Origin of the sequence: Thalassospira sp. MCCC 1A03138 (genome assembly GCF_002115785.1) — a bacterium.
Taxonomy (GTDB): Bacteria; Pseudomonadota; Alphaproteobacteria; order Rhodospirillales; family Thalassospiraceae; genus Thalassospira.
In genome coordinates, this window is record NZ_JFJY01000011.1 from 57,672 (window position 1) to 115,342 (window position 57,671).

53 protein-coding genes, 1 tRNA gene and 1 other RNA gene (2 of these 55 cut by a window edge) are annotated in these 57,671 nt (G+C 53.6%); 27 read left to right on the forward strand and 28 right to left on the reverse strand.

Annotation, left to right across the window (positions count from 1 at the left end):
* Positions 1–854, forward strand: the end of a protein-coding gene (locus tag TH468_RS18840; RefSeq protein ID WP_085646083.1) for a PAS domain-containing sensor histidine kinase. Its footprint begins 1,657 nt before the window's first position; only the last 854 of its 2,511 coding nucleotides appear in the window; its start codon lies off the left edge, out of view; its stop codon occupies positions 852–854.
* A 51-nt stretch (positions 855–905) separates the two neighbouring features.
* On the opposite strand, the gene TH468_RS18845 is transcribed toward TH468_RS18840, so the two are convergent.
* Positions 906–1,862 carry a D-glycerate dehydrogenase gene (locus tag TH468_RS18845; RefSeq protein WP_085646084.1) on the reverse strand — a complete coding sequence of 319 codons (957 nt, stop codon included), beginning with the start codon at positions 1,860–1,862 and terminating at the stop codon, positions 906–908.
* A 44-nt stretch (positions 1,863–1,906) separates the two neighbouring features.
* Positions 1,907–2,482, reverse strand: coding sequence for a hypothetical protein (locus TH468_RS18850; RefSeq protein ID WP_085646085.1), 576 nt, complete (start codon positions 2,480–2,482; stop codon positions 1,907–1,909).
* Positions 2,483–2,665: 183 nt separating this feature from the next.
* Between TH468_RS18850 and TH468_RS18855 the strand changes: the two genes are divergently transcribed.
* Positions 2,666–3,277, forward strand: coding sequence for a hypothetical protein (locus tag TH468_RS18855; protein ID WP_085646086.1), 612 nt, complete (start codon positions 2,666–2,668; stop codon positions 3,275–3,277).
* A 17-nt stretch (positions 3,278–3,294) separates the two neighbouring features.
* Here TH468_RS18855 and TH468_RS18860 read toward each other — a convergent pair whose 3' ends face one another.
* The 3 genes from TH468_RS18860 to TH468_RS18870 all read right to left on the reverse strand — a co-directional run bounded on the left by TH468_RS18860 (position 3,295) and on the right by TH468_RS18870 (position 6,961).
* Positions 3,295–4,770 carry a DUF4139 domain-containing protein gene (locus TH468_RS18860; RefSeq protein ID WP_085646087.1) on the reverse strand — a complete coding sequence of 492 codons (1,476 nt, stop codon included), beginning with the start codon at positions 4,768–4,770 and terminating at the stop codon, positions 3,295–3,297.
* Between the two features lie 78 nt (positions 4,771–4,848).
* Positions 4,849–6,243: an adenylate/guanylate cyclase domain-containing protein gene (locus TH468_RS18865; RefSeq protein ID WP_085646088.1), complete on the reverse strand. Its 1,395-nt coding sequence runs from the start codon at positions 6,241–6,243 to the stop codon at positions 4,849–4,851.
* Complete coding sequence (locus tag TH468_RS18870) at positions 6,227–6,961, reverse strand: Crp/Fnr family transcriptional regulator (protein ID WP_110252833.1); 735 nt, start codon at positions 6,959–6,961, stop codon at positions 6,227–6,229. Before TH468_RS18870 ends, TH468_RS18865 begins: the two co-directional genes overlap by 17 nt.
* A gap of 414 nt (positions 6,962–7,375) precedes the next feature.
* Here TH468_RS18870 and TH468_RS18875 point away from each other — a divergent pair, with 414 nt between their 5' ends.
* The 7 genes from TH468_RS18875 to TH468_RS18905 all read left to right on the forward strand — a co-directional run bounded on the left by TH468_RS18875 (position 7,376) and on the right by TH468_RS18905 (position 14,263).
* Positions 7,376–8,401, forward strand: a complete 1,026-nt coding sequence (locus TH468_RS18875) for a DctP family TRAP transporter solute-binding subunit (protein ID WP_085646089.1) — start codon at positions 7,376–7,378, stop codon at positions 8,399–8,401.
* Between the two features lie 139 nt (positions 8,402–8,540).
* The gene (locus tag TH468_RS18880) at positions 8,541–9,026 is read left to right on the forward strand and encodes a TRAP transporter small permease (protein ID WP_085646140.1); all 486 of its coding nucleotides are present in this window, start codon (positions 8,541–8,543) and stop codon (positions 9,024–9,026) included.
* Positions 9,023–10,291: a TRAP transporter large permease gene (locus TH468_RS18885; RefSeq protein ID WP_085646090.1), complete on the forward strand. Its 1,269-nt coding sequence runs from the start codon at positions 9,023–9,025 to the stop codon at positions 10,289–10,291. Before TH468_RS18880 ends, TH468_RS18885 begins: the two co-directional genes overlap by 4 nt.
* A gap of 11 nt (positions 10,292–10,302) precedes the next feature.
* The gene (locus TH468_RS18890) at positions 10,303–11,151 is read left to right on the forward strand and encodes a shikimate dehydrogenase (RefSeq protein ID WP_085646091.1); all 849 of its coding nucleotides are present in this window, start codon (positions 10,303–10,305) and stop codon (positions 11,149–11,151) included.
* Positions 11,152–11,162: 11 nt separating this feature from the next.
* Positions 11,163–11,816 (forward strand): GntR family transcriptional regulator, encoded by a 654-nt coding sequence (locus TH468_RS18895; RefSeq protein WP_007088244.1) that lies wholly within the window; start codon positions 11,163–11,165, stop codon positions 11,814–11,816.
* A gap of 86 nt (positions 11,817–11,902) precedes the next feature.
* On the forward strand, positions 11,903–13,786 hold the full coding sequence (locus tag TH468_RS18900; RefSeq protein WP_085646092.1) for a bifunctional sugar phosphate isomerase/epimerase/4-hydroxyphenylpyruvate dioxygenase family protein: 1,884 nt from the start codon (positions 11,903–11,905) through the stop codon (positions 13,784–13,786).
* A 27-nt stretch (positions 13,787–13,813) separates the two neighbouring features.
* Positions 13,814–14,263, forward strand: a complete 450-nt coding sequence (locus tag TH468_RS18905; protein ID WP_007088242.1) for a type II 3-dehydroquinate dehydratase — start codon at positions 13,814–13,816, stop codon at positions 14,261–14,263.
* An 854-nt stretch (positions 14,264–15,117) separates the two neighbouring features.
* Here TH468_RS18905 and recR read toward each other — a convergent pair.
* The 4 genes from recR to ffs all read right to left on the reverse strand — a co-directional run bounded on the left by recR (position 15,118) and on the right by ffs (position 18,310).
* Positions 15,118–15,711: a recombination mediator RecR gene (recR, locus tag TH468_RS18915; protein WP_071239383.1), complete on the reverse strand. Its 594-nt coding sequence runs from the start codon at positions 15,709–15,711 to the stop codon at positions 15,118–15,120.
* 127 nt (positions 15,712–15,838) lie between these two features.
* Positions 15,839–16,162, reverse strand: coding sequence for a YbaB/EbfC family nucleoid-associated protein (locus tag TH468_RS18920; protein WP_007091823.1), 324 nt, complete (start codon positions 16,160–16,162; stop codon positions 15,839–15,841).
* Positions 16,159–18,060 carry a DNA polymerase III subunit gamma/tau gene (locus TH468_RS18925; RefSeq protein WP_085646094.1) on the reverse strand — a complete coding sequence of 634 codons (1,902 nt, stop codon included), beginning with the start codon at positions 18,058–18,060 and terminating at the stop codon, positions 16,159–16,161. Before TH468_RS18925 ends, TH468_RS18920 begins: the two co-directional genes overlap by 4 nt.
* Positions 18,061–18,215: 155 nt before the next feature.
* Positions 18,216–18,310: signal recognition particle sRNA small type (ffs, locus tag TH468_RS18930), an RNA gene on the reverse strand.
* A 197-nt stretch (positions 18,311–18,507) separates the two neighbouring features.
* Here ffs and nudC point away from each other — a divergent pair.
* A complete protein-coding gene (nudC, locus tag TH468_RS18935; RefSeq protein WP_085646095.1) occupies positions 18,508–19,434 on the forward strand; it encodes an NAD(+) diphosphatase in 927 nt (308 codons plus the stop codon).
* A gap of 85 nt (positions 19,435–19,519) precedes the next feature.
* Positions 19,520–20,314, forward strand: a complete 795-nt coding sequence (locus TH468_RS18940; RefSeq protein WP_168177190.1) for an ABC transporter substrate-binding protein — start codon at positions 19,520–19,522, stop codon at positions 20,312–20,314.
* 20 nt (positions 20,315–20,334) lie between these two features.
* Here the strand turns inward: TH468_RS18940 and TH468_RS18945 are convergent, their stop codons facing one another.
* From TH468_RS18945 to TH468_RS18955, 3 genes are all read right to left on the reverse strand, one after another.
* Positions 20,335–20,715 (reverse strand): DUF1636 domain-containing protein, encoded by a 381-nt coding sequence (locus TH468_RS18945; protein WP_246832383.1) that lies wholly within the window; start codon positions 20,713–20,715, stop codon positions 20,335–20,337.
* Positions 20,716–20,785: 70 nt separating this feature from the next.
* Positions 20,786–21,373: a YdeI family protein gene (locus tag TH468_RS18950; protein ID WP_085646098.1), complete on the reverse strand. Its 588-nt coding sequence runs from the start codon at positions 21,371–21,373 to the stop codon at positions 20,786–20,788.
* Positions 21,374–21,416: 43 nt separating this feature from the next.
* On the reverse strand, positions 21,417–22,298 hold the full coding sequence (locus tag TH468_RS18955) for a LysR family transcriptional regulator (RefSeq protein ID WP_085646099.1): 882 nt from the start codon (positions 22,296–22,298) through the stop codon (positions 21,417–21,419).
* Between the two features lie 141 nt (positions 22,299–22,439).
* Here TH468_RS18955 and TH468_RS18960 point away from each other — a divergent pair, with 141 nt between their 5' ends.
* On the forward strand, positions 22,440–23,048 hold the full coding sequence (locus TH468_RS18960) for a glutathione S-transferase family protein (protein WP_085646141.1): 609 nt from the start codon (positions 22,440–22,442) through the stop codon (positions 23,046–23,048).
* Between the two features lie 137 nt (positions 23,049–23,185).
* On the opposite strand, the gene TH468_RS18965 is transcribed toward TH468_RS18960, so the two are convergent.
* Entirely contained in the window at positions 23,186–23,854 is a 669-nt protein-coding gene (locus tag TH468_RS18965; protein ID WP_085646100.1) for a glutathione S-transferase family protein, read from the reverse strand.
* A gap of 170 nt (positions 23,855–24,024) precedes the next feature.
* Here TH468_RS18965 and TH468_RS18970 point away from each other — a divergent pair, with 170 nt between their 5' ends.
* Complete coding sequence (locus TH468_RS18970; RefSeq protein WP_085646101.1) at positions 24,025–24,705, forward strand: TetR/AcrR family transcriptional regulator; 681 nt, start codon at positions 24,025–24,027, stop codon at positions 24,703–24,705.
* Between the two features lie 27 nt (positions 24,706–24,732).
* Here the strand turns inward: TH468_RS18970 and TH468_RS18975 are convergent, their stop codons facing one another.
* From TH468_RS18975 to TH468_RS18990, 4 genes are all read right to left on the reverse strand, one after another.
* The gene (locus TH468_RS18975; RefSeq protein WP_085646102.1) at positions 24,733–25,818 is read right to left on the reverse strand and encodes a 2OG-Fe(II) oxygenase family protein; all 1,086 of its coding nucleotides are present in this window, start codon (positions 25,816–25,818) and stop codon (positions 24,733–24,735) included.
* A gap of 41 nt (positions 25,819–25,859) precedes the next feature.
* Entirely contained in the window at positions 25,860–27,005 is a 1,146-nt protein-coding gene (dapE, locus tag TH468_RS18980) for a succinyl-diaminopimelate desuccinylase (RefSeq protein ID WP_085646103.1), read from the reverse strand.
* 143 nt (positions 27,006–27,148) lie between these two features.
* The gene (dapD, locus tag TH468_RS18985) at positions 27,149–27,994 is read right to left on the reverse strand and encodes a 2,3,4,5-tetrahydropyridine-2,6-dicarboxylate N-succinyltransferase (protein WP_007091836.1); all 846 of its coding nucleotides are present in this window, start codon (positions 27,992–27,994) and stop codon (positions 27,149–27,151) included.
* A 191-nt stretch (positions 27,995–28,185) separates the two neighbouring features.
* Positions 28,186–28,884 (reverse strand): pyrimidine 5'-nucleotidase, encoded by a 699-nt coding sequence (locus TH468_RS18990; RefSeq protein ID WP_085646104.1) that lies wholly within the window; start codon positions 28,882–28,884, stop codon positions 28,186–28,188.
* Between the two features lie 427 nt (positions 28,885–29,311).
* Here TH468_RS18990 and TH468_RS18995 point away from each other — a divergent pair, with 427 nt between their 5' ends.
* Positions 29,312–31,000 carry an EAL domain-containing protein gene (locus tag TH468_RS18995; protein ID WP_085646105.1) on the forward strand — a complete coding sequence of 563 codons (1,689 nt, stop codon included), beginning with the start codon at positions 29,312–29,314 and terminating at the stop codon, positions 30,998–31,000.
* Between the two features lie 159 nt (positions 31,001–31,159).
* On the opposite strand, the gene TH468_RS19000 is transcribed toward TH468_RS18995, so the two are convergent.
* From TH468_RS19000 to TH468_RS19015, 4 genes are all read right to left on the reverse strand, one after another.
* Positions 31,160–32,785 carry a phosphoenolpyruvate carboxykinase gene (locus TH468_RS19000; protein ID WP_085646106.1) on the reverse strand — a complete coding sequence of 542 codons (1,626 nt, stop codon included), beginning with the start codon at positions 32,783–32,785 and terminating at the stop codon, positions 31,160–31,162.
* Between the two features lie 210 nt (positions 32,786–32,995).
* A complete protein-coding gene (locus tag TH468_RS19005; protein WP_085646107.1) occupies positions 32,996–33,769 on the reverse strand; it encodes a HugZ family protein in 774 nt (257 codons plus the stop codon).
* Between the two features lie 75 nt (positions 33,770–33,844).
* Positions 33,845–34,051 carry a DUF1289 domain-containing protein gene (locus TH468_RS19010; protein ID WP_085646108.1) on the reverse strand — a complete coding sequence of 69 codons (207 nt, stop codon included), beginning with the start codon at positions 34,049–34,051 and terminating at the stop codon, positions 33,845–33,847.
* Positions 34,052–34,172: 121 nt separating this feature from the next.
* Positions 34,173–34,370 carry a CsbD family protein gene (locus TH468_RS19015; protein ID WP_037989411.1) on the reverse strand — a complete coding sequence of 66 codons (198 nt, stop codon included), beginning with the start codon at positions 34,368–34,370 and terminating at the stop codon, positions 34,173–34,175.
* Between the two features lie 266 nt (positions 34,371–34,636).
* Here TH468_RS19015 and TH468_RS19020 point away from each other — a divergent pair, with 266 nt between their 5' ends.
* On the forward strand, positions 34,637–35,251 hold the full coding sequence (locus tag TH468_RS19020; protein WP_062952232.1) for an RNA methyltransferase: 615 nt from the start codon (positions 34,637–34,639) through the stop codon (positions 35,249–35,251).
* A 129-nt stretch (positions 35,252–35,380) separates the two neighbouring features.
* Here the strand turns inward: TH468_RS19020 and TH468_RS19025 are convergent, their stop codons facing one another.
* The 3 genes from TH468_RS19025 to TH468_RS19035 all read right to left on the reverse strand — a co-directional run bounded on the left by TH468_RS19025 (position 35,381) and on the right by TH468_RS19035 (position 39,598).
* Complete coding sequence (locus tag TH468_RS19025) at positions 35,381–37,621, reverse strand: anthranilate synthase component I (RefSeq protein WP_085646109.1); 2,241 nt, start codon at positions 37,619–37,621, stop codon at positions 35,381–35,383.
* Positions 37,622–37,872: 251 nt separating this feature from the next.
* Positions 37,873–38,844, reverse strand: coding sequence for an ion transporter (locus TH468_RS19030; protein WP_085646110.1), 972 nt, complete (start codon positions 38,842–38,844; stop codon positions 37,873–37,875).
* Between the two features lie 109 nt (positions 38,845–38,953).
* Positions 38,954–39,598, reverse strand: coding sequence for a phosphoribosylanthranilate isomerase (locus TH468_RS19035; protein WP_085646111.1), 645 nt, complete (start codon positions 39,596–39,598; stop codon positions 38,954–38,956).
* Between the two features lie 144 nt (positions 39,599–39,742).
* On the opposite strand from TH468_RS19035, the gene ubiE reads away from it, so the two are divergent.
* Genes ubiE through TH468_RS19050 form a run of 3 tightly spaced genes read left to right on the forward strand, consistent with a single transcriptional unit; the run spans position 39,743 to position 42,525 of the window.
* On the forward strand, positions 39,743–40,516 hold the full coding sequence (gene ubiE / locus TH468_RS19040; protein ID WP_071239362.1) for a bifunctional demethylmenaquinone methyltransferase/2-methoxy-6-polyprenyl-1,4-benzoquinol methylase UbiE: 774 nt from the start codon (positions 39,743–39,745) through the stop codon (positions 40,514–40,516).
* Between the two features lie 11 nt (positions 40,517–40,527).
* Positions 40,528–42,087 (forward strand): 2-polyprenylphenol 6-hydroxylase, encoded by a 1,560-nt coding sequence (gene ubiB / locus TH468_RS19045; protein ID WP_085646112.1) that lies wholly within the window; start codon positions 40,528–40,530, stop codon positions 42,085–42,087.
* Positions 42,088–42,096: 9 nt separating this feature from the next.
* Positions 42,097–42,525, forward strand: coding sequence for a GNAT family N-acetyltransferase (locus TH468_RS19050; protein ID WP_085646113.1), 429 nt, complete (start codon positions 42,097–42,099; stop codon positions 42,523–42,525).
* Between the two features lie 80 nt (positions 42,526–42,605).
* Here TH468_RS19050 and TH468_RS19055 read toward each other — a convergent pair whose 3' ends face one another.
* Positions 42,606–44,264 (reverse strand): methyl-accepting chemotaxis protein, encoded by a 1,659-nt coding sequence (locus TH468_RS19055; protein WP_085646114.1) that lies wholly within the window; start codon positions 44,262–44,264, stop codon positions 42,606–42,608.
* Between the two features lie 499 nt (positions 44,265–44,763).
* Here TH468_RS19055 and TH468_RS19060 point away from each other — a divergent pair, with 499 nt between their 5' ends.
* The 4 genes from TH468_RS19060 (at position 44,764) to TH468_RS19075 (ending at position 48,414) form a co-directional block, all read left to right on the forward strand.
* Positions 44,764–46,347, forward strand: a complete 1,584-nt coding sequence (locus TH468_RS19060; protein WP_085646115.1) for a tetratricopeptide repeat protein — start codon at positions 44,764–44,766, stop codon at positions 46,345–46,347.
* 210 nt (positions 46,348–46,557) lie between these two features.
* Positions 46,558–47,037 (forward strand): xanthine phosphoribosyltransferase, encoded by a 480-nt coding sequence (gene gpt / locus TH468_RS19065; protein WP_062952220.1) that lies wholly within the window; start codon positions 46,558–46,560, stop codon positions 47,035–47,037.
* Positions 47,038–47,257: 220 nt separating this feature from the next.
* Positions 47,258–48,262 (forward strand): sorbosone dehydrogenase family protein, encoded by a 1,005-nt coding sequence (locus TH468_RS19070; protein WP_246832384.1) that lies wholly within the window; start codon positions 47,258–47,260, stop codon positions 48,260–48,262.
* Positions 48,263–48,340: 78 nt separating this feature from the next.
* Positions 48,341–48,414, forward strand: a tRNA-Gly gene (locus TH468_RS19075).
* Positions 48,415–48,496: 82 nt separating this feature from the next.
* Here the strand turns inward: TH468_RS19075 and TH468_RS19080 are convergent.
* Entirely contained in the window at positions 48,497–49,276 is a 780-nt protein-coding gene (locus tag TH468_RS19080; protein WP_085646117.1) for a thermonuclease family protein, read from the reverse strand.
* Between the two features lie 208 nt (positions 49,277–49,484).
* On the opposite strand from TH468_RS19080, the gene TH468_RS19085 reads away from it, so the two are divergent.
* The 3 genes from TH468_RS19085 to TH468_RS19095 all read left to right on the forward strand — a co-directional run bounded on the left by TH468_RS19085 (position 49,485) and on the right by TH468_RS19095 (position 52,491).
* A complete protein-coding gene (locus TH468_RS19085; RefSeq protein ID WP_085646118.1) occupies positions 49,485–50,903 on the forward strand; it encodes a TrkH family potassium uptake protein in 1,419 nt (472 codons plus the stop codon).
* 81 nt (positions 50,904–50,984) lie between these two features.
* Positions 50,985–51,188 carry a DUF3012 domain-containing protein gene (locus TH468_RS19090; protein WP_246832385.1) on the forward strand — a complete coding sequence of 68 codons (204 nt, stop codon included), beginning with the start codon at positions 50,985–50,987 and terminating at the stop codon, positions 51,186–51,188.
* Positions 51,189–51,483: 295 nt separating this feature from the next.
* The gene (locus TH468_RS19095) at positions 51,484–52,491 is read left to right on the forward strand and encodes an aspartate-semialdehyde dehydrogenase (protein ID WP_085646119.1); all 1,008 of its coding nucleotides are present in this window, start codon (positions 51,484–51,486) and stop codon (positions 52,489–52,491) included.
* 70 nt (positions 52,492–52,561) lie between these two features.
* On the opposite strand, the gene TH468_RS19100 is transcribed toward TH468_RS19095, so the two are convergent.
* Positions 52,562–53,998 (reverse strand): sensor domain-containing diguanylate cyclase, encoded by a 1,437-nt coding sequence (locus TH468_RS19100; protein ID WP_085646120.1) that lies wholly within the window; start codon positions 53,996–53,998, stop codon positions 52,562–52,564.
* Between the two features lie 229 nt (positions 53,999–54,227).
* The gene (gene purU, locus TH468_RS19105; RefSeq protein WP_139834767.1) at positions 54,228–55,133 is read right to left on the reverse strand and encodes a formyltetrahydrofolate deformylase; all 906 of its coding nucleotides are present in this window, start codon (positions 55,131–55,133) and stop codon (positions 54,228–54,230) included.
* A gap of 306 nt (positions 55,134–55,439) precedes the next feature.
* Between purU and TH468_RS19110 the strand changes: the two genes are divergently transcribed.
* Both TH468_RS19110 and TH468_RS19115 read left to right on the forward strand, forming a co-directional pair.
* Entirely contained in the window at positions 55,440–56,888 is a 1,449-nt protein-coding gene (locus TH468_RS19110) for a TrkH family potassium uptake protein (protein WP_085646121.1), read from the forward strand.
* A 186-nt stretch (positions 56,889–57,074) separates the two neighbouring features.
* Positions 57,075–57,671, forward strand: the 5' portion of a protein-coding gene (locus tag TH468_RS19115) for a TetR/AcrR family transcriptional regulator (RefSeq protein WP_210402269.1). It continues 9 nt past the right edge of the window; the window shows 597 of its 606 coding nt (coding positions 1–597); the start codon lies at positions 57,075–57,077; the stop codon falls past the right edge of the window.

The window sequence follows — 57,671 nt, forward strand, 5'->3', positions numbered from 1 at the left end:
AAAGCCGGATGGTCGCGCGTATCACCAACCACGAGCCCATGAGCGGCCGTATCGAACGTGCCGATAACAGCATCATCGATTTTGCCATTGTACCGCTGCCTGACGGGGCGGTGATGATGTCTTATATCGATGTCACCGACACGATCCGGGTCGAACGGGCGCTTCGCGAACGCAACGAAGCGCTGCGTACAGCCGATCAGATGAAATCGGACTTCATTTCGACCGTATCGCGCGAGCTCACTAGGCCGCTTGACCATATCAATGGCGAGGCAGATCGCCTTATTCCGCATTTACAGGGTAATGTCGCGCAGTCGGTTGAAACCATCCGGGCCGAAGCCCAAAGCATGCTGGCACTGGTGGATGACATGCGTGACTTGGCAACGCTGGGATCAGGGCAGGTCGCGCTTGAACTTGATACGGTCGATCCAAGGCGTTTGTTACGCTCCCTTGAAGCACTTACGCGGGCGCGTCTGGCGGAGCTTAACGTTTCGCTACGCCTTTACTGTTCGCGCAATATCGGCTGGATGATTGCCGATGAACGCCGCCTTAAACAGGCATTGTTCATTCTGGTGACCAACGTGCTTCGTACCGCCCCCGAAGGCAGTGAGGTTTCCGTGGTTGCCCGTCGTCGGGGCGAGGATATCGATATCAGCATTTCACTGTCGGACGAGGCACCGCAACCGATGCTGTTTGAAGGATTGCGCGAGGGAGAATCGCCATCTGCGCGGCGTGCGCTTGGCATGGCAATGGTGCGCGCGGTGGTCGAAATCCACGGTGGCCGGGTCAAGGTCAGCCGGGATGGTCATGAAATTTCCTGTATCCTGCCCGCGGGTGAGGAAAGCGATCTGGAATGAAAAAAGGCGCCCCACCGGGCGCCTTTCGCATTCTGGATATACCAACAGTCATCAAACCCTGAACGGCACTTCCTTGCCGGCAATGAAAGCATCGATGTTATCAAGGGCTCTGAACCCCATGGCGTTGCGTGTTTCCACAGTTGCCGACCCCAGATGGGGCAACAGGAACGTATTGGGCAGATCGCGATAGGTCGGTTCGATATTCGGTTCCCCGGCAAAAACATCAAGCCCGGCGGCGGTCAGTTTGCCCGATTTGAGTGCCGCAATCAGATCCTTGTCATTGACGACATCGCCACGTGCCGTATTCACAATGATGGCCCCATCTGGCAGCTTGGCGATAAAATTGCGATTGACCATACCGCGTGTTTCCGGTGTCGACGGGCAATGCAGCGACAGGAAATCGCAATGGGGGAGCAGGTCATCAATGGATGGGTGATAGGTCGCGCCAAACTCCTGTTCTTCGGGGAGCTGTCGGCGGTTGAAATAATGGACTTCCATATCAAAACCGCGTGCACGCTTAGCAACCGCCTGTCCGATCCGGCCCATGCCGATAATGCCCAGTTTCTTGCCGGTAACCTGCGTGCCCATCATATGCGTCGGGCGCCAGCTTGACCAGGTTGCATTGCGGACTTCGGCCTGGCCTTCGCTGGCACGGCGCGCGGCACCCAGAATAAGAAGCCACGCAATATCCGCCGTTGCATCGGTCAGAACCCCGGGGGTATTGCCGATGACGAAACCGTTGGCCTTTGCCGCGGCCAGATCAATATGGTCGGTGCCCACCGAAAAGGTGGCAACGATGCCGACCTTTTGGGGTAGCGCTGCAAAGAAGGCGGCATCAATCGGATCGCCGACCGAAACCAGGGCGGCGTTCGCGTCCTTGCACAGGTCAAGAATCTGATCGCGTGACAGCGGATCATCGCCGTCCTGCATGCGCAGATCATAACTTTCGCGTGCGCGTTTTTCGACAGCTTCCGGCAGGCGTCTGGTGATGGCGAGAACCGGTTTCATTCTGATGCGTCTCCCTGAATTTTAAGACTTGTTTGTTGATTGTGTCAGAATAGCTGGCCAAGTGCGAGACGAATGCCGATTGTCGTGATGGTTAATGATAGGAGGAAATCGGCTGCAACAATGGCACTTGCCGTGGCAATCGGGACCGCCAGTGTCAGTTTCGCAATATAAACCCCGTAAATCAGCATCGCGATCACGGCAATCAACACAAATCCACCAACGCCAAGCATCGGAAACGCCGCGCCAAGAAGCAGTGCCAGCAGATAAACGCCCATCTGCAAGACGCTTGACCAGTTATAGACGGTGATAAACGCGATATAGCGATTGGCGCGGCCAATCATTGGCGCGACATGCAGCATCAGCATCGGAAAGGCAAACCATTTCATCACATAGGCAATGGTTTCCACCAGCATGTAACGACCAACCGGGAATTCATCGGGAACCGTGTCGAGATCATGCCAGCGCAACAGCGCAAAGGCCGGAAAGACAATCACGGCGGCAAAGAAAGAACGCCAGAACGCTTCGATGGAATAATCAAAGAAAGCAAGGCCTTTGGCGTCACCGCGCGCAATGCGCCAGGTTCCATAAAGTGCGCGCAGGGTTTCAGTCGACATGGTCATGGAGGGTCGTCGTTTCACATAAAATGGGGCTGATAAGGAGGACGAAAATCTTGAACAGGGATACGATCATTTGGCTTAATCACAGCTTATCCCTGTTTGCCCCGTCTTCACAAGACGGGTGCTTGCCCGTCTGTTAACCGGCGCACATTGGTCCCGGAATTCAGGCAGAAGCAGGAAAAAGACATGTCGGACAAACTTGCCGGATATTTGCCGCGCCTGTCATTCCTGCGGGCGACGGAACCCGGTTCGTTAACGCTGGCACGTCTTTGTCTTGAAATGGCAACCGCACTCGATAAATCCGAACGGATGGTAGCCCTTTCCCTGTTTGACGAGGCAGATCAACTCTTTGCATCCCACCTGCAAACGGCACCGGATGCCGCCCGTGCCGGATTGGCCCATAGCCTTAATAACAGGGCAGCCCTTGAAATCGGTGCCGAGCAATGGGCGGATGCAGTTGATGCCGCATGCCAGGCTGTTGAACTTCGTCGTGATCGGCTTGCTAGGTTGCGATCAGAGCAAAGCGAAGCCGCCCGACTTGATCTTGGATATTCGCAAGGCGCGCTTGTTTTGGCACTGCGGGGGGCCGGGCAGTTCGGGACCGCGCGTGAAATATGTGGCGAGGCCTTGGTTAATCTTGCGGTGTTTGCCGGAAAGAAAAACCAGCAGGCATTCATCCTGCTGGCCAAACTCATTTGTCTTTATACCGAACTGTGCGGCATCACCGGCGAGAAACCCGACCCGGTCCTGCTGCTGCCGCTGGCCAAGGCCTTTTATGACAGCAACCAGACCGGATAAGTGGACGGTTTTAAAGGTTATCGGGTACTTTTTACCGACCAGCTCAGATTGACTTCCTTGCCTGCCGGGATCTCGATGGTCCAGACAATCAGGTCTGGTTGCGGCTTGGTGTGTTTGTGGTCCTCGCCGGTAACAACCCAGTCGGCCGGAACATTTTCACGGATCGTAACGGTTTCGGTGCGTTCACCGCCATTGGTGATCGACCATTCCATGTTGGCGGTGATTTCATCAGGCAGATTTGGGCGTGCCTTGCGATCAAACGCCGTGACTTTGCGCGTACCGGAAATATTGCTGGCCTGGCCAAGGCGGATGGTTGCCTTGCGTCCGACCGGCGTCAAAGACAGATTGTCTTCACCAAGGAAGCCGGTCACACCGCTTTGGGACTGGCCAAAGACGCGCACGGTTCCTGCGGGCCATGGGCTTTTTTCGTCCGGGCCACCATCGTTTTCAATTTCGATTTCAAGGTCAGGACGGACAAATTCAGACACGTCACTTTGTCCGGCATAGTAAAGATTGGCACTGCCGTTAAAGGTGATCTTGCGGGTTGCAGGCAAGTTTTGCGATGCGATCAACGGCATCATCACGACATCACCATTGCGCATCGAAAGCCCGTCGAACGGCCCATATAAATGCAGGTTTTCCATGGTTTCGCGATCCGGCGCGCCGCCACCCGGTGCGCTATCTGCCATGGCTGACATCATCATTTCCCCGCGGGCAGCCTTTGCCATCGGGGTGTAGCTGACCCGGTTGGGATCACCGGCGACCAGACGCAGCTGGGCATTGTTGATTGCCGAGCCCGTCTGATTTGTAATGCGTGCCATTGCCGAAAGGTTCAGGACATTTTCCACACTGTCATACTGCCCGACATAGGCCGTCTGCCACGAAATACCGCCCAAAAGGTAGGCAAGCGAGATGTGATCAAGTGCCGCATCCGAGCCAATGGTGGCTTCGATTGCCGGGCTGGTAGCGAAGTTGCCGGGCAGGTCGGAGATGATGATCTGTTCAACAGGAACCTGTTCGATACCATCAAGGGTGCGAACAAGTGCGCCACCGTCAATCGACAGCAAAGTGCCTTCGACCAGTTCGTCATCCTTGCGTCGGATGGAAATGGTTTTGCCAACCTGATCTTGCAACAGGCGATACATGGTCGCTGGGCCATTTGCCGTATTGCGTAACGAATGCCAGACAAGATTGGCATCTTTTTGCGCGCCCATCAGGAAGGTATCGTCCATGATGGTTTGCGGCAAATTTTCGATCCGGAGTGTTTTGACCCCTTTGGGGATCGTGCCGTTACGCTGTTCGGCAATCATGCCAAGATTTCCGGGGTAAACGGTCAGCTGAATTTTGCTGCGGCTCTCACCGGAAAGCGTGATGGTTTCTTCGGTCTTTTCGTCACCGGATTGGGCGGATGCCGGTCCGATGACGGGACCAGCAAAAAGGGCCGCGCTAAGAAGCGTGGCCATGGCAAAACGGTTGCGCAATTCTGATGACATCTCGAATCCCTTGTGTCGCTTGGTGCGTATTGTTCTTCAACAAGCTTTACGCGAAAAAGTGGCAGGATCAAGGACGTATCAAGATTGAGGAAGGATCTGGTCTAGAGTTTTATGCTGAAAATGAACAGGTATTGCCTGGCTGAAACCTTTGACGTGAATTGCATCCTGTTTGGTAAAGCTGCGCATCAGGATGGATGTGGCAGAGGGTGCCTCGGACCGAAGTTTGTCGGCAAAGCTGTCACTGATAATGATGTCGGTATCAAGGGTTCTGGTCGCACGTTCCAGACGGGCTGCCAGATTGACGCTGGCACCGATAACAGCGGGCGTAACGGCTTCGCCTTCGCCAATATCACCAACAACCGCCGGGCCAAAATTAAGGCCGATACCGATCTGAAGTGGCGTTGTGCTATCTGCTAGATCACCGTTTTGCCAGTCCCGGACGTGGCTGACCATGGATTGCGCGGCCGATAACGCGTTTGCCGCCGGACAATTCATATCGTCAAATGCGCCAAAACTGGCCATGACGGCGTCGCCGATATATTTTTCGACAATCCCGCCATAGGCTCCGATTTGCGTCGTCATGATCTGATGGAACTGGTTTAACAGCCGCATCACATCCTGCGGATCGCGTTTTTCGGCATAGCCGGAAAACCCGATGATATCGGCAAACAGGATCACGCATTCACGTCTTGCACCAATGCGGACAGGTTCATCGCGATCTGCCAGCTGATCGGCAAGGGCAGCCGGGAAATAGCGTGCCAGGTTGCCATGCGCGCGCTCGGCAGCAGCAAACTGATTGATCAGGACGCGTAACCGCGAAACCATCACCGCACAGGCCAGCGTAAACACCACGACAATCACGACCTGCTCGGCCAATGCCGAAATGTCGATAAATTCGGGTCGGGTATAGGTTGTGATGATTTCTTCCTGGGTTGGTGTCCAGTCATCGCCGAAATGCTGTGAGACGATCACACCGGGGCGGGTCATCAACCAGACAATGCTGGCGCTCCATGCGACAAAAAGCCAGAACCCGAACCAGATGATAAGGCGCGGCGAAAAGGTCATGATGACCAGTGCCATCATGATCATGGAAAACACAACGCCCCGATCCCGAACGACAAAGCTGTATAGCCATGCCGGATGATCGGCAAATGGGTTCAGCGGGTCTGGAACGACCGACACATAAACGATCAGGGCCGCATCGGCGATTGCCAGAATATAAAGCAACCAGCGCCAGTTACCGCCGCGAAAGGCGACAAAAAGCTGAACCAGAACACCCGGGATGAACCAGCCCAGAACTTCCAGTAGCGAATATAGCTCACCTGTTGGCGAATCCGGTTTGGAAAACAGCAGCAGGATGAAGGCAAGCATGCATATGCGTAGAAACGCCACAAGGATCAGGCCACGCTTTTCCTCGCGGGCGACCAGTCGATCAAACAGGGAACTGGGAGACGGCTCAGCTTTTGATTGCATCGGCGAGAAGGTTTTTCAGGCCGTCTGTATCGCGGATCACCAAACGCCCGTCACGGCGTGTAATCAGATCGCGTTTTTCAAGATCGCGAAGCTTCTTGTTTACCGCTTCGCGTGTCACGCCCAGCATAAGGCCAAGTTCCTGTTGCGACAGTGGAAGGGCGATGCGGATGCCTTCCGGGTCGGGGCCACCGTGACGTTCAGCCAGCCACAAAAGGCGCTTGACCAGTCGTCCGGTAAGATCAAGGAAATTGGCGTCTTCCAAAAGGTCGCTGACCCAGCGAAGGCGACGGCACAAAAGAGCCGTGATATGACGGCGGAGCGGGGCTTCGCGGTCAAAGATTTCAAAGAAATCATCGCGTGAAATAAACAAAAGCCGTGTCGGGCCGACAGCACGCGCGGTTGCCGTGCGCGGCTCGCCATCCAGAAGCGCGATCTCGCCAAATACCGCACCCGGGGCCAACACGTTCAAAACGATTTCCTTGCCGGTGTCTGAAACGGTCGAAATGCGGATTTTCCCAGCCTCGACAGCGTATAATCCATCGGCAGGCGCGCCTTTTTCAAATAGTAATTCACCATCGTCCATCCGGCGGACACTTGCCTGATTCGAAAGTTGGGCAAGCAGTTCGGGATCAAGATCCTCGAACAGGAAACTGCCCGCAAGAATGCGCGAGGCAATTTTGGCCAGTTGGGGTGTTGCAGTACCGGTAACGCTGTTCACTGAGTTCACTTTTGAAATGGGCGTCGTTTCGATCATCGAATCGATGCATTGCTGGGCCAAAGTAGCATGAAATACCGGCTGCATCGCAAGTGTTTTACAGCAAATTCCATTGTGACGGCAGGGGGATGGCGAAGGAAGAGCATCCAAAAAGTTCGAATTGATCCGTCTTTGTCGTGGAAGATGGATGGCGCGATGCCGATATTGATACCGACAGGTGCATAACATCAAACAGGCATCGGCGTGGTTAGGATTTGGGAATGTGGTTTTGCTGAACATGTTCTAAATTATATTGATTCTAGAATATTTGACAAAATCTCCTATATTTTTTAAAGTCTCCCTATTCCGATAAGGGCCGATGCAGAACACCATGAATAATATCGGGCCAGCGGGATTGTTTTCATTCGGGAGGAAAAAATGAAATTCGTTTCCAAAAGCACGCTGCTGGGCGCTGTTTCGCTTGCTGCTGCGTCTTTCGCCGTACCTGCCCAGGCTGCGGACATCACTTTGAATTTTGCCCATGTTGATCCGGCTGAATGGACGACCTCGAAGAAGGGTGCCGCAACACAGGTCTTTAAAAATATTGTTGAAGCTGAATCGGGTGGCCGCATCGAAGTTCAGCTTTTCCCGGCCGGTTCGCTTGGCGGGGAAACCGACCTGCTGCAGAATACCCAGGATGGCACGCTTGCCATGTCGATGATTTCCGGTCCGTTCTCGAAAGTCTGCCCCGAAGCTTCTGTTCTCGACATCCCTTACATGTTCCCGAGTGCGAATGTCGCATGGAAGGTTCTGGATGGCGATTTCGGAAAACAGCTTGCGGAGCATTGCCTTGAAAAAACCGGTCTTCGCACCTTGGCCTATGGCGAAACCGGTTTCCGCAACTTCACCAATTCCAAGCGCGCAATTGCCGAGCCGAAAGACATGGATGGCCTTAAAATCCGTGTCATGACGGTTCCGCTGTTCGTCGAAATGGTCAAGGCACTTGGTGGTGAACCCACTCCGATTCCTTGGCCGGAAGTTCCAACTGCACTGACAACTGGTACGGTCGATGGTCAGGAAAACCCGATCAGCGTGATCTATGCCAACAAGTTCTATGAAATGCAGAAATATCTGACGCTTGACCGTCACGTATATGGAACCGACTTCATTCTGATCAATGAAAGCGTTTATCAGGGCCTGAGCGAAGGCGATCAGGCGCTTCTGCGTCGGGCGGCGGGGATTGCATCGAATGTCGGTCGTGCGGTCCAGCAGTTCAACTCGGCCGAAGGTGTCGCGAAACTTGCTGCCGAAGGTATGGAAGTCACAACTCCGACAGCGGAACAGTTGAAAGCGTTCCGTGATGTGGCCCAGCCAGCGGTTATCAATTGGCTGTCGGGCGAGATCGGTTCTGAATGGATCGAAAAACTGCAATCTGCTGTCGGTGAGGCTGAAGCCTCTATGTAACCGGCATTGGCAGGCCGGGTGCTCAGACCTCCTTTGAGCCCGGCCTGCCCTTTTTGTTCAGCGATCATCGCATCCGCGACAGGCGCCAACAGTTGTCGCGGTCATGTTGTCGGCTTCCCGTGTTCATCCAGAGGAACTTATGCAACGCGCAGAAAATGCTTTCAGGCATCTGCTTGCCGGGCTTTCGGGATTTAGCATCCTTGTCGTCTTTGGCGTCGTCTTTGCTGGCAGTGTCAGCCGCTACCTGTTTTCCGCGCCTCTGCAATGGAGCGAGGAAGTCGCGAAATATGCGATGATCTATGGCACCATGTTCGGAATGGCTTTTGCCTATCTGCAAGGTACACAGATTACGTTTAGCATATTCATTGATGCCGTTCCTGCCCCGATCCGCCGCAAACTTGCGCTGGGCGTCGATGTCGCAACGCTGATACTGGGGGGCATTCTGGTCCATGCCGGTTTGATCTTTGCCGCCAAGCGCGGTGGGATTATGGCATCGGGCATCGGAATTCCGATGTATTGGGCGCAAATCGCCATGACGGTTGGCGGGGTCTGCCTTGTTATTGCGGCACTGTTTCGTCTCATTGCTTTCTTCACCCGCAAATCTTCAGGGGGTGAGGGATCATGATCACGGGGCTTGGCCTTTTTGTTCTGCTTGCCATTGGCGCGCCGGTGGCCTTTGCGATTGCGCTGGCGATTGCGATCTATATTGGTGGTGCGACATTCAGCATCGATCTTCTGCCCCAACGCATTTTTGCGGGGCTTGACAGCTTCACCATCCTTGCCATTCCGCTTTTTGTTCTGGCCGGGGAATTGATGAATGCCAGTGGAATCACGTCGCGGGTCATCAATCTTGCCAATGCGCTTGTTGGCCATGCCAAAGCCGGTCTGGCCCAGGTCAATATCTGGTCTTCGGTGATTTTTGCGGGTCTTTCGGGGTCGGCGGTGGCCGATACATCGGCAATCGGGCGTATCTTCATCCCGTCGATGGAAAAAGAAGGTTATCCGCGCGATTTTGCCGCGGCTCTGACGGCGGCATCATCCGTAATCGGTCCGATTATTCCGCCCAGTATTCCGGTGATTATCTATGCGCTGATTACCAGCAATGTGTCCGTTCCGGCGCTGTTTCTGGCCGGGATTATTCCGGGCATCCTGCTTGCGATTGCGCTGTCGGTTTATGTCCGCATATTTGCGGGCAACTATGCCACGCCGCGTGACCGGATGAATGTGCGCGAAAAACTGCGCGCGCTTTGGGATGGTCTGATCCCGCTTTTCATGCCGGTCTTTGTGATTGGCTCGATTCTGGCAGGCATTGTTACGCCGACCGAGGCCGCAAGCTTTGCCGTTTTTTATGCACTGGTTGTCGGACTGTTTGTGTTTCGCGAACTCAAACCATCGGACCTGCCGGGTATTTTTGCCAACTCAATGCGTGATTCTTCAAGCATCCTGATCATTATGGGATCGGTTGCGGCGGCGAACTGGTTCATGACCTTTGCCGGGATTCCGCAGGCGGTCAGTTCGTTTGTGCTGGGCTATGTCGACAGCCCGACAATGTTCCTGATCCTGATCAACATCATGCTGCTTGCTGTCGGGCTCGTGCTTGAAGGCATTGCCGCAATGCTGGTTCTGGTGCCGATCCTTCATCCGATTGCGATCAGCCTTGGTATTGATCCGACTCATTTCGGCATTGTTGTGATCTTTAACCTGATGATCGGGCTGATCACACCACCAATGGGGCTTTGCCTGTTTGTTGCGGATGCCATCGCCAATGTCGGTATGGCCCGGATGATCAAATCAATCATGCCGCTGTTCCTGGTCGAATTGGCGGTTTTGATCCTGATCACCTTTGTACCGCAGCTCGTCACTTTCATGCCCAACCTGTTCGGATTTTAGGATTTCGCCCCATGTTGAAACTCGGTCTTATCGGTAAAGGCATCTCGCGCAGCCAGTCGGCCAGACTGCATGTCCTGCTTGGCCGGATGTGCGGAATTGATGTGACCTATGACTATCTCGACAGTGAAAAGATCGCCGATTTTGATCTGATCGGGCAGCTGACAGTCTGCGCCAGAGACGGTTATGCCGGGGTGAATGTCACCCATCCCTACAAAACCGAGGCCCGCAAGCTGATCCAGCGCCGCAAACGTCTTCCCGAAGCCCTTGGTGCGGTGAATACGGTGGTGTTCCGCGAAGATGGCTGGCGCGGGGACAATACCGATTATGTCGGGTTCATGCGGGGGTATCGCGGGCAGTTCGGTGATCAGGCACCGGGGACGGTATTGCAGATGGGGGCTGGTGGCGTTGGCCTTGCGGTTGCCTTCGGATTGCACGGGCTTGGCGCGGACCGCATCCTTATTCATGACAAGGATGCCGACCGTGGTCATGAGCTGGTTGCTACCCTGAAGGCAGGCGGGGCCAACGTTGCCTTCATCGCAGAGGCCGATCTTTCCGATGCGATCCGCAATGCGGACGGCTTGATCAATTGCACCCCGGTCGGGATGAACCAGTATCCGGGCAGTCCGATTGATGCTGCTTTGCTGGGCGGACAGAAATGGGCGTTTGACGCGGTTTACACGCCGGTTGAAACATCATTCCTGCATTCCGCGCGAAAGGCCGGGCTTTCGGTCATGACCGGCTTTGAACTGTTCTTTTTTCAGGGTATTGAAGCGTTCGAGGTTTTCAGCGGGGCGCAGATCGACGGGGATGTGGCCCGGGTCGAATATTTCAATGCCTATCCCGAGGCATTGACGGGGTAAGGGGAAAGTCCATGAGCAGCAGCACAGTTGCCGAGACCGTTTATAACGAAATCCGCGATGACATCCTTTATGGCGAACTTCAGCCGGGTGTGAAGCTGAAGCTTGATGCGCTGCGGGATCGTTATAATGCCGGCGTCAATACGCTCCGTGAAGTACTGAACCGTCTTGTCGCGTCGGGATTTGTTTTTGTCGAAGGCCAGAAAGGTTTTCGGGTTGTCGAAACATCGCCCTCGAATTTCAAGGAACTGACCGCAATGCGGTTGCTGCTTGAAACCAATGGGCTTGCGAAATCAATTGATGCCGGTGATGTCGAATGGGAAGGCCGTGTTGCTGCCGCCCATCACAAACTTTCGGCGATCGAAAAACGGATGCTGACCGAGGACAGCCGCGAACTGACCGTCCGCTGGAGCCAGTATGACCGCGAATTTCATCAGGCCCTGATCTCTGCCTGTGGGTCGGATCTGCATATGCGGATGCATCGTGAAATCTTTGACCAGTTCCGTCGTTATGTGGTGATCGAACTGAAAACGCACGGTTTCCGTGCCGAGGAGATTATTGATGAACATCGAGGCATCTGTGATCTGGCGCTGGCACGCGACAAAACTGCCGCACTGGCAAAACTGACCGATCACATTGAAACCTATCGGCGCCGTTCGCAGGACTGATCAAACCGATCCTGCCGGGCAACGTGCCCGGAAGTCCTTCCGCGCGACGGTGCCGATGCACCACACGACCATCCCGGAGGGATAAAATGCTGACTTCCATCGCGACCGTTTCGCTATCGGGTGATCTTCAGGAAAAACTTGATGCCATTGCCGCCGCCGGCTTTGACGGTGTCGAGATTTTTGAAAATGATCTGCTGACCTTTGATGGCTCCCCCGAGGACGTTGGCAAGACCATTCGTGACCTTGGCCTGAAGCTGGTAACCTTTCAGCCATTCCGCGATTTTGAAGGCATGCCCGAACCCCAGCGTACCCGTGCGTTTGAACGTGCCGAACGCAAGTTCGATCTGATGGAAGAACTGGGTACCGATCTTTTGATGGTCTGTTCGAACGTCTCGCCCCATTCACTTGGCGGGCTTGATCGTGCGGCAAAGGATCTGGCCGAACTTGGCGACCGCGCGGCCAAGCGCGGGCTTCGTATCGCGTTCGAAGCCCTGTCCTGGGGTAGGCATATCAGCGATTATCGCGATAGTTGGGAAGTGGTGCGGCGCGCCAATCACCCCAATGTGGGTCTGGTGCTTGATACCTTCCATATCATGGCGCGCAAGGTACCGCTTGATGCGATTGCATCGATCCCCGGCGACAGGATTTTTCTTGTGCAGGTCGCCGATGCACCGATCCTTGAAATGGACCCGCTTTCATGGAGCCGCCATTTCAGGTGCTTCCCCGGACAGGGCGATTTTCCGTTGGATGAATTCATGCGCAATCTGGCTCGGACCGGGTATGACGGGCCATTGTCGCTTGAAATCTTCAATGATCAATTCCGCTCAAGCTCGACCAAAAACGTTGCCAAGGATGGCCTTCGTTCGCTGATTTATCTGGGTGATGGCATTGATGGTGTAAAAGTCGGGGAAAAGGCAACGGCCCTGCCGCCAAAGGCGTATGCCCGCAATGTCGAGTTTGTTGAATTCGCGGTCGAAGAAGAAAACGCCGAAAAGCTTGCCGCCCTGTTTGCCGGGCTTGGTTTTGAAAAACGCGGCAGCCACAAATCCAAGGCCGTGACATGGTGGAAGCAGGGTAATATCAATCTTGTCATCAATTGCGACAAGGACGGTTTTGCGCATTCCTACAACATCGTGCATGGCCCGTCGGTCTGTGCGGTGGGGCTTAAGGTTGATGACGCAAATGCATCGCTTAAACGCGCACAATCCCTTCTGGCATCACCCTTTGTCCAGTCCGTCGGCCCGGGCGAAATCGAAATGCCCGCCATCCGCGGTGTGGGCGGCAGTCTGGTCTATTTCCTTGATGATCAAAGCGAACTGGCGCGCATCTGGGATGTCGAGTTCGAAGCATCGAAACCGGTAGGCAAACCGGCACATGATGCCAACCTGAAATCGGTAGATCATGTGTCCTATTCGATGCAGTACGAGGAAATGCTGACCTGGGTGCTGTATTTCACCTCGATCTTTGACCTTGGCAAAATGCCGACGGTTGATGTGCCCGATCCCGGTGGGCTTGTGCAAAGTCAGGTGGTTCAGGGTGAGGATGGCGGGGTGCGGTTGATCCTGAACGGATCGCAAAGCCCCCATACCCAGCATTCACAATTCCTAAGTGAGTTTTTCGGAAGCGGCGTGCAACATATCGCACTTTCAAGTGGCGATATTTTTGCCAGTGTCGATTTTTGCCGGAAAAATGGTGTTGAAGTTCTGCCAATCCCGGAAAATTACTATGATGACATCGAGGCGCGCTTTGGACTTGATCCCGATCTTCTGGATCGACTGAAGGCTGCCAACATCCTTTATGATCGTGATGATGACGGCGAGTATTTTCAGGTCTATACCAAGACCTTCGCCAACCGGTTCTTCTTTGAACTGGTCGAACGTCGCGATTATCGCGGGTTTGGTGCGGCCAATGCACCCATCCGGCTGGCATCGCAAACCCGTATGAACCGGCGCAGTCAGACGTCGAAATAAGCAAACATTTCAGGGGATCAGGAAACCATGAGCGTTTCGGAAATTCTTGTCATTAACGGCCCGAACCTTAACCTTCTGGGGCAGCGTCAGCCGGAAATCTACGGCTATGACACTCTGGCAAGTATCGCGGATAAATGCGCGTCCCTTGCCGAAACGCTGGGGGTTTCTGTCCGGTTTGAACAGTCAAACCACGAAGGCAGCATTGTCGATTTCATCCATGATGCACGGCAAAAATCGGCGGCGATTATCATCAATGCCGGTGCCTATACCCATACCTCGGCCGCCATTCATGACGCGCTGAAAACATTCGACGGCTATATCATCGAGCTGCATATCTCCAACCCGCACGCCCGTGAAGAATTCCGCCATCACAGCTGGATCAGCCCGGTTGCCAATGCCGTGATGGCAGGTGCCGGTGCCTATGGCTATGAACTGGCAACGCGTCTTGCCGCGGAAAAGATTGCGCAGACCAAATAGGGTGATGGTGCCCGGGTCCGAAACAACAAAGGCAGCATTGAATGCTGCCTCGGACTGCTGACCCGATCTGATTGTCATTCCCGCAAAGCCTACCCCCGTGAAAGCGGGGGCGGCAATCCCGTCTCCTGCTGCTCCAAACACCCGCTGCTCCCGGTTTACACCGCAAACGCACCTCACCCCAAGGGCAACGGCATTGTCGCACGGCAGGCACTCGTCCCACCATCGATGATCGGTCTTTTGGCCTCTCCGAACGATCCATCGGTTGATCCCGCCAGCAATCCCGGCTCCCCGGCCAGCCGATCCAGTGCCGACCCAATCCGGGCGCAATTCGGGCCCGCTGATTCTCGGCATTGTCGCGCTTCACCGACCGGACTGAACGGACCGGGCCAACTTCGCCCCGGCTCTCGCTGCCCCAAACAAACGCCCTTGCCCTAAGGACACATTTCTCCCGTCATGATAAACACCCGTTTTTCGCAAATATCCGACGGCCTCACGGCCCGGATGCACCACCGCCGTAATGGCTTTTCCATGCGCCAGTGATGCTCCTTTGGCGACGCCGCCCCCGCCATTTCATCCCGTCAGATCGCTGCCCTGTCATCATCCCATTCCTGTTTTTGCCGCCCGAAACGCAAAAAACCCGCAAAAGCGGATCACGCTTTGCGGGTTTTGTCTCCAGACCCATTTGTCCTGTTGACTTTATCTTTATGTCACAACGAAAAGAACAAATCAAGAACTTTTTTCAAAAAAGCCGGAAAAAGTTCCCGGTTGATGCTCTGCGTGACCGAAAAGGTATATTTATCAATATCCTAGGCAGAATTGAATGCAGCCTTTCGGTTTTCATGAACGGTTTGCGATCAAACTGCGCTGCGTGATCGAAGGGCTGCGGCCAGCGTGCCGTCATCAAGGTAGTCAAGTTCGCCGCCAACCGGGACCCCGTGCGCCAGGCGTGTAACCTTGACCCCGGTTTCGATCAGGCGCTCGGTAATGTAATGTGCGGTGGTCTGGCCATCAACGGTCGCGTTGGTCGCAAGGATTACTTCGGTTACAGCTTCGTCGCGTGCCCGTTCGATCAGCTGGTCGATACGCAGATCATCCGGCCCAACCCCGTCAAGCGGCGACAATGTCCCGCCCAGAACATGATATTGCCCCTTGAACGCCCCAGCACGTTCCAGCGCCCAAAGATCCTGAACTTCCTCGACCACGCAAATTGCATCGTGGGTGCGATTGCGATCAGCGCAGATGTGGCACGGATCGACCACATCAATATTGCCGCAAATGCCGCAATTGGTCATGGCATTGGCGGTTTCTTCCAGTGCGTGGGACAACGGGATCATTAGAGTTTCGGGCTTTTTCAGCATCTGCAAAACCGCACGCCGTGCCGACCGTGGCCCAAGCCCCGGCAGGCGTGACAGAAGCTTGATCAGATTTTCGATTTCCCGTCCGTTCATGATGGTCCCGTCTTGCGGTTGATCTTGTGATGACTGTTTCTGATAGCTTGTATCAAAAACAAAGGGCGGCGCAATGCCACCCTTTGATTTATGCGGCATGACCGCAATTTGATATCGGTTTTGCCGATCAGAACGGCAGTTTGAAACCTTCCGGCAGGTTCAGTCCACCGGTGACATCCTTCATCTTGTCCTGAACGGCGGCTTCGACCTTGACCTTGGCATCGTTATAGGCGGCAACGATCAGGTCTTCGAGGACTTCGGTGTCCTCGGGATCGACAATGCTTTTGTCGAGTTTCAGGCCGCGCATCTCGCCCTTGCCGTTCAGCATGACCTTGACCATGCCCGCCCCGGACTGGCCTTCGATTTCAAGTGCAACAAGTCCTTCCTGCATTTCCTGCATTTTGGACTGCATTTGCTGGGCCTGTTTCAGCATCCCTGCAAGGTTCTTCATAGCTCGTCGTCTCCTTCGAGATAAAATGCATCATCGTAAACGGAACCGCTGTCATCCTGCTCGCCCTCGGTTTCTTCCTGTCCCGGTGGCAGATGGACGGCAACGATTTTTGCCTTGGGTAATCCGTCAAGGATCGCCTTGACCAGCGGATCAAGTGATGCATCCGCCTTGCGCTGTTCAAGTTCCTCGAGTTCCTGTTCCTTAAGGGTCGGCGCACCTTCTTCGCGTTCCGAAACACTGACCAGCCAGCGATGACCGGTCAGATTGTTCAGGGTTTTGATAAGCTGGCTCGACAAATCCGCACGCGCCCCGCGCGCCGGACGGAATTCAATGCGACCCGGTTCGTATTTCACCAGATGCATATAGTTTTTAAGCTGTATCGCAAGTGCGGTTGTTTCCCGCTCTTTCGATAGCAATTCGGCGACTTCGGCAAAGGTTTCGGGCAGCTTGGCATAAACCTGCTGCGGGGCCTGTTCGGGCTCACCCAGCGGATCAGGGCGTGCATGGGCAACCGCCGCCCCGCCGCCATTAACCACCTGCATGCGCGGACCCGGTCCGCCACCGCCATTGCTGCCACCGCCACCTTGCGGCGCATTGCCGGATTTGTTCAGATCATTGCGCAGTTTCTTGATCAGATCGCCCGGGGGGGGCATTTCGGCGGCATAAGCCAGCCGGATCAGGATCATTTCGGCGGCCTGGATCGGACTTGGTGCAATGCGGGTTTCTTCCAGCCCTTTAAGCAGCATCTGCCACGCACGGGTTAATTGTGGCATGGCAAGCTTGGCGGCAATTTCCTTGCCGCGGTCGCGCTCGATCTGCGATACGCCGGGATCATTGGCTGCATCGGGCGACAGCTTCACACGTGTCAGCCAGTGGGTCAGGTCAAGCATATCCTGCAACATCACCGCCGGATCACCGCCCAGTGCATATTGCGCCCCCAGCAATTCCAGCGCTTCGTTGATTTCGCCCTTCATGGTCTGATCAAACAGATCAAAAATCCGCGACCGGTCTGACAGGCCCAGCATATCGCGTACTTGTTGGGTCGTGACTTTGCCCGCACCATGCGAAATCGCCTGATCCAGAAGGCTCATGCCGTCACGAACCGATCCGTCGGCAGCACGCGCAATCAGGGCAAGCGCCTCGTCCTCGATATCGGCATGTTCAAGGGTTGCGATGCGTTTGTAATGGGTGGCCAGTTCATCGGTCTGAACCCGGCGCAAATCAAAACGCTGGCAACGCGACAGAACGGTGATCGGAATTTTGCGGATTTCGGTGGTCGCAAAGATGAATTTCACATGCTCTGGCGGTTCTTCCAGCGTTTTCAAAAGCGCGTTAAACGCACTTTTCGACAGCATGTGCACTTCGTCGATGATGTAAATCTTGTAGCGGGCCGATGTCGGGCGATAACGAACGCCTTCGATCAGTTCGCGAATATCGTCAACACCGGTACGTGACGCGGCGTCCATTTCCAGAACGTCGACATGACGGTCTTCGGCAATCGCGCGGCAATGCTCGCAAACACCGCATGGCTCGATGGTGGCATTGCCTTTACCATCCGGTCCGATGCAGTTCAGCGCGCGCGCAATGATGCGTGCGGTCGTGGTTTTACCGATCCCGCGCACCCCGGTCAGAACAAAGGCATGCGCCAGTCGGCCACTTTCAAGCGCATTCGACAGCGTCTTGACCATCGGCCCGTGGCCGATCAGCTCGTCAAAGGTTTTCGGGCGATATTTGCGGGCAAGAACCTGATATTCGCTTTTGGGCGCCTCTTCGGCCTTTGGCGCAGTCACAGATGCAGGTGCCGCCGCGGCGGGTTCCTGTTCCATATCAAGCTCTGGCGCCTCAGCCTCGGGCGTTTCTGGTGCTGACGTTTCGGCGTTGTCGATCTGATCCGTCATTCATCCGGTCCGGCATGTTTCAATGTGCTTTGGTTTTAGCAGCTTCGCCCCCGCATGGGAAAGACCAAGTGGGAAATTTCCCACACAAAATTCCATAGCAGGCATGATGCTGCAAAGCATGGCGGAAACATGTGATTTTTGGGGGGATATAAAGGGTGAGAGACTGAACCGCGACCCGGAAAAACTCGTTACGGCTGCTACCTTCCGGTCCTGACCGGGTTGGCGAGCGGTCCGTCCACGGCCAGCCTCTCGCCCCCTATATCGCGCAAGGAACCATAAAACGCAAGGCCCGGCTTTGATTTTTTGATAAATCGCGTGATCGTGGCTTTGACGGCGGGTTTGGTCGCGTTAATGTCGCTACCCGTCACCTGAATATGCTGATCCACGATATTGAAAACCGGGACTCGACCCCGGTACTGGTGGATCCAAACAAGGAATTGCCCCGAAATGGACAGGCTGTTTTACGAAGCAACCGATCTGGATCGCGATGCCCGGTTGCGCACCCGGGAAAACTGGCGTGAACTGCTGCTGGCTGAGGAAAGCGTTAAAATTCTGATCTGCCATGCTGGCGACCCTTTGTTTGCGTGGCCCGAAGACATGAACGAGCACGAGCTTGTAGTCGTCGGAGGTCCCGCCTTGCCGTATCTTGACCTTGAAATCGAACGGGCAAATTGGATTTATATTGGTCGACATGGCGGAGAGGCCGTCATCGCGATTGATATCGCGCCAATCATTTCTGATCGTGATGATGCCATTCGTCGATTGGGTGGCGGGTTTGGCGATATGCGTAGCCGTATGGCAGCTCTTTCCGAAGACGAGGCCGCCCTTGCGGCCCAGGCACGCGCCATTTTCAACTGGCATCAGAAACATCAGTTTTGCGGTGTATGCGGGCATCCCAATCAGGTAATGGAAGCCGGTTACCGCCTGCAATGCAGTAACCCGGAGTGCGGTACCCCGCATTTTCCGCGGACTGATCCGGCGGTGATCATGCTGATCCATCACAATGACCATGTCTTGCTGGCACGTTCTCCGCAATTCCTCCCCGGTACCGTTTCCGTGCTTGCCGGGTTTGTCGAACCGGGTGAAACGCTTGAACAGGCCGTTGCGCGCGAAGTGTTCGAAGAAGTCGGGATACGCATCAAGCGTGCACGTTATATTGCATCTCAACCATGGCCTTTCCCCGGATCCTTGATGCTTGGGTTTATCGCCGAGGCAGAAACGACCGACATTGTCATTGATGAAAAGGAAATTGAATTCGCGATGTGGGTGCATCGCGACGATGTTGCCGGGCTTCCCGAAAAGGGCATCAACCTTCCCCGTCCGATTTCTATCGCACGCTACCTTCTGGAAAATTGGTGCGAAGGCCGCATATAGAAGGGATCAGCGTCATGTCCTGATACAAAATCCGGGGCCGACGGGCATTGGCGATTTAAAGTGTGCGAAAAGGGAGAGTCTTCTGATGCAGGGGATATCTCGTTGGTTTTGTCATATGTCGAGCGTACTGGTTTGTTGGGTGGTTGCCACAGTGGCCAATGCTGACACCAAGAACGCGATACCTGTTAAGGTTGGCGCCTATGAATATGGCGTCGTCTATTTTTTTGAAAATGATAAACCTTCAGGTTTCACCCCGGAATTGCTTGCAGACCTCAATGCCATCCAATCGAAATACTTTTTCGAGTTGGTCGAAACATCGTCACGTCGTCGCTACAACGATCTTGCGATAGGGGGCTTCGATCTCATTCTGATGGAAAGTCCCGACTGGGACTGGAGAGATCAGGATGTTCTGTTTTCTGATCCCATTGTTGTCGAACATGATTTATTCATCGCCCGCAAGGAGGACGTTCCGGGGCCAAGTTGGTTCGACGATGTAACCCGACATGAGCTTCTTTGCGTGCTGGGGTTCCATTATAAATTTGCCTCTTTCAACGCCAATCCTGAGTATTTGCAAGATCATTTCGGTGTCTTGTTCCACTATGACGAACAACAATTGTTCGACCATTTGTTGGACGGAGAAGGTGACGTTGGCATTGTTTCGGCAGGATTTCTGGCAAGAGCCTATGCAAAAAATCCGGAACTGAGTCAGAGAGTATTTATTGGACCAAGCCCTGATTTCAGCTACGAGCTGGTTGCGGTTCTTTCAAAACAGTCGGCGATATCGCTGGCTGAGTTCAATGATTTAATCCGGAAAGTGAAAAGGGAAGGAAATATCGCGCAGGAATGGCGCGATATGCATGGCAATTTGCCAGCAGGTTAAGCTTTTGGCGTCAATTGCCGTCAGTCTAGTGGCGGGATTCGGGCAATCACATTGCGACGCAGACTTTCAGGACGTTCACGCCAAGGCACGATGCCGTCATCGGTTTCTGCGTATTTTGTGGCAAGTTCCTGCAGATCAGCGATCATGTTGTCCGGATCAATATTTCCGTAAACATAACCCCATTTTCCCTTGCCATTCAGCGCAACCGAACAGCCCGACTTGCAATTGGTCAGGCATTCAACGGCCCTGATTTCAAACGGTATGTCCAGCGTCGCCCCGTTTTCGACCATTTTATCAAACAGTATCCGACCGTGACGTGGCTCCGTTGCCCCTTCGGTCGAGGATGCGGTGCAGGTCGTGCAGATATTCAGGCGGGCTTTGGGGGACATGGTATCCGTCATGATTGTGGTGTTTGCGGGGGCGCATAAAACCAGCTTGCCGGTTATCGGGTCAAGCAATCATCTGGTGGTTCTATCGATCCTGAAGACCTTTGCCCGCAAGAATTCCGGCAACAGATTTTTCAATTCGGGACCTGCGTGTGGCCGATTGTTTGGCACCAGAAAAATAAAGATTGTATCCCCGCTGCCGCCCCGGCGTCAGGGCCTTGAACGCTTTTTCAAGATCAGGATTTTTTGAAAACTCATCCAAAAGTTCAGCCGGAAGCTCAAGATTTTCCTTTTCGCTGAAATCAATCTTCAGGCCGGATTTTTCGACTTCGATGGCCGCTTTGATATAGGCCTTCAGAACATTTTCTTTTGCTCTGATTTCTTTCGCCGACGTAAAATGAATGCGGCGCATTGCCTGCGAATTTTCACCCGGTTTCGCAAGAACACCCTCAGGGTCCTCCATCAACGCGCCCTTGAAAAATCCAAGCGCGCAATCATCTTTCATCCCGTAAATCATAAGGATATTTTTGCCCTCCGACGTGTAGCAAAGATTACCCCACTTCACGTCTTCGGTCAGGCCAGATTCAAGAATGATCGTTCGCAGGGCCTTGCGTTCTTCTTGCCACTTTTCCTGTGCGAGAAGGACCTCAACCTTTGATGTCAGACTGTTCATTTTGTTGCAACTCCGGCGGATGCGTTTCCCGTGCGGAATAAAATCAGCTTGCTGCGCGTTTGGTCAAGCTGTCATCAACCACATGGTCGCTGACAAAATTCTGTATTGTTGCGGCAAGCTGGCGATCCACTAGCGGATGGGACGCATCTGACAGCATCAGGGCAACACCGACTGCGGGCAATGGCGGGAAACCATCGCGGCTTTCAAGAATCTGAAACTCGTCCGTGACACTTGTCGCAGCAAGGGCGGCAATACCCAAACCGTCACGTACCAGATGCAGTAATGACGCCGCCTGTCTGGTTGTCGCAAGCAGGGTAAAAGGACGGTCTGCCTTGGAAATCGCATCAATTGCCCATGCATGGAATTTGCAATCCTCCGCAGGCAGAACAAGTGATAATGGGTTTGCCAGATGTTGTCGGTGAATGGGGGATGAAACCCAGACACCGGGCTCATGACGCAAGAAATATCCTTCTTCACCCTGTTCCGACCGGCTGATGACGGATATATCAAGTTCTCCTTGGTCGAGCATCCGGCGCAGGAATATCGTCGGGTTGACGGAAATGAAGAATTTGGCATCGGGATGGACCTTGCGTATTGCACGCAGCACCACCGGCAGGATTTTCTGAGTGTAATCATCCGGGCATCCGATCCGGATCGGACGGCTGCTATCATGACCGCGCATTTTTCCCATGGCTTCGTCCTGCAACGACAGCATTCGCCTTGCATAACCGACAAAGGTGATGCCGTCCGCTGTCAGCAACACATTGCGACCCTCCCGTTCAAACAGCTTGTTTCCGACAAGATCTTCCAGCCGTTTCATCTGCATGGAAAATGCCGACGGGGTGCGGCCTATCCGGTCGGCAGCACGATTGAAACTGCCACATTCGGCAAAGGCGACAAAGCTTCGGAGCAGATCGGAATCCATGCGACTTCCTTTGATCAGCGAAAATGATCAATAAAATTGAATGGTCAGGTCAAAACTATTCGATTGTTTGATCCTGGGCCAGAACCAATTATCTCCCTCGGCCGGCCAATACGAAACCGTATGTGCCAAAGGAATACCGAGATGATACTTCACGATTTTTTACCGTCGGGAAACGGCTACAAGATTCGTTTGCTGCTGACCCTGCTTGGCAAATCATTTGATCTGGTCGAACATGACATCACCAAGGGTGAAACCCGCACACATGACTTTATATCGCGGATCAACCCCAATGGCAAAATTCCTGCGCTGGAATTCGATGATGGTCGGGTTCTTGTCGAAAGCAACGCGATCCTGATCCATCTTGCCGATGGAACGCCTTATTTGCCGGCCGATGCGTGGGAACGCACCGAGGTTATGCAATGGCTATTCTTCGAACAATACGATCATGAACCAACGATTGCTGTTTTGCGGTCATGGGTCGGGATCAAGGGCATGCCCGAACATGCCGAGATTCTTGTGCCGATGAAACGTGCAGGTGCGGAAAAGGCGCTCGATCTTATGGAAAAACGCCTGTCGGGGCATAACTGGCTGGTGGGGGATGCGTTGACCATCGCCGATATATCCCTTTATGCCTACACCCACGTTGCCGAAGAGGGGGATATCGATCTGTCGATCTATCCTGGCATCCTCGCATGGCTTGACCGTATTGCGGCTTTGCCGGGCTATATTCCGATCTCGTGGAAACCCTGACTTTCCGGGCATAAAAAAGGCAACCGCCCCGACGCCGGGAAACATATTGGGGGATTCCGGAAGGGGGGCGGCTGCAACACCCAATACGCGATCCAGTTGGCGCAAAGGGGAAAGGAAAAGGAAGGTGCGGGGGGACTCTATGCCGTCCGCAAAATCCGGTCCGGTAACAGCGGGTCGGTCACAGCTGCAGAATGGCGCGCCTGAAAATTTTTGAACGCCGTATCCAGATTCGGTACTTCTGCCAGAATTTCCGATCCCCCGGGCATTGCTTTGAGATAGTGGATCATGGGCATGATCAGCATATCTGGAATGGTGAAACGCTGGCCGAATAACCAGCCATCATCATAATGCGGATCAAGAATTTTAAGGTCATGGGCAATAAGATCGCCCATGACCTTCATTCGGACCGCAAAACCCGGATCATTGCGCTGTTCTGTATCGGCAAAAACCATCGGGATGACAAATTGCCGTAGGATTTGTGTATCCAGCCGCGTCGTGGCGACACTGATCCATTGTTCCATGCGCGCCACTTTGTCCTTTCGCACCGGGCGCAATAGCGGTCCGTCAAACGCATCATCAATGTAACGGCAGATCGCACTGGTTTCGTACAGAACCAGATTGTCATGAACCAGAACCGGCACCTTGCCGAACGGATTGAATTGCAGCAATTCCGGTGTCGGCGCTGCACCTGGGGATTGAATGCCTTTGGTGCGGAATTCGAATGAAATCTGTTTCTCGATACAGGCAATCCGGACCGTGCGCGAAAGACTGCTGCGCGGCATGCCGTAGATGATCACCTTGGACATCGCAAAATCCTTTGCATCTGTAGTGGCGTGTCGTTGCGGTTGCGCGGCTCTGAAACAGCGCCCCGTTGCGCTAGAGTTGCCAACAGAATTGCGCACCACATAATATGTTCAAGAACATATTATAGAAATGTGCGAGCCTTGTTTCCCGTCACCTCAATCGGAGCCAGATCATGCCTTACAGTCCGGATCACAAACCAAAGACGCGGCTGAAAATAATCCGATCGGCAGCCAAGCTTTTCAAAACGGTCGGCTATGAAAATGTGACGATCGATCAGGTGATGGCCAATGCGGGACTGACGCGCGGCGGGTTTTACGCGCATTTCAAAAACAAGGAAGACCTGTTTGTCGCCACTGTAGACAGCGGTATTAACCTTTTGTCAGAACCGATCCTGTCGCGTTTGCGCAAAGCAGAAAAATTCGGCCTTGATTGGACCACGGCCTTTGCTGATCTCTATCTGTCGAACCAGCACCTCAATCATCCCGGCAAGGGATGTGCGTTGCCGACGCTTTCAACCGAAGTTGCCCGGTCGGGCGAGCGGGCGCAAAAAGCCTTTTCCAAGGTGATCCGCGGGGCGTGTGGCAGGCTTGCCGGAAAACTCGCACTCGAAGGACGCGGTATAGCCCCGATGACCCGCGAAGAAGCCGATGAATGGTTTGAAAACCCGCCACTTGATGAAATCAGCAAGGAATACCGCATCAATGCGACCGCGATGCTATCGATGATGGTCGGTGCAATGGTGCTTGGACGAGCGGTTGATGATGAAACTGCTGAACTGATTCTCAGTTCGGTGCGAAAAACGGTGCCGCGGCTTAAATCACCGCAGAAAAGCGGAACTGATGCGGCGCTTTGACCGGCGAAAACACGGTCTAGGCCTTGATCAGCGTTTCATCGCAAGCGGTGCGACCTGGCCTTTGCGTTGTGCAATCATTTTCTGTTCCGCAATCGCACCGGCTTCATCGGTTAGGAAGGTAAATATCCCGAACCGGCGTCCCTTGGTCACCGGCATTGCTTCATGCAACAGTGAACAGGAAAATACGACGGCACCCCCGGCAGGCGGCGCGTAAAGGCCGCGACCATATTCGGGAAAACGAACCTGCCCGCCTTCGTACGTTATAGGGTTCAGGTTTAGCGACACCGCAAATCGACGATGTGCGGTAAATGCGGTGCGATTGTCCCGGTGGCGACCGAAATGTCCCTTGTCGGCGGCGTCATAACACCCGATCCTTAGGGCTTCCATGCTTGCTGTTCTGAACTGGAATGCCTTGAACAGTTCCGGAATAACCCGCCCCACAAGTCGGCTTTTGACTTTCTCAAACAACACTTCATCCAGAAGGACAACGTCATTGCGCTTTTTGATGTCGGATTTCGTCGTGCTGCTGTTTTCCGTCCCCTTGGATACACCATCCGCACGCTTTTCACCGGCTTCCCAATAGGAAATCAGTTCCTGACACAATTCCGGTTCCAGAATGTCATGCAGCAACATGACCGGCGCCTGGCGATTGACCACGTCGGATTTGCTTCCGGCGTGGATTGCCTTGCAGACGTCAATGCCGCTATCAACATCTGCAAGCGATGCATTGAACACCAGCCGATGATTTGGATCGATCAGAAGCATTGAGGGGTCAGTAACGCCAAACAGCTTTTTGACCGCGTTTTCCGCGTCATAAAGCTCGGTTGCCTTGGCGTTTGACTTTGCTGCCTTCCTGGGGCTTTTAGTGCCGCCGATGATCAGAAAAGTCAGGGTTTCGCAACCCGTGACCTGATCGAGAAACCGGTCGATTTCCTGCCACGTTTCCTTGGTCGGTTTGTCATCCAGCAACCAAAGCGCAAGTGTGTTTCCCGCGATCAGCTGATCCGTCAGGTCGGTCGGTTGTCCAGCTGTATCGGGCAGTACGATTTTCGGGACGATATCACCTTTGGCAATCCGAATTGAACTGGTTGCTGCCTTTGGTGTTCCTGACATTTCCCTGATCCCCCGATCCGTTTAAATCTGTCCGGCCTTTATCAGACTTTCGCAAAGTACCCTGAAAGAATATCGGCGTAAATCACGACCAGTTTTTCAATGTCTTCGACCATGGCATGCTCGTCGACCTTGTGCATGCTTTGACCTACCAGACCGAATTCCGCGACTTCGCAATATTTGTGGATAAAGCGGGCATCCGATGTGCCGCCCGTGGTGCTCATATCCGGTCGATGGCCCGTGACCTTTTCCGAGGCATCGGAAATCAGGGCAGCAAGCTTGCCGGGCTCGGATACAAACGCCTCGCCGGAAATCTTGACTTTAAGGTCATGGGCACCGGCATGTGCGGCACAGGTTTCACGGATCCATTTTTCCAGATCGACACCCTGATGCAGGTCGTTGAAACGGATATTAAATGCGGCACTTACCTTCGACGGCACCACGTTGGTCGCGGGATTTCCGGCATCAATCGTAGTGACTTCCAGATTGCTTGGCTGGAAATGCGGAGTGCCTTTATCGAGTTCGTGCGTGGTAAGGGCATTAAGGACCTTTAACATGCGCGGTACCGGGTTATCTGCCAGATGCGGATAGGCAACATGCCCCTGCGCGCCATAGATCGTCAGCCAGCCGGTAATGGAGCCGCGGCGACCGACTTTCATCATCTCACCCAGATAAGTCGGATTGGTCGGTTCCCCCAGAAGACAGACATCAAGTTTCTCGCCATGCTTGTCACACCAGTCCAGCAGCTTGATCGTGCCGTTCACCGCATCGGCTTCTTCATCACCGGTAATCAGGAAGCTGATGCTTTCCTCAAAATCGGGATGGGTCGCCAGAAAGGCGTCAACGGATTCAACGAAACAGGCAATGTTGGTTTTCATATCAACCGCGCCGCGCCCGAACAGACGGCCATCCTTGATTTCGCCACCAAATGGATCAACTGTCCATGCTGCGACATCGCCCGCCGGAACTACATCGGTATGCCCCGCGAAGCAGAAATTGCGTCCTTTGGTACCCAACCGGGCATAAAGGTTGTCTATGCTGTCCCAGCCGTCTTCGTGAAACACTTTTCGTTTGCAGTCAAAACCGCGTGCTTCAAGGGCCGTCTGCAAGACATCAAGCGCACCGGCATCCGCAGGGGTAACGGAGGGGCAGCGGATCAGGGATTGGGCAAGGTCAAGGGCGGCGGACATTTGATATTCTCTTGGCTTCTTGATGAATGAGTAGGATTAAAAATCCATCATGGATGTTTCAAGTGAAACATTTGATGTGCAAAGGGGCGAAACGGCATTCCGCCTCGCCCCTTATAAATCATTGGCAAATCGGGTGACAGAAATCAGTCACGCAGCAATTCGTTGATCGAAGTTTTCGAGCGGGTTTTCTCATCCACACGTTTGATGATGACCGCGCAATACAGGCTCGGCCCCGGTTTGCCATCGGGCAATGGCTTGCCCGGAATGCTGCCCGGAACCACAACCGAGTATGCCGGAACGCGGCCGACAAAGGTTTCGCCGGTGGTGCGGTCGATGATCTTGGTTGATGCGCCGATAAATACACCCATCGAAATCACGGCACCTTCTTCGACGATGACGCCTTCGACGATTTCCGAACGCGCCCCGATAAAGGCGTTGTCTTCGATGATGACCGGACCGGCCTGAAGGGGTTCAAGTACGCCACCGATACCGGCACCACCCGACAGATGAACGTTTTTACCAATCTGTGCGCAGGAACCGACCGTTGCCCAGGTATCGACCATCACGCCGGTATCGACATAGGCACCAAGGTTCACAAAGCTTGGCATCAGCACGGTGCCCGGTGCGACATAGGCCGAACGGCGCACAATGCTGCCCGGTACGGCGCGGAAACCGGCATTTTTGAACTCGGCTTCACCCCAACCTTCAAATTTTGACGGGACCTTGTCCCACCAGTTGGTGTTTTCGCCCGGTCCGCCGGAGATGGTGGTCATGTCATTGAGACGGAAGGACAGAAGAACCGCCTTCTTGGCCCACTGATTGACAATCCACTTGCCGTCTGTCTTTTCGGCAACACGCAGTTTGCCGCTATCAAGTGCGGCAAGCGTCTGGTCGACGGCCTTGCGGATTTCACCCTGGGTGGCGGAGCCGATTTCGTCGCGGTTTTCCCATGCGACGTTGATCACGCCTTCAAGTTCTGTTCTGTCCATTTTCAGAAGTCCTTGCGGTCAGCCTTAATTTCATGTCGGGCGGAGAATGGTCAAAGCCTGCTGTGAAGTCAACTCCGCCAGTTTACGTAGTTCCGGCTTTTGGGTGCCCTGATTCTGACCCGCGCAAGAATTACCCGATCACGGCGCCAAGCTCAATCTTGGAACCATGACAAATTTACCTGAAACCGGTTTTAGGCCGGACCGTTGCCCAGTTCGCGTAAGAAATGCACCAGATTGTTGGTTTCGTGGTCGATCCTGGGATCGTCGCGGCCAACCTGCGCCCATTCCTCGTCAGTATGGACCCATACGGTCGTCATGCCCATGTCCTTTGCCGGAAGCAGATTTTTGGCCATGTCTTCGAAATAGATCGCGCGCGTTGGATCAATTGCATCCCGCGCAAGCAATCGGTCATAGGGCTGGCGTTCGGGTTTGGGGATATAGTCGGCGTCGACGATGTCAAAGATGGTTTCGAAATGGCTGGCAATGCCAAGGCGATCCATCACCCGTTCGGCATGCCCGCGCGATGCGTTGGTGAAGATCACCTTGCGGCATGGCAGCGCATCCAAAGCAGCCGCCAGTTCCGGCGCAGGATCCATCACGGACAGATCAATATTGTGAACCTTGTTAAGGTAATCCGCAGGATCAATGTCATGTTCGGTCATTAGACCGCGAAGCGTCGTGCCATAGCGGTGAAAATAGCTTTTCTGGATCACATAGGCCTCGTCCGCCGGAAGCCGTAATGTATCACGCACATATTGCCCGATTAGATTCGAGACCTGCGAAAACAGGTCGCATGCCGAGGGATAGAGCGTGTTGTCGAGATCAAAGATCAGGACATTGTCCGGCGCAATACGTGGAATGACAGTAGTGGCAGAAATGATCGAGGGCATGTTGAAGCATTCCGGTTATGGGCGATGGTGGCACAAAGCTACGCGGCGTTCACGACGTTCTTTATTATGGGATTACATCCGGTTTGCAAAGGTGCCGACGTTGATTTCGCAATGCAGCATTGTAGGCATGCGGTTTTTGCAACAATTTCAGGCTCGAATAATTCGGGGTAGGGGTTTAAAAAGCGCAGCCTGAACAAAGATATAGTCAATCTGTGTTTGGAACCGGGCGGTGCCAGGGGAATGTTCCGAATTTCGGCGCGTTACGCACCCGGAAATGTATTCGCGAAGTTCGAAATCTGTCGGTGCTGTAAAGGCGTTATTAAGGGTGCCATGCAGATGATAGGCGAATTCGTCTTTGCGGATGATGTGACTTCCTGAATTGGGGGCAGGAAGTCGCAAGGATTTCGAGGCAGCGCAAGAGGACCCTTTGGAAAAGCTTCTCAAAAGTCGCACGACGGAACTGCGAAACGAACGAAACCGCTTCGCAGCACTTGCGTTTGTGTGGGGGGATCTTCTGCTTGAACTGGATGACGATCTGAGGATCGTGTTCGCATCCGGTGCGGCAGATGGCATGATTGGCCGTTCGGCAGCTGATATTGAAGGCCATACCCTGCAGTCGGTTCTGGCCCCGCAATTCCGACCACTGGTTCAGGAAATGTTGTATGTGGCGCGTCGTCGCGGCCGGATGGACAACATCCAGGTGCGGTTTATTCGCCCGGACGAACAGCTAAGCGCCCCGGTTTCCATGAGCGGTTATTTCCTGCCCGATCTTGGCGATCATTTCTTTGTTGCCCTGCGCGTTGCAATTAATACGCTGCCCCATGATGTGGCGCGATCAATCAGGCGCGATGAAGCAACCGGCCTGATGGACGAGGAAAGCCTTTCCCGGGTCGTAACTGAACGCCTGATGGCGCAACGCGAAACCGGTGCAGAACACAAATTTACCCTGATGACGTTGAATGCCTTTGATCCGCTTTGCAAACGCATGGAGCAGATCGAACGTGATGAAATGCTGTCCAGTATCGGTGCATTTCTAAGGGCGCATTCTGTTGCCGGGGATACTGCGGGCCGCCTGAATGGCAATCAGTTCGGTATGTTGCATCGGCCCGATGTGCCAGTTGGCGAACTTGAAGATCGGATTGCCGATTGTGCGCGGGACGCCGATCCGGAAGGCAAGGGGGTGGAGATTTCCACGTCCGTTACCGACTTTACGGCCGAAATGATCCCGCCTGGCGATCTGGCCCGCGGGGTGCTTTATTCTATCCGCCGGTTCTGCGACCGGCAGGAGCACGGATTTACATTTTCGCGTCTGATAGGGCAGACCCCCAATCTGGTGAATGATACCTTTTCGGCGATGCGCGATTTCGGCATGCGGGTTGACCGTCTGAAATTCGATGCGGTTTATCAGCCGATCGTGCGGTTGCCATCTGCGGAAATCCATCATTTCGAGGTCTTGGCGCGCTTTTATGATGATGATGGTAATCTTATTCCGACGGAACGACTGATCAGCTTTGCCGAACAGGTCAACATGATCCACAGGCTGGATCTGGCGATGATGCGCCGGACCCTCAAGTGGATCCGTAACCAGCTGGACGAGGGCATCGATGCCCGCGTGGCGGTCAACGTTTCGGGTCATAGCATCGAAAATCCGGATTTCTGTCGGTCTGTGATTGCACTGTTTGAACGCAATCGCGACACGATGGGGCAGTTGATGATCGAAATCACCGAAACAGCCGAGATCACGGATATTGATACGGCATCTACCTGGATTTCACGGTTCCGCGATTTTGGCGTTGAAATCTGTCTGGATGATTTTGGCACGGGGGCATCGAATTTCCGGTATCTCAGTGCACTGGATGTTGATTATGTCAAAATAGATGGGGAATCGATCCGGCAGTCACTGAAAGCGAGCAAAGGCAGAGCGTTTCTGAAATCGCTGGTCGATCTTTGTCATGAATTGAAAGTCGAGGTCGTAGCGGAAATGATTGAAACCGATGCCATGCGGGAGATGGTTACCAAGGTTGGTTTTGATTATGCGCAAGGATATCTTTTCGGTAAGCCCGAAAAGGACATCTCGCTTTACTGGCGCAATATCAATGATCCCAAGCGGTACTAGGATCAGGATCTGTCAGTCACAGCAAAGGTCACCATTCCGGCGGTCCTTTTTGTAAGCTCAAACAGATCCGTCTGGCTGAAACAAGAAACAGTTTTCAGGTTTCAGCAAAAAAGGCCGGTGCATGCACCGGCCTTTCTGAAATGGTGATTGTCTGTCGCCTTATTCGGCGGCTTTGACTTCGGCGTTGCTGCGGATTGCAGCTTCGCGAACGTCGGCAGCGACATGTTCTTCGAACTTCGCGAAGTTCTTTTCAAACAGGCCCGTCAGGTTTGCTGCAGCCTTGTCATAGGCAGCCTTGTCCGACCAGCTGTCGCGCGGGTTCAGAACTTCTGCCGGGATATCGCCGCAAGCGGTCGGATAGGCCAGACCGAAATACGGATCGGTTGCGAAGTCGGCATTTTCCAGTTCGCCATTCAGCGCCGCGTTCAGAAGCCCGCGGGTATAGGCGATTTTCATGCGCGAACCAACGCCATAGGCACCACCGGACCAGCCGGTATTGACCAGCCAGCAATTGGCCTGATGTTTTTCCATAAGTTCGCCAAGCAGTTCGGCATAAACCGATGGATGACGCGGCATGAACGGTGCACCAAAGCAGGCGGAAAACGCTGCGGTCGGTTCCTTGACGCCTTTTTCGGTACCGGCAACTTTTGCGGTGTAACCCGACAGGAAGTGGTACATCGCCTGTGCCGAAGTCAGCTTGGCGATCGGCGGCAGAACGCCAAACGCATCGCAGGTGAGCATGATGATGTTTTTCGGGTGACCACCACGACCGTTTTCCGATGCATTCGGGATGAATTCGATCGGATAGCTGGAACGGGTATTTTCGGTGTGACGGGCATCGTCGAGGTCAAGCTCGCGCGATTGCTTGTTCATCACAACGTTTTCCAGAACCGTCCCGAAGGTTTGGGTTGTGGCATAGATTTCCGGTTCTGCTTCTTTGGAAAGCTTGATTACCTTGGCGTAGCAGCCGCCTTCGAAGTTGAAGACGCCATCTTCACCCCAGCCATGTTCATCGTCACCGATAAGCGTGCGTGATGCGTCGGCCGACAGGGTGGTTTTGCCGGTACCCGACAGACCAAAGAAGATTGCGGTGTCGCCGTCCTTGCCCATATTGGCCGAACAATGCATCGGCATGACGCCTTTGGCCGGAAGAATATGGTTAAGAACAGAGAAGATCGATTTCTTCATTTCGCCGGCATACCAAGTGCCGCCGATGATCACCATTTTGCGTTCGAACGAAACGACGACGAATACTTCGGAACGGGTGCCGTCGACTTCCGGATCAGCCTGCAGGCCGGGAGCATGCAGAACGGTGAATTCCGGCGCGAAGTCGCGAAGTTCTTCTTTCTGCGGCTGAATGAACATGTTGCGCGCAAAAAGATTGTGCCATGCATTTTCGTTGATCACGCGAACCGGCAGGCGGAAACGCGGATCCGAACCGGCATAGCAGTCCTGAACGAACAGTTCGGTGCCCTGGAAGTAAGCGCGCACTTTTTGATACAGGCGCTCGAACACTTCCGGGCTGACCGGGCGGTTAACGTCGCCCCAGTCGATGTCGTTCTTGGTGCCTTCCTCTTCGACGATGAAACGGTCCTGCGGGGAACGGCCGGTATGTTCACCGGTCAGCGCAACAAATGCGCCACCCTTGGCAATTTTACCTTCCTGACGGCGGATTGCATGTTCGTAGAGGCCGGCAGCGTCCAAATTCCAGTGAACGGCGCCAAGATTCTTGAGGCCATGGGTTTCAAGGCCTACACGGCTGACAACGGGTCCTGATTGCAGCACGGATCTCTCCTGGTGGGAATTGAGTCTGGGGGTTAATAGTCAATTCTACACAATCGGTATGTGGGTTAACCGTTTGCGTCGCGACATATTGTTACAAAGGTGTCTCAAAAGCAACCTGTCCTTTGGCTCAATACCAAGGAAAACGTAGACGTTTTTGCGTTTGCGAAAAGTCACCTTTCGAAAGTGACAATTAAATCTTCGTTGCCCAAATCAGGTCATTTGACCGCGCGCTTTTTTACACATTTCGACCAGAATATCGCGCGCTTCGCCGGGGCTGCGGATTGTTTCGGTGAAGTTGACCCGCAAAGGTCGGGAATCGGCAGAATTGCGTTCCAAATCCATTCCATCGCAATCAATGGCGACCATTTTCCAACCGTCATTCTTATCCTGATCGCTGAAATATCTGACAATGTCGGCTATCGAATCGGCATGATCGGAATTCATTTGGAAAATGACTTCATCATGGCCATCAATCAGTGGTTGGCAGCCATCAATCACAAACTGGTTTCCCGTTAGTCGGCGCTGTTTGCCAAACCCGCCAACCCAGTAAACCGCCTCTACTGCAACGTGGTAAAAGTCAAAATCGGCGAAATCGGCATATTGGGCGGCATCGGGATGGGTTTGAAGGTAGCGTTGGCGTGTTTCCGGTGCGTGATCGGCAACGGCCCGGCCAAAGATCGTCAGTCTGGCATTGTCCGTATCGATCCGCTCGCTTTGTCCGGCATCGATATTGCCGTCGGTGAAAAGAAGCGACAGACGCGGATCACGTCGTAAATGACGGGTATGATCCGCCAGATCGGAAATCAGCAGAATGGGGCTGCCATCAATATGCGCAGCAGGGACAACGATTGACGTCACCGGCCAGCCATCGCCGACCTGTTTGTGATCACAGGCGGTTGTAGCCATCACGGCATGTAAGGCACGTCTCGTCATACGCCGGAGTTCTGCCGCTGCATTTCCGTTTTGCTGTGCAAGGCTCGACATGCATACGCCCCTTTGATGATCAGGGTTTTTATTTAGGATTGGTTGTTGCCGTCCGCAATGTCTGGTCTGGCTGGGTTACAGGTCTTTGTCACCGGTCGTGATCAGCGGTTCGGAAGTGGTCGAAAAACGCCGTTTGCGGACGGTTTCCAGCAGCCGTTTCTTGCTGCCGTCACTCATGCCCATCCATGCGCCGATTTCATCGCCGGTGCGAAAGCATCCGATGCAGTACCCGGCGACCGGGTCAAGAACGCAAACGCCAATGCAGGGGGATTTGACAGGCATGATTTTCCAAGCTGGTAACAGGATTGATTGCCTGCATAGAAAACACAAAGCCCGCCAGGATCAAGAGGGTAATAATCCGGCGGGCTTTGTTACGTGTGGTAATCTGGTGGGTGTGAAAGCCCTAGAGGCGGTCAAACCAGTTGCGGACCTGGCGGTCGGCCTCTTCGCGTTTAACGCCATAGGCTTCCTGAACCAAGCCAACCAGTTTTTCCTGCTGGCCTTCGATCTCATCAAGATCATCGTCGGTGAGGCGGCCCCATTCGCGCTTGACGTGACCACGCATCTGTTTCCAACGGCCTTCGATCTGGTCCCAATTCATCAGGTGTTCTCCTGTTTCTTTCGGGTTGTTTGCTCGTTCGGTCCGGAAATTTTATCTGCATGCCAACCGCATGCTGCTTTTCCGGTTGCCTGATCATAAAACGGCTCGGAGTGTTTTTTGTTCCACGATACCCGGATTGTATCCTCTGCCGGGGCAGGGGTACGGCCCGCTGACTTGCCATATTCGCCTGCGAGGGTTATAGCCGAGCCAGTTTTTTCATTGGAGTGTGTGTGAGCGCACCATCGGCGTGCAGCACGGAGGACAATATGCGCGGATATTTCGGGATCGGGATCGAAGGGGCCAGCAAGCCCTTTAACGTGGGCACGCTGTTTCGTTCCGCCCATGCGTTTGGTGCCAGCTTTGCCTTTACGGTGGATGCGGATTTTCGTGATGAACGGGCCAATGTGGCCGACACATCACGTGCGTCCGAGCAGATGCCCTACTATCACTTCCCGGATCACGATCATCTGTTCCTGCCCGATGGATGCCGGATGGTTGGTGTCGAACTGACACCTGATGCGATTGAACTGCCAAGTTTCAAACATCCATCGCGCGCGGCTTATATTCTTGGCCCGGAACGCGGAAATCTGTCGCAGGAAATGCAGGATCAGTGCGATTTCATCATTAAAATCCCAATGAGCTTCTGCGTAAATGTCGCGATTGCTGCCAATATCGTGATGTATGACCGCCTGATCAGTCTGGGCCGGTTCGCCCCGCGCCCGGTACGTGCTGGTGCCCCGACCGAGCCAAAGCCGGAAGCCTTTTATGGCGGCTGGATTTCGCGCACGCGTGACAAACGCAAAGCAGACCCTGAAAAGTTCCGTCAGGCACCGCCGCCGGATTACAGCGTGATTGACGGTACGCTGGATGACGACGATTAAGGCATGAAAATGAAGCAACGACCGCGAGGGAGGGGCGCGGCCGTTGCATTTTCCTGACCCGGTTTCATCGACAGGGGGAGGTCGATGGCAGAGGGCATGGGGTCAGGCAATCAGGTTTACTATGTCGTTTCAGGCAGCCTGTACTGCCGTTTCATCTCGCTGATCCCCTTCGTTAGCGTCGGGAATTTCCGCCTTTTCAGGCAGAATGCCGTGCGGATTGCGCAGCAGGTTGGCAATCATCCGCATCCCGACATCACCTTGCAGGGTCAGCAGGCTTTCGGGATGGAACTGAACTGCACTGATCGGCAGGCTTTGATGACGTATCCCCATAACCACACCGTCATTGCTGCGCGCGGTGACTTTAAGGTCAGCTGGCAGGCTTGCCAGGTCGGCAAATAGCGAGTGATAGCGCCCAACAACGATTTCATCGGGAAGGCCTTCAAACAACGGATCAGACGGGTCCAGTTTCACCTTAGACGGTTTGCCATGCATCGGTGTGTCGAGTTGACCAAGTGATCCACCAAAAAATTCGACAATCCCCTGTAAACCAAGACAAACACCAAAGACCGGAAGCCCCGCGGCAAGGGCACGTTCGATGCTTTGGCGCAGACCATAATCATCGGGGCGTCCCGGACCCGGGGACAGGAACACCAGATCGGGTTTGAAATCGTCAAAGGCTTCGTCAGGGAAACCGGGGCGGAGCGTTAATGTTTCGGCACCGGTTGCGCGGATATAGCTGGCAAGGTTTTGAACAAAGCTGTCTTCGTGATCGATCAGAAGCACGCGTTTGCCAACACCCGAAATGGTCGGATCAATGGTGGCTTCGTCCTTGGCATCGCGGGTGACGGCATCAATCATTGCCGATGCCTTCAACACTGTTTCGGCTTCTTCGGCAGCAGATTCACTATCAAACAGCAATGTCGCACCCGCGCGAACTTCGGCGACACCCTGTTTGAGACGCACAGTTCGTAATGTCAGGCCGGTATTCAGATCGCCATTGCACAGAACCGCCCCGATGGCCCCGCCATACCATGCACGCGGACTGCGTTCGACGGTTTCGATATGCTTCATGGCGGCCCGTTTGGGGGCACCGGTTACGGTAACCGCCCAGCAATGTGTCAGGAAAGCATCAAGTGCATCAAAGCCTTCGCGAAGGCGGCCTTCGACGTGATCGACCGTGTGGATCAGGCGGGAATACATTTCGATCTGGCGACGACCAAGAATACGGATGCTGCCGGGTTTGCAGACGCGTGCCTTATCATTCCGATCAACGTCGGTGCACATGGTCAGTTCGGATTCTTCCTTGGCCGAATTCAGAAGGGTTCGGATATTTTCCGCATCCTCGATCGCGTCGCGACCGCGCGCGATGGTGCCCGAAATCGGGCAGGTTTCAATACGTTGGCCGGTGACGCGGACATACATTTCCGGCGATGCCCCGATCAGATGTTCACCGTCACCAAGATTGATCAGGAAACCATAAGGTGCCGGATTTCGGCGTTTAAGGCGGCGGAAGATTTCCGACGGGGCACTTTTGCATTCGGTCCGAAAGACGCGGCTTGGCACGACTTCAAACAGTTCTCCGCGCGCAAATCGTGGCTTGGTATCATCGACGACGGCGGCATATTCGCCGTCTTTCATATCATTTTCTACGATGCCGTTTGCACCATGTGATGGCGGGTGATCCTGGGCAATGCGGTCGAGCCCAGTGGTACTATGGCCATCTGGTGCAATGAATTCATATTCAAAAAGGGTCGCGACCTTGGATGCGTGGTCGACTGTGATCATCTGGTCGGGTAGATAAAGATGGACATCCTTGTGATCACTGCTGCGGTCCTGGGTCAGTGCAATTTGTTCGAAATGAAGGGCGATGTCGTAGCCAAAGGCACCGTATAGACCCAAACGTTCCTCGCCCTTGTGGGCAAAGAGATCGCGAATGGCCCGGACAACGGAAAACAGACTGGGTTGTTGACTGCGTTCTTCTTCGGGGAACCAATCGGCCGCTTTGCCGACATAGCCGTAAAGCCCGTCATCGCCCTTGGTCAGGCCTTCGATATGGGCATGATCGGCAAGGGCGTTTTCAATCACCGGCAAAAGCACCCGGCCGCGATCATTAAGCGCACGGATTGCAAAGCCGCGTTCGCGCCCGGTGATTTCCAGCGGTGGTTTGGCAAATCCCATGTCCCAGCGCGAATAACGACCCGGAAACTCGTAGCTTGAAGACAGCAAAACACCCTTCGTCCGGTCAAGCGCGTCGATCAGGCTTTCGGTGGCATTTTCATAGGTGATTTCTGTCTGGCGGCGAATAATGGCGATGCCGCCGTCTGTGGTATATCGATATTCGCTACTGGTTTCAGAAGTCGGGTTGGTCACGTCAAATACTCCGTTTGCGGGGCGCTGCCGCAGGAGCAATGTGACTTTTCAGCAAATAGGAAAAAGGTCTGAAAACACAAAGCCGCCTGCGAAGATCAGGCGGCCGGTTGTTTCAGGGCATGATAATTGGCCGCCCGCTTATGCGGACCACCACCAACGATTGGAAATAAGGATCGGGTTCATGCCGTGTGTTTTCATGCGTCAAACTATGATCAGCGATCAGGCGGGCGTCAAGCATTTTGATCAGATGATCATTCGCCCGGTTCGGAAACCTCAAAACGCAGAGGTTTGTGGCAATGTGGGCAGGACAAAAGATCGTCTTCGTGATCGTGATGAATGTCGCGGATATCGGAAATGATTGACTGGGCTTGCTCATCACTGATGCCAAGTTCGTCTTGATGGGATCGCAACCTTCTTCGCACGGCCTCGGTCAGGCGTTTTCCCGAAAGCTGATGGGCGGCTTGTTGGCGATATGCATCTTCGCGGCGGCGCAGTTCACTGGAAAAGGCCGATGCCAGAATACCGGCGGGCACCGCGACTATGCCGATACCCGTCAGTGAAATCAGACTTGCGATGACTTTGCCCAATGCTGTGATCGGTACGACATCACCGTAACCGACGGTGGCAAGTGTGATGACGCTCCAGTAAAGGGCACTGGGCAGGTTGCCAAATGCGTCAGGTTGGGCTTCGTGTTCGGCAAGATAAATGGCACCGGCGCTGAAAACCAGCATGCAGGCCAGCGCCGCGCTTGCGGCACCAAAGATGCCCATCTGCTGACGAAACACCATCAGCATCAGTTCAAGGCCGGTAGAATAGCGGGTGAATTTCAAAAGCCGAAGCAGGCGGACAATGCGGATGAACCGGAGATCAATCGACGTGAAAAACAGCAAGAAGACCGGAAGGATCGCAATCAGATCAACCATTGCCATCGGTCGCAGCATATAACGCAAACGCCCCCATTTTCCGGAAAATTCCGGGTTGTCGGGGGCCGACCATACGCGCAAGACATATTCAACGGTGAAAATCGCCGTGCAGATCAGCTCAATGACCAGAAACAGTATAAAAAACTGTTCGGCCAATTCATGAACGGTGTCGAGAATGACGCAGATAACATTGATCACGATCAGCGAAGCAAGGATCAGATGTATGGTCAATGACAGCCGCGATTGGCGATCAACCCCATGCAGCAAATTCTGAACCTTTGATCGAAGCGTTCTTTCCATTTGACCCCATATGCTACCGGGGCCAGAAAGACTGCCCGCAATCGTTCGATGATTGCCGGTATCGCTTCAGAAATGGTTAAAGAAGATGCTGATCTGGAGCCGGAGGGCGTTAGTAACCCTTTGCCGCACGAATGAAATCGGCAATTTTGCGCGCGTCTTTCACGCCTTTGGTTTTTTCAACACCAGACGATACATCGACCCACGGGGCACCGGAAATACGGACGGCGTCGGTGACATTGTCAGGATCAAGTCCACCGGCCAGCATCCAGTTGCTTTTGAAGCTGCGCCCGGTAAGAAGATTCCAGTCAAAACTAACGGCATTGCCACCGGGCAAGTTGCTGTCTTTGGGCGGTTTGGCATCAAAAAGCAGGAAATCGGCGACGCCATCGAAGTTTGCCGCAGCGGCATCAATGTCATCGGATGTACTGACCGAAACAGCCTTCATGACGCGCAGACCGAATTTTTCTTTTACTTGTGCGACCCGTTCCGGGCTTTCCTTGCCATGCATCTGGATCACGTCAAGGCGACCGGCCTTGATCGCGTTTTCAAGAGCTTCGTCACCGGCTTCAACGAATAGGCCAACCTTAAGGATACTGTCCGGTACGCGCTCGGTCAAAGTAGTGGCGCCGTTAAGCGATATGTGACGCGGGCTTGGTGGAAAAAAGACATAGCCCAAGGCATCAGCACCGGCACTCATCGCGGCCATTGCAGCGTCTTCGCTATTGATTCCACAGATTTTGACCATGCAGCTCATCGGGGTGTCCTGTCTTGTAGCCAATTCAAACTTCCGTCCAAGTCATTTGGTCCTAGCAGAAAGTGATCCCGACCAACAGGATATTTGCGAATTTAGGTGGCTTTCCACTGGCGAGATGGCGGTTGCTGCGCTATTTTCCCGGCCATGAGCAAGCACACAGGCCCAGCCGGGGGCGAAAACGGCGAAAAGACAACCCATTTCGGTTTTCGGGATGTTCCGGAAAGCCAGAAAGCATCCATGGTGCGTGAGGTTTTCGATACTGTCGCGTCCAAATATGACTTGATGAACGATCTGATGAGCGGCGGTGTACACCGTTTGTGGAAAGATACGTTCATTAACGAGCTGAAGCCGCGTCCGGGCATGAAACTGCTGGACGTTGCCGGTGGCACCGGGGACATTGCATTCCGGTTCCTGAAGAATGGCGGCGGCTCGGTCACCGTATGCGACATCAACTATGAAATGCTGCATGTCGGTCGCGATCGAGCGGTGGATCATGGGTTGCTGAAAAACATCAACTGGACTGTTGGCGATGCGCAGAAACTGCCGCTGCCCGATCATTCGGTTGATGCCTATACGATTGCCTTTGGTATCCGAAACGTGACGCGGATTACCGAAGCCCTTTCCGAAGCCTATCGTGTGCTCCGACCGGGCGGAAAATTCCAGTGTCTAGAGTTTTCCAAGGTGGTGGTGCCGGGGTTTGATAAACTTTACGACACATACTCCTTCAAGCTTTTGCCTGAAATCGGTCGCTTCATTGCCGGGAATCGCGAAGCATATCAGTATCTGGCCGAAAGCATCCGTCAGTTCCCCGATCAGGAAACTTTTGCATCCATGATCCGCGATGCAGGGTTCGAACGGGTGAAATATCGCAATCTTTCCGGTGGTATTGCCGCCATTCATTCCGGCTGGCGGGTATAGGTGGCGACTGAATGATACGGTTCGTTCGCAACAGCTTTCGACTGCTTGGAATGGCTAGGACTTTGGCGCGTCATGATGCGCTGTTTCCACTTGCCCTTGTGCCGGGTGGAAAGGTTCTGGCGTTTTTTGCCCGACTGACAGCACCATTTTCACGTCGATCCGATTTGCGGCCGGGGCGCCGGTTGGCCCGTGCGCTTGAAGAATTGGGCCCCGCATTCATCAAGCTTGGCCAGACACTGGCCACGCGTGCCGATCTGATCGGGGATGATGTTGCGGCTGATTTATCAAGCCTGCAGGATAGATTGCCGCCATTTTCGGCCAAGATTGCCAAGCGGATCATTACCGAACAGCTTGACGGGCCGTTTGAAACCCTGTTTTCCGAGTTTGATGATACACCTGTTGCGGCGGCATCCATCGCCCAGGTGCATTTTGCCACCACGTCCGATGGGCGAGAAGTTGCCGTCAAGGTGCTGCGCCCGGATATCAAGACGCGCTTTGCCCGTGACCTTGATCTGTTTTACTGGGTGGCGGAGATTGCCGAACTGACGCAACCGCGCTTGCGTCGTCTCAAACCGGTTGAAACCATCAAGACGCTGGAAGACAGCGTGCATCTTGAAATGGATTTGCGGTTTGAAGCATCGGCAGCATCCGAGTTCCGCGACAATTTCGAGGCTGATCCGACCTATTATGTGCCGCAGATCGATTGGGAACGGACGGCAGAACATGTGATCACCATGGAACGGGTCAAAGGTGTTCGCATCGACAATGTCGAAGCCCTGGATCGCATGGGTGTTGATCGCTCCGCCCTTCTGGCGAAGGCGGCGGGGGCATTTTTCCAACAGGTTTTCCGTGACGGTTTCTTCCACGCCGATATGCATCCGGGCAACCTGTTTGTCGACGAAACCGGTAAGGTCAGCATCGTCGATTTCGGGATCATGGGGCGTGTTGACCGTCAGACGCGCCTGTACCTCGCAGAAATGCTTCTTGGTTTTCTGACGCGTGATTATCGCCGTGTCGCCGAGGTACATTTCGAAGCGGGATATGTCCCACGTAACCAGTCGCTTGAAAATTTCCAGCAGGCGTGCCGCTCCATCGGCGAGCCGATTCTGGGCAAGGAACTGGCCGATATTTCGGTCGGGCGCCTGTTGGGGCAGCTTTTCCAGATTACCGAAACCTTCGGGATGGAAACCCAGCCGCAGCTTCTGATGCTTCAGAAAACCATGATCGTTGCCGAGGGGCTTTCGCGTATTTTAAGTCCGAACGAGAATATGTGGGAATTGTCGCGTCCGCTGATCGAAGAATGGATGCGCGAAAACCTTGGCCCGGAAGCAAAGCTTGCCGAAGCCACCCGACAGGCAGGGACGATGTTGCGCCGGTTGCCTCGCGTTCTTGAGGCTGCCGAACAGGCATCGGCCGTCTTTACCGATCAGGGGTTACGCCTGCATCCTGATACGGTTGCCGCGATGCGTGGCCGGTCAAACGGGCAGCGCAGTTCCGGTGGAGTTTCCAAGCAATCCATCCTGCTTTGGGTCGCGATTGCAGCACTTGCAGTCGCCCTGTTCGTCAAATAGAGGACGGCAATGAGCGAAATTGAAATCAGTTGTGATCGCGGTCGGCTGGACCTTGGATATTGCTATGATTTCATTGCCAATTCTTATTGGTCGCGGGGCAGGTCGCGCGGCGAGTTTGACCGTTCGGTTGAAATGTCGGTGCCGGTTGGCGCCTATTGTGATGGACGGCAGGTTGGCTTTGCCCGCGTCGTGACCGACTTCATCGCCATTGCCTATATCGCCGATGTGTTTGTTGACCCCGATTACCGTCGTCGCGGAATTGCATCCATGATGCTTGATGCCCTGCATGGTCATCCCGATATTGCGCGGGTCAAACGTTGGATGCTGGCGACGCATGACATGCAGCCGGTTTATCGCCAGCATGGATATGAGGACCTGAATGAAACGATCATGATGCGGCTCGATGCCGAATCCGATGATCGGGAACCTTTGCTCTAGTCGCGATTAAACCCGACATTTTAAAAAAAACGCTGCCACGGTCAGACCGGGCGGCGTTTTTGTTTCCGGCAATCTCGCAATCAGCTGGTGCGGACTTCATCAAGGAAGTTGCCGACCTCGCTGCGCAGCGTTCCTGATTGCGCGCCAAGTTTTTCGGAGGCATCAAGTACCTGGCGGGCGGCATCGCCGGTCTGGCGGGCCGCAGACTGCATTTCATGGATATGGCTTGTGACTTCCTGCGTGCTCTGGACCGCCTGCTGGACGGAGTGTGAGATTTCGGACGTCGCCTGTCCCTGTTCCTGAACTGCAGCGGCAACCTCGGATGCGATTTCGTTCAGATTGGCGATGATGCTGGTGATGCCATCAATTGCACCGACAGCTTCCTGGGTCGATCCCTGAATGCCGGAAATCTGGGCTGAAATATCCTCGGTCGCGCGTGCTGTCTGATTGGCAAGGTTCTTTACCTCGTTGGCCACCACGGCAAAGCCTTTGCCCGCGTCACCGGCACGTGCGGCTTCGATCGTGGCGTTCAGGGCCAGAAGGTTGGTCTGTTCGGCAATGGCCTGAATGATCTGGACCACTTCGCCGACTTTCTGTGCTGAAACATCAAGCCCCTGAACCATTTCATTGACGCGATTGGCTTCGGTGCTGGCGTTGGCGGTAATGTTTGACGTGTCATTTACACGCGCACTAATATCGCGGATTGAAACTGATAGCTGTTCGGCAGCACTGGCGACCGTTTCGACGCTATGATTGGCCTGCTCAACCGCGGCAACCACTGCCTGCGAACCGGATTCGTTCTGATGAACGGCCGCAACCATTGTCTGGGCGACTTGCTGCATTTCGCTTGATGCGCCCGATACACCGTCGACAACACCCATGACGGTCTGTTCGAAACGCCCGGCAAGGCCGTTCATTGCCTCTCGCCGTTTTATTTCTGCGCGCTCGCGTTCCTGTTCGCGTTCGCGATCAAGTTGGGCAACTCGGTTGGCATTTTCCTTGAAGACTTCGACCGAGGCCGCCATCTGGCCAATTTCATCGGTGCGATGAACGCCAGGGATGTGAATGTCGCGATTGCCATCAGCAAGGGCCGCCATGGCACCATTGATTTTAACAAGCGGGGTAATGATCTGATTGCGCAGGACAAACCAGGTGCTGCCCAGAAGGACGGCAAGGATTGCCGCCGCAAGAGCCAACTGGATGATGACGGCCTGTTTTACCTCGGCATTTACGCGCTCCAGGCTCCATGCGGTCAGCAGCATGCCGCGATACTGATCTTCGTCCCGGCGTTTGGAATATTTGGTAATCGGCGCAGCAACAATGACCGCATCGTCAGCGATGAAGCTGACAACTTCCTTGTTTTCAAGCCGCTCCAGATAAGGTTCGGCAAGTGCAGCCAGATCGTGTTCGGGAAGGTTTTCGGATTGATAGGTCGCAATGGGTTCGCCGTCCGGATTGGCTGCCACCAGCGATGCCAACTGTGATCCTTCCTTGTCGGTGATCTTGCGGAATTCTTTTTCGACCGAGTTGCCGTCCATGGCAATAAAGCCCGGTTGCACGGCTGTTGACAGCATTTCGGTTTTTTCGACCGACTCATTATACATGATTTCGATCATCGCATCGCGTTGCGAAACCGTCTGGATCGTCATCATTGCGCCAAAGCCGACAATCAGCAAGGCAACCACAACCAGAATGACTTTGCGTCCGACAGAGCCGCCGGATCGTTTGGTTTCGGCCATTTAAGGTCTCCCGTCCTTTGAAGCCTGATGATATTTGTTCCCTCGTTACCTGATCGATGACCCGCGATCATTTCAAAGCGTCGCAGCTTGCTCGAACAGGTTGGTGCCGTCTTTTTGGCATTCCGAATTACGGCTCCGGAAAATTGCCAAACCGACGGTCATTTATTGTTTTGGTTCCCTGTGTAACACCACAGGGACTGGGTAGTATTTTAACGCCTTTCTTCAGTCCTTCATAAAAAGCTACTTCAAAGCGCGACATAACCGAAATAATTAAAATCGACTTGTTTGAAATTGTCCGAAACTCACTAAATGCGATAAAATCATCCGGTATTGTTCTTGTTTTTAGAAAATAATGCTATTCGCATGTTCGCTGATTTTTGCGGCGCGAATCGTCTGGCGATGACAACCGGCCAACGGGCGAGTACATATGGGAATGGTCGTCTGCCTTTTTGACATTGTATGATCCGGCGATTGCAGTTTAACGGGACGGGGAACCCGAATGGCGAAGTCCAGAACCATGAACAAGCCGCGTGCGGCCAAAAAAACCAAAAAAGCGATAGCCAGTGGTTCTGCAAAAAATCTTGCGCAACAAGCTTCGACGGATAGTGTGCCGGGCTTTGTTGTTCCCAAGCCTGAAACTCCAGAATTGCCACAGACAAAAAACGACGCGGTCAAAAAAGTGGCTAATCAATCCCCCGGTGCACCCGTAATCGCCGGACGCTCGGGCAAATCGGAAATGTTCACCCGTGCACTTGATGCCCATCAGTCTGGGAGAATTGAAGAAGCAATTTCGCTTTATGGTACGGTTCTCAGGCAAAACGCTGATCAGCCCGATGTCTGGAATAACCTTGGTGTCGCGCTTAGGCGCAGTAAACGGCTTGATGCCGCACTTGTCGCCTATCGCAGGGCGGCGGAGCTCCGTCCCGGCAATGCGGGGCTTTGGTCAAATATGGGTAACTGCCTGCGTGAAATGATGCGGTTCGATGAGGCCGCGGCGGCTCATGACAAGGCGCTGGAACTTGATGCATCGATCAAGTCGCATCCGTTCAATGCTGGCTTGGTTTATCGCGATACCAATCGGTTCGAGCAGGCTATCAAACATTTTGATGAGGCTTTGGCCATTGATCCCGATTATGTCGATGCAAACTGGGACAAGGCACTGGCACTTTTGGCAACAGGCCAGTACGAAGCGGGTTGGGCCGGATATGAAACGCGCCGCAAGCTTGCCGATAATCCGATCCGCCCGCTTGAATCTGTTCCGGAATGGGATGGAAAAGCCGATTTACGCGGCAAAAGACTGCTGCTGCGTGCTGAGCAGGGCTTTGGCGATATGATCCAGTTTGCTCGTTTTGTCCCATTGGTAGGGAAGAGGGCCGCGCATATCATTCTTGAATGCAGATCGGAATTGATCCCGGTGATGCGCACGATTGCCGGTGTCGGAACGATTGTTGAAAAGGGGGCGAAATTGCCCCCCTTTGATCTGCATGTCCCACTCCTTAGCCTGCCGCATGTCATGAAAATCAGCGAAGCGGAACTGCATCGGGTCTCTGCCGAACCCTATCTGAGCGCGCCGAAAGGCAAGCAGGCACGATTAAGCCCGCCATCGGGTACAGTGCTTAAGGTTGGGCTGATATGGGCAGGCAAGCTTAATCCGCGTGACCGATCCTGCCCCCTTGAACTGCTGATGCCGCTTATGGCGCAGAAAGGGGCAAGTTTTTACAGTTTTCAGGTCGATGAGCGGCGGGGCGACATAGCCAGACTTGGCGCCAATGCCCTGATTACCGACATGGGTGAACATATTCATGATTTCGGTGACAGTGCAGCCTTGATGAAGGCGATGGATCTGGTCATTACAATCGATAGTGCGCCTGCCCATCTTGCCGGGGCACTTGGTGTGCCGGTCTGGATGTTACAGCTTTATACGACAGATTGGCGGTGGATGGTCGGGCGGACCGACAGTCCATGGTATCCGACAATGCGTATTTATCGGCAGGAAGCACCGGGGGATTGGGCTGTCCCGATTGCAAAGCTGGGCGCTGATTTTGCCAATCTTCTTAAGGCGCGGCTGGGAGCGGTGGTATAGTTAAGACAATTGGCGGCTAAATTTTGGCCAACACCCGGTGAAAGTCTGATCAATTCTTTAAACAGGAAGAGTCCCGGCCCTTGTCTTTAGCGATGACTCAGCGTAGGAAAGCGCCTTAAATTTACGAAGAATATCGACCGCTGTCCGGTCTTTCCCATGATTGGGGCTGATAGTCAGCAGGCGATCCGTTTTTTGCGCAGGAGAAAGCTTGTGAGCGAAGCTGCTTATAACAAAGGTTTCCCGGTTTCCTGGGAACAGATGCATCGCGACGCACGTGCATTGGCGTGGCGTCTGCTGGAAAAAGGTCCGTATAAGGGCATTATCGCGATTACCCGTGGGGGGCTGGTTCCGGCTGCTATTATTGCACGTGAACTTGATATCCGTCTGATTGATACGGTTTGCATTCGCAGTTACTCTGACAAGACGCGCGGCGATCTTGAATGGCTTAAAGGGATCGAAGGTGATGGCACGGACATGCTGATCATTGATGATCTGGTCGATACCGGCAAAACCGCGAAGGCCGTACGTGAAAAGCTGCCAAAGGCACATTTCGCGACAGTCTATGCCAAGCCGCTTGGTCGCGAGATTGTCGACAGCTTTGTGACCGAGGTTTCCCAGGATACCTGGATTTATTTCCCCTGGGATATGGAACTCTCGGTTAACGCGCCGATATCCGAGCGCGTTCGCTAATCGGTCTTGAAGATCTGATCGTATCTTTCTCAAGGCCTGTTGGACCGAAAAGGAGGACACGATGCAAAATCAAAATTGCCCGGCTCGCTATCGTCAACCGTCATTAACGGTCCGATGGGCCGGGCATTTCTGTTTTTGGCTTGGGTTCTGCGCCCTTGCGATTACGGGCATATCGGCCCCTGTCATCGCACAAGAGCTACCTGCGCAAACGCAAAAAGCCATGTCTCTTTTGCGGCCTGAAAGCGGTTATCGGCTTGAATTGTTTGCCCCGGTAAATAATGCGCGTTCTATCGCGGTTGCCCCGGAACTGAAGGGTATTTTCGTCGGAACGCGTGGTCCCAATCTTTATTTCGTGCGTGATGCAGATGGGGATGGCAAGGGCGAGGAGGTCAATCTGATTGCTGATGACTTCAAGATGGCCAATGGCATTGCCTATAAGCCCGGTACCTTGTTTGTAGCCGATCAGCACCGGGTTGTGTCCTACGACCTTTCAAATTTTGATGGAAGTGCTTTGGGGCGCCCGCGCATCCTGTTTACCAACCTGCCTGACAAGCGCCATCATGGTTGGCGTTACGTCGCACTTTCGCCGGATCAAAGCCATCTGTTCATTGCTGTTGGTGCGCCGTGCAATATCTGCAGGGTCAGCGGACTTGAAGGGACGATCATTTCCATGCCGATCAGTGGCGGGGCACCGAAAATCTATGCCAGCGGCATCCGTAATTCGGTCGGGCTGACCTTTCATCCCGACACCGGTGATTTGTGGTTTACCGATAATGGCGGAGATAACCTTGGCGATGATGTTCCGCGCGAAGAGTTAAACCATGCACCCACCGAGGGGCTGTTTTACGGTTATCCGTGGTATGCAGGAAACGATACGCGATCCCCGCAGTTTTCCAATGAAACGCCCCCGGCTGAAGTCACCTTTCCGGCCTTTACCTTTAACGCGCACAATGCCGCGTTGGGGCTGACCTTTGATGATGGTGATGCGCTTGTGGCGTTACACGGATCATGGAACCGGACGATCCCGGATGGTTACAAGGTTGTCCGGGTAGAGTTTCGCAATGGTGAACCTGTGGCAACCAATCCTTTCCTGGATGGTTTCCTGCGTAGCAACGGGGAAGTTGTTGGTCGTCCGGTGGACGTAAAGCATTATATTGATGGATCGATACTGGTGTCGGATGACCATGCCAGTGCGGTCTGGCGACTGGTTCCGGCGGACGGTTAGGTCATCCAAAATAAATGAACCCGGTATCGGGGACGGGCTTGCACCGACCTCGAAACCGGGCTATAAAACCGCCGCTTCGCGGGTGTAGTTCAATGGTAGAACGGCAGCTTCCCAAGCTGCATACGAGGGTTCGATTCCCTTCACCCGCTCCAAGCTTTCCCAAAATAATTTTCTGCCAGATCGCTGTTTAGGTACAGGACGGATTTCTCTTTGAAACCGTTCGATCAGTTTGGCTTATTTTTCTATCGGTGCGTAAGAAAGGTTCTGTTTGCGGGCTTGCTCGTCGCTGCAGAGAAGTTTTGCCTTATCCGCAATAAGGTTCTCATAGCGGGGATCCAGAGTGCCGACATAGTGCTCATTCCCGACAGGCGCGAAAAGGCAGCGACCTCTTTCACCATCAAGCCGTTTGCCTGATCGCCATTCGGATGGCGGGATCATATCGCCGCCCTGAATGCCGATCCCGGCATTGTCAGCCTCTTCCGAAAGACCGTCATAACGATGGGAATATCCTTCGATCGGAAGGGCTTCACCGTCACTGACCATCGCTGCTGCCACATCGCGTTCTCCAATACCGCATTCGACAATCGGGAAATCATCGTCCTTTCCGGAATGTTCCTGATCACCGGGCCAGCAGCGCACGGTAAAGGGAGCCATAGCGAAATATTTACGAAGCTGCATGGCTGATGACATGCCGCAATCCCAAAAGCTGCCGTTATGCAGGCATTGCTGACCAAGTTCCGGTGCATCGATCCCCGCAATATCGGCAACTACCCCGTCAATCATGATCGTGTCACCATCAATGACCAGAACATCGCGACCCTCCGCCTTCAACGCCATTTGATCGCTTTGCTGGTTATCGCCAGCTGCGTGTACCGGTTTGTCCTGCAAATAGACGGCAAGTGCACAAGCAACAGGAATGGCAAGCAGGATAATCAGGCGGAAAAAGCGGTTCAAAGTGACCTCGATGGTTTGGTGATTGGACAGAGGCGATGCAATCGAGATACAGAATGGCATGAATGGCTTTGATAAGGACAGCCGAAAACAACGGCAAAATAATGACCCGCAATATCGGGAAATTTGCGGCTCTGATTCCTTCTGTGATGGTGCATCTGCGATAACAGGATGCAATCGCTGTCATTTGGCTGTAAAAGCGGATTTCCCGAGTTAGGCACGGACACTGTTCTTGTTTCGACTGCAACCCATCTTTTTCGTCGTAGGTATCATGGTTATCATCATCGGTGTGTCGATGATGATCCCGGCTGCGGTCGATTTGTATTACGGTAACCCGGACTGGAAAATTTTCGCGCAGGCGTCGATGACCAGTATCGGGCTCGGTGGTATGGCGTGTCTAGCCTGCCGGTCTGAAATGGGCCCGCGTGTGACAGCCCGGCAGGGATATGTCCTGACAGTTTTTTCATGGGTCGCGATCAGTCTGACTGGGGCATTGCCCCTTTGGTTTTCATCCCTTGATATCAGTTTCTGCGATGCGGTCTTCGAGACTGTTTCGGGGCTAACGACAACCGGATCGACAATTTTGTCCGGGCTGGATGATATGCCGCCCGGGTTGTTACTTTGGCGGTCGATCCTGCAGTGGCTGGGCGGTATCGGGATTATTGTTACAGCGCTTGCATTATTGCCTATGATGCGGGTTGGCGGAATGCAGCTCTTTCAAATGGAAAGTTCGGACCGTTCGGAAAAGCTGAGTCCGCGCATTCGTGACATGTGCCTGCAAATCGTGATGATTTATGTCGGCCTTAGTGTCATCTGCATGGTGTTGTACCGGATTTTTGGCATGACCTGGTTTGACGCGATCAATCATGGCATGTCGACTTTGGCGACTGGCGGTTATTCAACATCCGATCTCTCATTTGCTAAATTCGATTCCAGTTTGGCGCTGCACTGGGTCGGAATCATTTTCATGTTTGCTGGTGCCCTGCCTTTTACGGCCTATGCCGTTCTGATTCGCAAACGCGATATCTGCGCGATAATAAGTAATCAGCAAATAAGGCTTTTCCTGATTGTCATTGCCGGTTTCACCGGGCTTTTGACACTGAGGCTGATGCATATTTCTGATGACGGTTTTTTCAGGTCGCTGACCATGGCTGCGTTTAACCTTGTTTCGGTGATCACGACAACCGGTTACGCGTCGGGTGACTATCTGCAATGGGGACCAGCGGCGATCATGCTGTTCTTCTTTGCGACTTTTATCGGGGGGTGTTCCGGCTCTACGGCCGGCGGATTCAAGATGTTCCGGCTTTATGTCGTGTTCACCGGACTTAAAGCCCATTTTATGCGGCTTCGCAGTCCTTCGGCAGTAATAGTAAGCCGGATCGATAAACATGAAATCACTTCTGACATCTATAATGCGGTGACGGTCTACGTCTTCCTGCTGACGATCAGCTATATCGCGATCAGTGTCGCATTGGCTTTTACTGGGCTTGATCTGGTGACGTCGATGAGTGCGGCGGCGACGTCACTTGCCAACGTTGGTCCGGGTCTTGGCCCGATTGTCGGCCCGGCGGGGAACTTCCAGTCATTGCCGGATGCGGCAAAATGGATTCTTGATATCGCGATGGTACTTGGGCGGCTGGAATTTGAAACATTTCTTGTGCTTCTGATGCCAGCCTTCTGGCGGGACTGATTTCGCTCATTTGTGACGAATGCCCGCAGCATTGCCGTGGTTTTGCCCGATACGGGCAGTAGTTTTCATCAGAACAAATCAATGAAGGACACGCAAATGGCAAAATGGAACATTCCCGGTCGTAAACTCGTTCTTGGCTTGTCGGTTTTGATGGTGGCCGGGGCGCTCGGTGCCTGTTCGCCAGAGGTTGGCAGCAAGGAGTGGTGCGAGGACATGAAAGCAAAACCAAAAGGCGACTGGACGGCCAACGAGGCAACGGATTTCGCCAAGCATTGCGTTTTCTGATCTTCGATTCCCTGTTGCAATGGGGGGGGGCTTTGGCCCGACACCCTCTAATGATGCCCTTTGGCTGCCGCATGTCGGGAAAAACACCAAAGGGCAGAATTTTGCGTAAAACCCAAATAAAAATGAATGGAACAACTCGTTTTGGGTGGCGTTTGAGTTTCAAGATTGCCGCCTATGCGTGCGGTGCAGCAAGCTGCATTTGCCAACGCACGAGAAATCCCTATAATGCGCGGCCCGCGAGCAATCGCGTAAGTCGAGAATGACAACAATTTTTATACGAGGTTAGACAATTATTATGAGTGCCGAAAATCTCCATGTCGGTGTGATCGGCGCAACCGGTGCGGTTGGCGTCGAGCTGATCAATGTTATGTTTGATCGCAACTTCCCTGTGGGTGAACTCACCCTGTTCGCATCCGAGCGTTCTGCAGGCAAGACCGTGGAGACTAATTACGGCACTAAGACCATCGCACTGTTTTCGGTTGAAGAAGCCAAGCAGTGTGACATTGTCTTCCTTGCAGTTTCCGGTGATTTTGCGAAGGAATTCGCCCCGCAGATTGCCGAGGGCGCGCTGGTAATCGACAACTCTTCGGCGTTCCGTCTGAATGACGATGTGCCGTTGATCGTGCCGGAAATCAATGGTGATCTTGCCAAGACTGCCAAGCTTATTGCCAATCCGAACTGCACCACTGCGATTGCAGCCGTGGCTCTTTGGCCGCTGCACAAGGCATTTGGTCTGAAAAAGGTGTTTGTATCCACCTATCAGGCGGCGTCTGGTGCGGGGCAGCCAGGCATGAACGAACTGCGTGAAGGTTTGGCCGCAGGTCTTGAAGGCAAGCCGGTCCCGGCCGAGGTGTTTGCTCATCCGCTGGCTTTCAACGTTATCCCGCATATCGATAGCTTCCAGGAAAATGGCTATACCCGCGAAGAGATGAAAGTTACTTGGGAAACCCGCAAAATCTTTGGTACGCCGAACCTGCCGGTATCCTGCACGGCTGTGCGTATTCCGACCGAGCGTACCCATTCGGAATCCATCGTGATCGAAACCGAAAAGGCTGTGACCCCGGCGGCGGCGCGGGAGGCGCTGGCGAATGCCAAGGGCGTTAAACTGGTCGATGATCCGGCAAACAATGTCTATCCGATGCCGATTAACGCGACCAAGCAGTATGACGTCGAAGTGGGTCGTATCCGGTCAAACCTGATCTTTGGTGATCATGGTTTGGAACTGTTTGTCGCCGGTGACCAGTTGCTTAAAGGTGCCGCGTTGAACGCGGTCCAGATCGCTGAAGCATATATCGCGGATTAAGCGATATAACGGATGCTAAATAAAAACGGCCCCGAAATCGGGGCCGTTTTTATTTGTGAAATCACCGTATTCAGGCAACAGAGATGTGATCCCGTCCGGTATTTTTGGCGGTATAAAGCGCATTATCAACACGTGTGATTAGCGTTTCAAACTCCTCGCCATCACGATATTCCGTGATGCCAGCACTGACCGTGACCAGAATGTTATCCCGCCCGAAACGTATCGGATGTTCGCGAATGGCATCAGCAATTTCGCGAGCCTTGGTCATGGCTTCCTGCCGGTTGAGTCCGGGCAGAAGAAGAACAAATTCATCACCACCCCAACGGCATAGCGTATCTGATTCCCGCGAATGATGGCGAATGGTGGTGGCAACTTCCTTAAGCGTTGCATCGCCTCCCGGATGGCCGAAGGTATCGTTGACCTCTTTGAATTCATCAAGATCGAGACAGACGATGCCAAGCGGTTCGGCCCTGCGTTTGCAGGACTTGGCCACACCTTCAAATACCAGGTCAAAGACCTGTCGATTGCACGCACCGGTCAACTTATCGCGCGATGCCAGTTCTTCCAGGCGGTTCTGATAATTGCGGATCGTCAGATATGCGGCAATTCCGACAATCGCGGTGATCAAAAGAGATATGGCGATATTGATCAGGAACGTGGTTTCAATCTGCTGATCACCGATATGCTCCTTTTGTTCAACCAGCAATAGCCAGCCGAATTCAGGAACAAGGCGACTGTTGACGAAATAGGTTTCACCGTGGTCCTCGTAGGTGATCGAAGAGCCTGGAGACGTCAGAATCTGCGTAGCATGATTACGAATGCCATCGCGATCATGCAGTGTTTCGGACGTACCAAAGCCACTGCCGTGCAGGGTGATGCGGCCTTCCTGATCAACAAAGTAAATCGTCCGGCCATACCGTTTCTGATAGGTTTCTATCAGGCGGGTAACAGAGTTGACGGATAGGCCAACACCGGTAATGCCGATGACATTGCCATCATAATCGCGCACCTGATAATTGACGAAAACGGCCAGGCGAGACCGGTCTGCGGTATCGTGATCAACATTGATTTCATAAGGTTTTTGATTGTCGCGGGCTTGAAAATACCAGAAATCAGCCGGATCATCTTTGGATACCTGCTTGATCATGCCGGTAGGGTGATAATAGTTCCGGGTTTTATCCGAGATGAAATAACCTGTGACCGTGTCATAGCGCATCTGGATTTCGCTGAGATAGCGAATGATTTGTTCGGGATCATTTTCCCCGCCAAGCGTCCAGTCGCGGACAAAGGTATCCTGCGCCATCAGTGACGAAATAAATATCGGTTGCAACAGGTCGCGCTGGATTTCCGAATAGATGTTGTCACTGGTGAGTGGCAGGGTGCTCTCGGAAATCTGCTGTTCCAGCGATTGTCGCGCGACATAGAAGCTGACAAAACTCGTGGTCAGAAATCCGACAACGAGCAAAATGCATAAGACGACGGCGAAATAGATTTTCTTTCCCGGCACGGAAAGCCCCCAAGGTAGTTTCAGGGCAACGATATTCGTTGCAAGTTATTGTTATTTTGGGAATTTTATTTTTCCCGAGTATAATTTATTCGATAATTTTCATGTTTTCTATCGGCCATTTCGCCGAATTAACGAATTGCTTTCATAGGTAGTAAATTATATCAAAAAATAAACCGCCAGTCATTAAGGCTGGCGGTTTTATGGGAGATTGTGGTTTCGCGTCTGTGTTTTATCGACGGAAGACGACGGTCTTGCTGCCATTGCGGAAAACACGATGTTCGCAATGCATCTGAATTGCGCGCGAGAATACGACGGATTCAATATCGCGCCCGATTTCAACCATGTCTTCGGCCGTCATCGTATGATCGACATGTTCGATGGCCTGATGGATGATCGGTCCTTCATCAAGGTCGGCTGTGACATAGTGCGCAGTTGCCCCGATCAGTTTCACGCCCCGTGAATGCGCCTGATGATAAGGTTTGGCACCCTTGAAGCTGGGCAGGAAGGAGTGATGAATATTGATGCAGCGACCTTCAAGTTTGCGGCACAGATCGGTTGAAAGAACTTGCATATAGCGCGCCAAACCAACCAGATCGGCATCGTGTTCGTCGACGATATCAAGCAGCTTGGCTTCCTGGGTTGCTTTGGTTTCTTTGTTCACCGGGAGGTGATAGTAAGGAATTCCGTACCATTCGACGATTCCGCGCATGTCTTCGTGGTTTGAAACAATGGCCGGGATTTCGATATGCACATTGTTTGAGGCAACCCGGTGCAGCAGATCGTTCAGGCAGTGGCCAAACTTTGACACCATCAGCAACACTTTTGGCTTCCGATGGAAATCGTGAAGTTCCCACTGCATCGTGAATTTTTCTGCGATGGTGGCGAATTTATCGGCAAATTCGGCCTTTGTGCGTAGGGCACGACCGGCATCGAATTTCACGCGCATGAAAAAGCGATTGCTCTGCGGGTCGCCGAATTGCTCCAGCTTGTTGACGAACGCGCCTTCTTCGGCAAGGAAGCTGGTGACACCGGCGACGATCCCGAAGGTATCCGGGCAGGTGATCGTCAGGATGAAGGTTTTGGCGAGTTCGGACATTTCCGCTTTGTCTTTCGGTTTATGAATTTTGACCTGCATGCGATATACCGGCGTTGGCAGGCCGTGCCAACCCGGAATTGGCGTTAAACAAGCTCTGCCAACGCTGATAGGCCTAATACGCATAGCTCTATGATTGAGGCATGAAATTACGATCAAGCAAGTAGCCACACGTTTAAAAGCTGGACATTGGCAGGGCATGTGCGAAGAATTCCGCTTCGCTTGCCGGAAGATGATGCAAACGAACCGGTTTTTCGGTTATGCAGTGCAGCTTGTCGGGATAATCGCGAAGACATGTCATGCCCGGTTCAATGGGAACGGGCGTAAAACATGGTACGGGGCTTTTCATTGATCGATTTTCGTCCAATCCTTTTCATTATTGGCATTTTGCTGTGCACCCTGTCGATCGGGATGTTCATCCCTGCCTTGGTTGATATGTATTACGGGCAACGGGATTGGTTGGTGTTTTCTGCCGCATCGGCCGTATCGCTGTTCATCGGCGGTGCGCTGGTGATGATGAACCGGACCGAGAATCTCAAAATCACATCGCGACAGGCTTTTATCCTGACCACAACAAGCTGGCTTGTTCTGACTGCCGTATCCGCATTGCCCTTTGCGTTTTCCGACCTTGATATGAGCTACACGGACGCGTTTTTTGAAGCGATGTCGGGGATTTCGACGACCGGTTCGACCGTGATCGTCGGACTTGATACTGCCCCACCAGGCATTTTGCTGTGGCGCGCACTTTTGCAGTGGCTTGGTGGGATTGGAATCATTGTGATGGCAATTGCCGTCATGCCGATGCTGCGTGTTGGCGGTATGCAGCTTTTCCGGATGGAGAACTCTGACAAGTCTGATAAGGCTTTTCCGCGTGCAACCCAGATCGCCATTGGTATCGCCAGTTTGTATCTGGGCTTCACCATAATTTGGGCGTTTCTTTTGTGGTGGGCGGGTATGCCCGGATTTGATGCGATTGCCCATGCGATGACGACGATTGCTACCGGTGGTTTCTCGACCAAGGACGCATCGGTCGGGCATTTTGATAATGCTGCGGTTGATGTGATCATCACATTAGGTATGGCAACGGGCGCATTGCCCTTTATCCTTTATCTTCAAATGCTGCGTGGCAGGACCTTGGCGCTTTTTATGGACGGTCAGGTTCGGTGGTTCGTTGCGATTGCCAGTTCGATCATTCTGGGTCTGACCATCTGGCATTCGCAAACAAACGATGTCACCTTCCTGAATGCGCTTCGGTACACGTCGTTTAACATCATTTCCGTGATGACGGGGACTGGCTACGCCACAACCGATTATGGCCTTTGGGGGCCATTTGCCGTTACTGTATTCTTTTTTGTGATGTTCATCGGGGGCTGTGCCGGCTCAACGACCTGCGGGGTCAAGATATTCCGCCTGCAGGTGCTTTATGAAATTGCCAAGATTCAGCTTTCTCATATGCTGCGGCCTCACGGTGTTTTCATTGCTTATTATAACCGGAAACCGCTTTCCGAAGACGTTACGGAATCGGTGCTCAGCTTTTTCTTCCTGTTCGTCTTCTGCTTTGTGGTTCTGGCGGCGGCTCTTGGCGCAATGGGTCTTGATTTCATTACGGCGGTTTCAAGTGCCGGTACAGCGATTGCCAATGTCGGTCCCGGACTTGGTCCGATTGTCGGTCCGTCCGGTAACTTCGCAACCCTGCCAGACGGGGCGAAGTGGTTGATGTCGATCGGTATGCTGATTGGCCGGTTGGAGGTCTTCACCGTTCTGGTGCTGCTGTTCCCGGCTTTCTGGCGCGACTGATTTTACTCTTCCAGCCTTCCATGATGCCCCGCCTTTGTGCGGGGTTTTCTTTTTCTTTCTGAGTTGATTGTCACCGAAACCCGTTGCGATTTGATTGATTGACAGATTAGGTCATTTGTCCTAAATCTCAAATAGGGCAATTGTCCTATTCGGGTTTCAAGCACCCATCATTAAGGTCGAACAGGCATGATAGTGGAACAGGGCACGCGCGAACGGATTGTCGAAGCTGCGGATCAGCTGTTTTATCAACAGGGGTTCGAGCCGACCTCCTTTGCGGATATAGCGGCCAAGGTCGGCATATCGCGTGGCAATTTCTATTATCACTTTAAAACCAAGGACGAGATTCTTGATGCCGTGATCAATCGGCGTCTGACCAATACCGAACAGATGCTTGATCACTGGGAAGCCACCGGAGAAGACCCGGTCGCCCGCATTCGAAGTTTCATTCATATTCTGATCGTGAACGGGGAAAAAATCCGACGCTACGGATGTCCGGTCGGAACACTTTCTGCCGAACTGGCAAAGCTCAATCATGCTGCGCAGAGTGACGCGGTGGGACTTTTTACCCTTTTTCGCGTCTGGCTAGGTCGGCAGTTCACACGACTTGGCTTTGCCGAACGATCGGACGGTATGGCGATGCATTTGCTTGCGCGCAGTCAGGGTGTGGCGGCGCTTGCCAATGCGTTTGGTGATGAAAAATTCGTCCAGTACGAAGTCGATCAGATGTGTGACTGGCTGGAGGGACAGATGCGGTCGCTTCGTACCCGGAACAACCATGCAGCA

Excerpts from the sequence above, each read along its gene's own strand:
- TH468_RS18845 (WP_085646084.1), bottom strand. The coding sequence starts at position 1,862 with ATGAAACCGGTTCTCGCCATCACCAGACGCCTGCCGGAAGCTGTCGAA.
- TH468_RS18850 (WP_085646085.1), bottom strand. The coding sequence starts at position 2,482 with ATGACCATGTCGACTGAAACCCTGCGCGCACTTTATGGAACCTGGCGC.
- TH468_RS18855 (WP_085646086.1), top strand. The coding sequence starts at position 2,666 with ATGTCGGACAAACTTGCCGGATATTTGCCGCGCCTGTCATTCCTGCGG.
- TH468_RS18860 (WP_085646087.1), bottom strand. The coding sequence starts at position 4,770 with ATGTCATCAGAATTGCGCAACCGTTTTGCCATGGCCACGCTTCTTAGC.
- TH468_RS18865 (WP_085646088.1), bottom strand. The coding sequence starts at position 6,243 with ATGCAATCAAAAGCTGAGCCGTCTCCCAGTTCCCTGTTTGATCGACTG.
- TH468_RS18875 (WP_085646089.1), top strand. The coding sequence starts at position 7,376 with ATGAAATTCGTTTCCAAAAGCACGCTGCTGGGCGCTGTTTCGCTTGCT.
- TH468_RS18880 (WP_085646140.1), top strand. The coding sequence starts at position 8,541 with ATGCAACGCGCAGAAAATGCTTTCAGGCATCTGCTTGCCGGGCTTTCG.
- TH468_RS18885 (WP_085646090.1), top strand. The coding sequence starts at position 9,023 with ATGATCACGGGGCTTGGCCTTTTTGTTCTGCTTGCCATTGGCGCGCCG.
- TH468_RS18890 (WP_085646091.1), top strand. The coding sequence starts at position 10,303 with ATGTTGAAACTCGGTCTTATCGGTAAAGGCATCTCGCGCAGCCAGTCG.
- TH468_RS18895 (WP_007088244.1), top strand. The coding sequence starts at position 11,163 with ATGAGCAGCAGCACAGTTGCCGAGACCGTTTATAACGAAATCCGCGAT.
- TH468_RS18900 (WP_085646092.1), top strand. The coding sequence starts at position 11,903 with ATGCTGACTTCCATCGCGACCGTTTCGCTATCGGGTGATCTTCAGGAA.
- TH468_RS18905 (WP_007088242.1), top strand. The coding sequence starts at position 13,814 with ATGAGCGTTTCGGAAATTCTTGTCATTAACGGCCCGAACCTTAACCTT.
- recR (WP_071239383.1), bottom strand. The coding sequence starts at position 15,711 with ATGAACGGACGGGAAATCGAAAATCTGATCAAGCTTCTGTCACGCCTG.
- TH468_RS18920 (WP_007091823.1), bottom strand. The coding sequence starts at position 16,162 with ATGAAGAACCTTGCAGGGATGCTGAAACAGGCCCAGCAAATGCAGTCC.
- TH468_RS18925 (WP_085646094.1), bottom strand. The coding sequence starts at position 18,060 with ATGACGGATCAGATCGACAACGCCGAAACGTCAGCACCAGAAACGCCC.
- nudC (WP_085646095.1), top strand. The coding sequence starts at position 18,508 with ATGGACAGGCTGTTTTACGAAGCAACCGATCTGGATCGCGATGCCCGG.
- TH468_RS18940 (WP_168177190.1), top strand. The coding sequence starts at position 19,520 with ATGCAGGGGATATCTCGTTGGTTTTGTCATATGTCGAGCGTACTGGTT.
- TH468_RS18945 (WP_246832383.1), bottom strand. The coding sequence starts at position 20,715 with ATGACGGATACCATGTCCCCCAAAGCCCGCCTGAATATCTGCACGACC.
- TH468_RS18950 (WP_085646098.1), bottom strand. The coding sequence starts at position 21,373 with ATGAACAGTCTGACATCAAAGGTTGAGGTCCTTCTCGCACAGGAAAAG.
- TH468_RS18955 (WP_085646099.1), bottom strand. The coding sequence starts at position 22,298 with ATGGATTCCGATCTGCTCCGAAGCTTTGTCGCCTTTGCCGAATGTGGC.
- TH468_RS18960 (WP_085646141.1), top strand. The coding sequence starts at position 22,440 with ATGATACTTCACGATTTTTTACCGTCGGGAAACGGCTACAAGATTCGT.
- TH468_RS18965 (WP_085646100.1), bottom strand. The coding sequence starts at position 23,854 with ATGTCCAAGGTGATCATCTACGGCATGCCGCGCAGCAGTCTTTCGCGC.
- TH468_RS18970 (WP_085646101.1), top strand. The coding sequence starts at position 24,025 with ATGCCTTACAGTCCGGATCACAAACCAAAGACGCGGCTGAAAATAATC.
- TH468_RS18975 (WP_085646102.1), bottom strand. The coding sequence starts at position 25,818 with ATGTCAGGAACACCAAAGGCAGCAACCAGTTCAATTCGGATTGCCAAA.
- dapE (WP_085646103.1), bottom strand. The coding sequence starts at position 27,005 with ATGTCCGCCGCCCTTGACCTTGCCCAATCCCTGATCCGCTGCCCCTCC.
- dapD (WP_007091836.1), bottom strand. The coding sequence starts at position 27,994 with ATGGACAGAACAGAACTTGAAGGCGTGATCAACGTCGCATGGGAAAAC.
- TH468_RS18990 (WP_085646104.1), bottom strand. The coding sequence starts at position 28,884 with ATGCCCTCGATCATTTCTGCCACTACTGTCATTCCACGTATTGCGCCG.
- TH468_RS19005 (WP_085646107.1), bottom strand. The coding sequence starts at position 33,769 with ATGTCGAGCCTTGCACAGCAAAACGGAAATGCAGCGGCAGAACTCCGG.
- TH468_RS19010 (WP_085646108.1), bottom strand. The coding sequence starts at position 34,051 with ATGCCTGTCAAATCCCCCTGCATTGGCGTTTGCGTTCTTGACCCGGTC.
- TH468_RS19015 (WP_037989411.1), bottom strand. The coding sequence starts at position 34,370 with ATGAATTGGGACCAGATCGAAGGCCGTTGGAAACAGATGCGTGGTCAC.
- TH468_RS19020 (WP_062952232.1), top strand. The coding sequence starts at position 34,637 with ATGCGCGGATATTTCGGGATCGGGATCGAAGGGGCCAGCAAGCCCTTT.
- TH468_RS19030 (WP_085646110.1), bottom strand. The coding sequence starts at position 38,844 with ATGGAAAGAACGCTTCGATCAAAGGTTCAGAATTTGCTGCATGGGGTT.
- TH468_RS19035 (WP_085646111.1), bottom strand. The coding sequence starts at position 39,598 with ATGAGCTGCATGGTCAAAATCTGTGGAATCAATAGCGAAGACGCTGCA.
- ubiE (WP_071239362.1), top strand. The coding sequence starts at position 39,743 with ATGAGCAAGCACACAGGCCCAGCCGGGGGCGAAAACGGCGAAAAGACA.
- ubiB (WP_085646112.1), top strand. The coding sequence starts at position 40,528 with ATGATACGGTTCGTTCGCAACAGCTTTCGACTGCTTGGAATGGCTAGG.
- TH468_RS19050 (WP_085646113.1), top strand. The coding sequence starts at position 42,097 with ATGAGCGAAATTGAAATCAGTTGTGATCGCGGTCGGCTGGACCTTGGA.
- TH468_RS19055 (WP_085646114.1), bottom strand. The coding sequence starts at position 44,264 with ATGGCCGAAACCAAACGATCCGGCGGCTCTGTCGGACGCAAAGTCATT.
- TH468_RS19060 (WP_085646115.1), top strand. The coding sequence starts at position 44,764 with ATGGCGAAGTCCAGAACCATGAACAAGCCGCGTGCGGCCAAAAAAACC.
- TH468_RS19070 (WP_246832384.1), top strand. The coding sequence starts at position 47,258 with ATGTCTCTTTTGCGGCCTGAAAGCGGTTATCGGCTTGAATTGTTTGCC.
- TH468_RS19080 (WP_085646117.1), bottom strand. The coding sequence starts at position 49,276 with ATGCCATTCTGTATCTCGATTGCATCGCCTCTGTCCAATCACCAAACC.
- TH468_RS19085 (WP_085646118.1), top strand. The coding sequence starts at position 49,485 with ATGGTTATCATCATCGGTGTGTCGATGATGATCCCGGCTGCGGTCGAT.
- TH468_RS19090 (WP_246832385.1), top strand. The coding sequence starts at position 50,985 with ATGAAGGACACGCAAATGGCAAAATGGAACATTCCCGGTCGTAAACTC.
- TH468_RS19095 (WP_085646119.1), top strand. The coding sequence starts at position 51,484 with ATGAGTGCCGAAAATCTCCATGTCGGTGTGATCGGCGCAACCGGTGCG.
- purU (WP_139834767.1), bottom strand. The coding sequence starts at position 55,133 with ATGCAGGTCAAAATTCATAAACCGAAAGACAAAGCGGAAATGTCCGAA.